Genomic DNA, 57,671 nt, shown 5'->3' with positions numbered 1-57,671 from the left:
GATGGAATAAAGATTCACAGCGTGCGTCTCCCTGGCTTAATTGCCCATCAACAGGTGCTGTTTGGAAGCGGCGGTCAGCTTCTAACTATACGGCATGATTCGAACGACAGGGCTTCTTTCATGTCCGGAGTAAGTATATGTGTAGAAACGGTCATGAATTTAAACACACTGGTCTATGGCCTGGAAAATATTTTAGATTAAAAGATAATTGGAGGGGTAACTGTGAAGATTGCGTTAATTGCACATGATAAGAAAAAAGAAGAGCTTTTGGATTTTGTCAGTAAACATAAAGATGTTTTCTCTCAGCATGAATTGTTTGCAACGGGTACAACCGGTTTGAGGGTTAATGAGAGAACAGAACTCCCGATCCATCGATTTAAGTCAGGTCCACTCGGTGGAGATCAGGAAATTGGCGCACGAATTGCCAATCAGGAGCTTGACGCGGTATTTTTCTTTCGTGACCCTCTCACAGCTCAGCCGCATGAACCAGATGTTTCTGCTTTAATCCGGCTTGGAGATGTATACCGCATACCGATGGCTACAAATATTGGTATGGCTCAAATTCTTATTCATGCGATTCGGAGAAACGAATTTTAAAGGGTGGTTTAAAAATGATAGAACCAATTGATATCCTGGCGATCGGCGCTCATGCTGACGACATTGAAATTGGAATGGGCGGAACGATTGCCAAGTGGGCTTCGCGCAGGAAAAAAATTGTTCTTTGTGATTTGACTGAAGCAGAACTTTCTTCCAATGGTACAACTGAAATTAGAAAAAAAGAAGCTGCAGAAGCAGCGGAGATACTAGGTGTGACAGAACGGATAAACCTTGGAATTCCGGATCGCGGAATTGAAAATACGTTAGAGCAAATAAAGTCTGTCGTTGAAGTCATTAGAAAGTATCAACCGAGGATTATTTTTGCGCCGTATGCTGCAGATCGTCATCCTGATCATGGGAATGCATCTGCACTCGTAAAAGAAGCTGCATTTTCAGCAGGCATTCATAAGTTCCATCCAGATCAACTAGGCAAAGCATGCAAAGCGCCGGTTTATTATTATATGATTAACGGAATACATACACCCCATTTTGTCGTTAATATTTCAAATGAAATAGAAATGAAAAAAAGTGCGCTTTCTGCTTATAAAAGTCAGTTTCAACCAAGGGACGGCGTAGAGACGCCATTAACGAAAGGTTATACAGAATCGGTGATAGCTAGAGATCTTGTTTTAGGTAAGCAGGCTGGCTGTTCGTACGCAGAAGGTTTTATGACGGAGCGTCCGATTGTATTAGATCATGATTTACTAGGAGAATTTTAAATGAAGTTAAAAATCGGCATTACATGTTATCCCACAGTAGGGGGATCAGGAATCATCGCGACAGAACTCGGGAAACTCCTTGCTGAAAAAGGCCATGAAATTCATTTTATTACATCAAGCATTCCGTTTCGTTTAAATAAAATGTATTCAAATATCTTTTTTCATCAGGTAGAAGTTAATCATTATTCAGTTTTTCAATATCCTCCTTATGATATTGCGTTGGCAAACAAAATGTCTGAAATTATAAAAAGAGAAAACCTTGATATTTTACATGTGCATTATGCAATTCCTCATGCAGTCTGTGCAATACTGGGGAAACAAATGGCGAAGTCCTCTGTGGGGATTGTGACAACGCTTCATGGCACCGATATAACGGTTTTAGGGTTTGATCCCTCACTGCAGGATGCCATCCGCTTTGGCATTGAAGAATCAGATCGGGTGACAACTGTATCGCATGCTTTAGCCAAGCAAACGCATGAATTGATTTCACCTGATAAAAGCCTGGATGTCATTCATAATTTCATTGATGAGCGTGTTTACCGTAAAGTGCCGGCCGAAACATTGAAGGACGAATATCATATCTCAGCTGACGAAAAAGTAATTATTCATGTATCAAACTTCAGAGCAGTGAAAAGAGTTGAGGACGTGATTCAGTCGTTTGCAGAAATAAGAAAAAAAACGCCTGCAAAATTGTTGCTGGTAGGAGATGGCCCGGAAATGTCTGTAATCTGCAAAAAAGTAGATCAGCTGGACATAAAAGAGCATGTGTTATTTTTAGGAAAAAAAGAAAATGTTGAAGAACTGTATTCAATTAGTGATCTCATGCTGCTCTTATCCGAAAAAGAAAGTTTCGGCTTAGTAGCTTTAGAGGCGATGGCGTGCGGTGTTCCGTGTATCGGAACGAATGTAGGCGGCATTCCAGAAGTCATTCAAAATGGCGAAAATGGATTCATTTGTGAAGTCGGGGATATTGAAGAAATTGTAGCCAAAGCAGATGAATTACTTTCTAATCCGGTGACGTATGAAAAATTCTCAATAGCCTGCATTAATACGGTGAGAGAACGTTTTCATTCGTCAAAAATTGTGAAGGAGTACGAGGATATATACGAAAACGTTCTACAAGAAAAGGTGACAATATGAGTGCAGCCGATTCTTTTATAGAAGCCATTCCCGTTTTGAAAAAGATTCACCAAGGCGGATATGAAGCTTATTTTGTAGGGGGATGTGTCAGGGATCATTTATTAGATAGAGTCGTGAATGATGTTGATATTGCTACTTCTGCTACACCACAGGAAATAAAGCTCCTTTTTAAAAAAACGGTTGATGTTGGCATTGAACATGGAACGGTTATGGTGCTCCATCACGGCAAAGGCTATGAAGTTACGACCTATCGCTCCGAAAGCACCTATACAGACTTTAGAAGACCAGATCAAGTGCAATTTGTCAGGTCATTAAAAGAGGATCTGAAGAGAAGAGACTTCACGATAAATGCTATGGCCATGTCAGTTGATTTTCATATAACGGATTTGTATGGTGGAAGACAGGATCTTGAACGACGTATAATCAGGACCGTTGGAGATGCAAAAGAGCGTTTTAGTGAAGATGCCTTAAGAATGCTCAGAGGTGCACGTTTTGCAGCACAGCTATCTTTTGATATTGAAGAAAATACCTTTTGTACAATGCTCGAGCTTTCTTATCTGCTGCAGCATATAGCGGTTGAAAGAAAAAGAATGGAAATGGACAAGCTTCTAATGGGCAGGAACTGGGCTAAAGGACTGGAATATATACTACAGGCGCAATTTCATATATATTTACCGCCTTTTCCGGTTACAGAGGACAGAATTAAACATTTTTCAAAAATGAATATACAGCATTTAACGGCTGAGCAGCGATGGGGACTTGTCATGCTCCCTATCGATCGAAGTGAATGCGAATCAGCACTTAAAAGCTGGCGGCTTTCAAGAAAGCAGATTAATTATATAAAAAAATTGATTGATCTTTATAACTGGAGAACCGAGCATTCATGGTCGCCTTTTATAGTATACGAATCTGGATTAGATAGAATCCAACAGGCAGAGCAGTTGTATGCAGCTGTTAACGAAATGGATTATAATGAAAGTGAAATTCACGGCATCTGGAGGTCCTTGCCCATAAAAAACATGAAGGATCTGGATGTTAATGGCAGAGAGCTGGTCTCCTGGTCCGATCGTTCAGAAGGACCCTGGATTGGCACGCTGTTTTCAGAGATAGAACAAGCAGTTCTGGAAGGGCATCTGAATAATAGCAAGTCTGAAATCAAAAAGTGGGTGAAAGAATGGCATCAAAAATAAGAGAATCCCTGCTGGTTTCTTTATCAGCCCATCAGGATGAATACCTATCCGGAGAACAGCTGGCAAAGGAAGCCGGATGTTCCAGAACAGCGATATGGAAGCATATAGAGGAATTAAGAAAAGAAGGAATAACCATTGATTCCAAAAGAAAAAAAGGATATAAATTAATGCAGCTCAGTCAACAGGATAACATTACAGAAACCGATATTTTATTAGGTCTCCAAACAACGAGTCTTGGGAGAAGCATCCATCATTACGACGCTGTTGAATCAACTCAAAAAATAGCGCACAAGCTTGCACAGGAGCATGCACCAGAAGGAACGCTTGTCATTGCTGAAGAACAAACAGCTGGCAGAGGGAGAATGGCCCGATCGTGGCATTCCCCAAAAGGCTCCGGAATTTGGATGAGCCTCTTATTGAGACCTGAGCTGCCTCCACAAAAAGCTCCGCAATTTACTTTATTAACAGCAGTGGCATTGGTGCAGGCAATCGAGGATATTTGTGACGTTCAGGTAGAGATTAAATGGCCGAATGACCTTTTAATCAATAATCGCAAGGTAACTGGAATTTTAACCGAACTGCAGGCTGACAGTGAGCAGATCCACTCCCTGATAATTGGCATAGGGATGAATGTTAATCAAAAGCAAGAAGATTTTCCAAAAGAATTGGTTGATATAGCAACCTCTTTGGCTATTGAAAAGGGCAGTGAGGTATCAAGGGCAGCAATTGTCCAGCGTACGATGTATCATTTGGAAAAATATTATCATTTGTATATGGAAAAAGGGTTTGCCCCCATTAAGCTTTTATGGGAAAGCTATGCCATTTCCATCGGACGGCATATTACGGCAAGAACGTTTAATGGAAGTATATCAGGCATTGCGTCCGGTATTACAGAAGAGGGAGTACTTTTGCTTGAGGACGACCAGGGTGCCGTTCACTCCATATATTCTGCTGATATTGAGATCAATCCTAAAAATCGCGAAAAAGAGTGAAAATCTGCTATACTGATTATGGGCAGTATCTTAGGAACTGCACCGTTAAATGTATGAGAAAATTCCATAAAAAAGTCTGCCTTGATCATTAGTGACAGGGACAGAGGATCGAAACCATGAATTGTGCTCAAATCCTTCTGTCTATTCAGAAGGATTTTTTCAATACGCCTGTTCATGTTTCTGCGCCTCTGATTAGAGGAGGAACGAAGAATGAAAACCACAACTGACTTTATGAAAATGAAAGAAATGAATGAAAAGGTGACGATGGTCACAGCCTATGATTATCCAGCAGCGAAAATTGCTGAACAGTCGGGCATTGACATGATATTAGTAGGGGACTCCTTAGGGATGGTGGTTCTTGGATACGACTCTACTGTTCCGGTGACGCTTGAAGATATGATTCACCACACGAAAGCAGTGAAACGCGGGGCACCGAATACCTTTGTTGTAGTTGACATGCCTTTCATGACCTATCATTTATCCTCTCAGGAAACGCTGAAAAATGCTGCACGCCTGCTTCAGGAAACAGGAGCTGATGCAGTTAAAGTAGAAGGTGCAAATAATGTCATTCCTATGATTCGCTCGTTAACTGAAGCAGGTGTGCCGGTTATGGCGCATCTTGGCTTAACACCTCAAAGCGCGGGAGTACTGGGTGGATATAAAGTTCAGGCAAAAACAGCCGAACAAGGACTGAAATTGACGAGAGATGCAATTGAATGTCAAAAAGCAGGTGCCTTTGCTGTAGTGCTTGAATGTATTCCTCAGCAAATAACGGAGCAGGTTACATCGCAGCTTGCAATTCCGACGATTGGCATAGGAGCAGGAGTGCAGTCGGATGGACAAGTGCTTGTTTACCATGATTTAATTGGATATGGAGATTATAAATTAGCTAAGTTTGTAAAACAATACACAAATGTGTACGCTTCAATTGGTGAGGCGTTGGAACAATATATAGAAGAAGTGAGAACGGGTCAATTTCCTTCCGAGGGCCATTCCTTTAATTTGAAAGAAGAAGAGCGGGTCGCACTTTATGGAGGAAAGAATCAGTGATCAAACTAACTTGTGCTAGCCAAATGAAAGAATTTTCACGAAATGAAAGAAAAAGAGATAAAACGGTTGGATTTGTTCCAACCATGGGATTCCTGCATGAGGGCCATCTAAGTTTAGTAAAAAAATCTCTCGAAGAGTGCGATACAACGGTCATGAGTATTTTCGTAAATCCCTTGCAATTTGGTCCAAATGAAGATTTTGAAAAATATCCCCGGGATCTTGAAAGGGATACAGCACTTGCGGCGCAAAGCGGAGTGGATGTCTTATTTATACCGGATGCCAAGGAAATTTATCCTTCTTCTTTATCAGTCTCCATGACGGCAAAGCAAAGAACGGATGTGATGTGCGGGGCCTCAAGACCTGGTCATTTTGATGGAGTGATTACAGTGCTTTCCATACTCTTTAACCTTGTTCAGGCAGATCGCGCCTATTTTGGTCAGAAGGATGCCCAGCAAGTAGCAGTTGTTCAAGGTCTGGTCAATTCGCTGATGTTTCCTGTAGAGATCGTTCCAGTAGAGACCGTCAGAGAGCAGGACGGCTTGGCCAAAAGCTCAAGAAATGTTTATTTATCACCTGCAGAAAGAAAACAGGCACCAATTCTTTATAAGGCATTAAAGGAAGGCGAAAAGAGTTTATCCCATCTGGGTACTCAGGAAACAATTAAGAAAATGAGGGATATGATTAACTCTTCTGCAGATGGTAAAATCGATTATATTGAAATTCTCAAGTATCCGGATTTAACCCCACTAGTGCTTAACAAGGGGAAAGTTATTATTGCACTTGCGGTTCAATTTGATAAAGCAAGACTGATTGATAACGTTATTTTCACTATGAAGGAGGAATAACCATGTTTCGTACCATGATGAGCGGAAAAATTCACCGCGCACGCGTAACAGAAGCCAATTTGAACTATGTTGGGAGTATTACAATCGATGAAGAAATAATGGATGCTGTGGGCATATTGCCTAATGAAAAAGTTCAAATAGTGAACAATAATAATGGCGCCCGCTTTGAAACTTATACCATAAAAGGTAAAAGGGGAAGTGGAGTAATGTGTGTCAATGGAGCAGCAGCACGCCTCGTTCAGGAAGGCGATGTGATAATCGTTATCTCCTATAAACTAGTCCCTGATGAGCAGGCAGTGAATCATAAACCCAAAGTGGCGATTATGAACGAGCATAATGATATAGTGGATATGATTGCTCATGAACCTGAAGCAACAATAATGTCTTGAAACTGATTTTTTAAATGCAAAGGTTGTGACGGCAATGTGGAAAAATAAAATGGCTGTTGTGGATATCGAAACAACAGGAAATGCACCAAAAAAAGGAGATCGCATTATGCAAATCGCGATCGTAATGATAGAGGATAATAAAATAGTCGATGAGTATTCATCATATGTTGATCCTCAGCAGCCGATTCCGCCGTTTATTGTTGAGTTAACGGGCATAACGAATAAGCATGTACAAGGTGCACCACTTTTTGCAGAAATTGCACATGAAATCACAAAAAGGTTAGATGGAGCAGTTTTTGTAGCTCATAACGTGCAGTTCGACCTCCCCTTTATTCAAGCTGAACTGGAACTGGCAGGATTTAGCGGCAGCTGGCACGGTCCCCTGTTAGATACGGTAGAACTAGCAAGAGTACTGCTTCCAACAACAGATAGTTTTAAACTATCTGATTTAACCAGCCAGTTTAAATTATCACACGACCGCCCGCATCAGGCAGACAGCGATGCCCTGGCTACAGCACACTTATTACTTCAATTCATTAAAAAACTGCATTCACTTCCGCTGGTGTCGCTTGAAAAACTCGGGCTGTTAAGTGTGTATTTAAAGAGCAATATCGCAGAGCTTTTTGAAAGTATCATTGAAGATAATAAGAAAAATATCAAAGATCTCCCTTATAACATGGAGGTTTTCAGAGGAATTGCCCTCAAACGAAAACCGGATGCCAAGATGGAAAATAATTCGAAAGTTACGATCGGAGAACCGGAACAAGTATTAGAAAGCCACGTTGCGTTCTATGAAAAACGGGAATCTCAGCTGCTAATGATTGAGCAGGTCAAAGAAGCGATGAATAAGCGTTTAAAAATCGCTATTGAGGCAGGAACAGGCGTTGGCAAGACTATGGGATATTTGCTGCCTGCCGCTGAGCATGCTTTAAACGGCAAAAAGACAGTAATCAGCACACAAACGGTTCAACTGCAAGAACAAATTCTTTTAAAAGAAGCGAAAATGATTCAAAACATTACCGGAGATCACTTGAAATTTGCTTTATTAAAAGGACGTAACCATTATCTGCATCTACTAAAATTCGAGCAAGCCCTAGCAGAGGAAGAGTCTCAATATGACGTCGTCCTTACTAAAATGCAGATTCTTACCTGGCTAACTGAGACTGACAACGGCGATGTAGATGAATTAAATTTAACCAGCGGCGGAAGACTTTTTTGGAATCGAGTCCGGCATGCAGGATGGTTTTTAGGGGAAGATAAGGATCCGTGGAAAGAAAAAGATTTTTATTTAAATGCCCTTAAAAAAGCAGATGATGCTGATATTATTATTACGAACCATTCCATGCTGGTGCAGGATACTCAGCGGTCCAGGCCATTGATCCCAGTCTACAGTCATTTAATTATCGATGAGGCTCACCACTTTGAGGATGCCTGCCGCAGACAGTGGGGTAAGCAGCTGGATTATATTCATTTAAAGTATACAATCGGTCAGCTTGGCAACGACAGGCAGGACCTGTTAGCGGGCAGGTTGTCATCCATCATAAGAAATAGTGCCGATCATAACAGCAGGCAGTTAACGGAAGAAATGGTAGCGGAACTAAGTGCAGAAGCGGACGCTGCTTTTTACCAGCTAAGTGCATTGCTTAAATCTTCAATCACGATGAAAAAAGGTCAGCAAAAATATACATTGTCAATAGAAGATGATATTCGGGAAAATACTGGCTGGAAGCAAGTTCAATATGCCTTTGAACGACTCCTGGACAATATGAAAAAAATCGACCGTATTCTCCAGAGTAATTTGGAAATTGTAAAGAAAAATAAAGAAGCCCTTTCTGATTCAAAAAAAGCAGTGATCGAAGAAATTCATTCATTTTTACTGGAATGGAATGAATGGATTCAATCCATCCGGTTATTTTTTATAGCCAATGATTCTTCTTCTATTATTTGGCTGGAGGGAGACATTCGTTCACTTCCGGGAAGTCTTTCAATTTCATCGAGAAAAGTACATGTTCAAAACGAAATTAATGATCATTTTTTTGCAGGTGATAAAGCGATTATTTTCACCAGTGCCACACTTACAATTGATGGAACCTTTGATTATTTCCTAAAAGGACTCGGAGGAGATAAACTAAACGTAAAATGCAGTATTTATCCTTCTCCATTTAATTACAGTAAAGCCGTCAGACTGATGGTGCCCAAAGATCTTCCAGATATAAAGTCGGTTCCTCATGATGAGTATGTAGAGTTGGTGACAGACCACTTAATTGCTATGGGAGAAGCCACTAAAGGAAGAATGCTGGTTTTATTTACCTCACATGAAATGCTGCGGCACACATATGAACTTATGAAAGATAGCGGGTTAATGGAAGACTTTGTACTGATGGCACAAGGTATAACAAGCGGCAGCAGAACAAAACTGACAAGAAACTTCCAGCGTTTTGACAAGGCCATATTATTTGGCACAAGCAGCTTCTGGGAAGGAATCGACATTCCGGGAGAAGATTTATCTTGTCTGGTCATGGTCAGGCTTCCGTTTTCTCCTCCAGATGAGCCTCTTACGAAAGCTCTCTGGAATGATGCAAAGGCAAAAGGAGAAAACCCGTTTAAAGAGGTTTCTTTGCCTAAAGCCGTTATTCGTTTCCGGCAGGGGTTCGGCAGATTGATCCGGCATGAGAATGACCGGGGTCTTATTATCGTTTTTGACCGCCGTTTAATTACAACTTCCTACGGCAGTCACTTTTTATCTTCCATTCCGTCTTTACCGGTTGAAGAAAGAGAGTTAGATTCGATTGTGAAAGAAATTGAACACTGGCTTTAAAAACATAAAAAATTCGTCGAAAACTGTTATACTTGATGTTGTTATACTGCCTATGAAAGCGAGCGATAAAAATGGAAAGTAAAATTGAAGTGTTATCCACAGTAACGATTCAAAAATCCCCTGATCTATACAAGATCGTTGATTCATTAAACCGTACACTGAAAGAAAGAGATTTAATGTTTGGTTTAGCTTTAGATAAAGAGAATGATGAAAAAGCTGTTTTTACAATTTACCGTACATAAATGAGGGATGATATGAAAAAATGGATGGTTTTAGTGCCTGCACTGCTGATCGTCACCATCTTAATAATTAGTATTACCATATACAGTATAGCCAGGCAGCCACTTAATGCATCAATCGATCAGGCAGAGGCAAAAGCAAGAGAAGAGCTGCAATTTAGTCAAATCGAAGAATCTTACCCGTACAATGGCACAAAGGCATATTCTGTTATTCAAGGCACTGCTGAAGATCAGCAGATGGTAGCATTCATACCCAAGGATGAAGAAGAAGATCCCACCACAAGGCGTATGGAAGAAGGTATTTCCGAGGATGAAGTAATAGCTATGCTTAACGAAACGGATGAACCCACTAAGATTATGTCATCGAGACTCGGGCTTGAATCAGAAGGCCCGGTATGGGAAATTATCTACCTGGATAATGACAAAATGTTAAATTACTACTATGTACTGTTTGACAGCGGTGAGTGGTGGAGAACGATACGCAACCTTTAAGGAGTGAAGTGGATATGGAAAATATACTGGCAGACAGAGTGAAATTGCTAACACCTTCTACAACATTGGCTATTACGGCTAAAGCGAAAGAATTAAAAGCAGAAGGAAAAGATGTCATTGGCTTAGGAGCAGGAGAGCCGGACTATAACACACCTGATCATATTATTGAAGCTGCCTATCGATCCATGAAAGCCGGACAAACAAAGTATACACCTGCAGCGGGAACCGCAGAATTGAAAAATGCGATTATTAACAAATTTAAAAGGGACCAGGTCATCTCTTATGCTCCCGGAGAAATTTTTGTAGGGAGCGGGGCTAAACATGTTCTTTACTGTCTCTTCCAGGCAATTTTAAATACAGAAGATGAAGTTATCATTCCAACACCTTACTGGGTAAGCTACCCCGAACAGGTTAAGCTTGCAGGAGGCACTCCGGTTTTTATTGAAGGTACAGAAGAAAATGAATATAAAATAACTTCTGATCAGCTTGAGACTGCAATAACCAAAAAAACGAAAGCCATTATTATTAACTCGCCAAGTAATCCAACCGGCATGATTTATTCCAGTTCAGAGCTGGAAGCAATCGCTAAAATTTGTACGGAACGAAATATTTTAATGGTTTCAGATGAAATTTATGAAAAGTTAACGTACGATGGCCAGAACCATCTTTCTGTCGCTTCAATCTCAGAAGAATATCAAAAGCAATCCATCATTATTAATGGTGTATCTAAATCGCATTCCATGACCGGCTGGAGAATCGGGTATGCTGCTGGAAATGCGGCCATTATTAAAGCCATGACCAACTTAGCCAGCCATTCGACATCCAATCCTACTACTACTGCTCAATTTGGTGCGCTAGCTGCTTATGAGGGTACTCAGGAGCCCGTAGAAGAAATGCGTCGGGCATTTGAACATCGGTTAAATAAAGTGTTTTCTTCCGTTCAGGATATTCCAGGCTTCCGATGTATAAAGCCGCAGGGTGCTTTTTATCTTTTTCCAAATGTTAAACAGGCAGCACAAGCCTGCGGGTTTAAAACCGTAGACGAGTTTGCCGCAGATTTGCTTGAAAAAGCCAATGTAGCGGTTATTCCTGGTTCGGGCTTTGGAGCAGAGGATAATATACGGCTTTCTTACGCAACAGAGCTTTCTTCCCTTGAAGAGGCGATTAGACGAATACACGCCTATGTAGATGAGCAAACTCATTCAGGGAATTGAATCTCTATTGAATCAGCGGTATAATAATGGGCGTACTAATTTAAAATTACGGAAATTTAACGCAGCGGTTTTTATGGAGGGAAAATAGTGAAAACAACGATCAGTCAAGTAGGCCAGCACGTTGGACAAGAAGTTACCATCGGAGCATGGCTTGGAAATAAACGATCAAGCGGTAAAATTGCTTTCCTGCAGTTGCGGGATGGCTCAGGATTTATTCAAGGTGTCGTTGTAAAAAGTGAAGTAGGCGACGAAATTTTTCAAAAAGCAAAAGGACTGACGCAGGAATCATCAGTCTATGTAACGGGAATAGTGAAGGAAGACGAGCGTTCTCCATTCGGTTTTGAACTCGAAGTACAGGACCTTTCAGTTATCAGTGAATCTGTTGATTATCCCATCACCCCGAAAGAACATGGTACTGAGTTCTTAATGGATCATCGTCATCTATGGCTACGTTCAAATCGTCAACATGCTGTTATGAAAATCAGAAATGAAATTATCAGAGCCACGTATGAGTTTTTTAATACAAATGGATTCGTGAAAGTCGATCCGCCAATATTGACTGGAAGCGCACCTGAAGGCACATCTGAATTGTTTCATACAAAATATTTTGATGAAGATGCCTACCTGTCTCAAAGCGGACAGCTATATATGGAAGCTGCTGCTATGGCACTCGGAAAAGTATTTTCATTTGGTCCGACGTTCAGAGCTGAAAAGTCAAAAACACGTCGTCATTTGATTGAGTTTTGGATGATTGAACCTGAAATGGCCTTTTATGAATTTGATGACAACCTGGTGGTGCAGGAAGAATATGTATCGTTCATTATTCAATCTGTCCTGACAAATTGCAAATTAGAACTTACCCGCTTGGGAAGAGATACATCGAAGCTTGAAGCTATTCAAGCGCCGTTCCCAAGAGTCCATTACGACGATGCAATCAAGTTTCTTCATGAAAAAGGCTTTAGTGATATCGCATGGGGAGATGATCTTGGAGCACCTCATGAAACGGCAATAGCAGAGAACTATGAAAAACCTGTGTTTATCACACATTACCCAACTGCTATTAAACCATTTTATATGCAGCCGGATCCGACAAGAGAAGATGTAGTGCTATGTGCTGATTTAATTGCTCCAGAAGGTTATGGAGAAATTATTGGGGGTTCTGAGCGAATCAATGATCTTCAATTGCTGAAAAAGCGTCTGGATGAGCACCAGCTCGATCCTGAGGCGTATAAATGGTACACAGAACTTAGACAATACGGTTCAGTTCCACATTCCGGTTTTGGACTGGGACTTGAACGGACGGTTGCATGGATTAGCGGAGTGGAGCATGTGAGAGAATCTATTCCATTCCCTAGACTGCTGAATCGTCTTTATCCATAAAAGCAAGGACGGACCGAACGCGCTTTCTAAAAAGCAGTTCGGTCATTTTTTACCAGAAAGGAGGGCTCTTTGTGAATCAATTAAATACGTGGCAGCAATGGATGGAGTATGGAAATATTTCGATTCCGGTGATACTGCTTAAACACTACAGCTCTCTTGGAATAAATGAAGAAGAGTGCATGCTTTTACTCCATATACATTCGTTCGTTGAAAAAGGGCAAGCTTTTCCTACTCCGGATGAGCTGGCTGAACGAATGACCCTCTCTTCACCTGAATGCTTTTTTACAATCCAGGGTCTTCTAAAAAAAGGTGTACTTGAAATTAGTGAATCCTCTGCTGGGGATGTCAGAGAAGAAAGTTATTCTTTAATGCCTCTTTGGAACTCTTTAATTAACAAACTTGAAAAAGAAAATCAGCGTGAAAAAATAGAAACAACGATGAAATCGCAAACTGATCTTTATACGTTGTTTGAACAGGAATTCGGAAGACCTTTATCACCCTTGGAATGTGAAACGCTTGCCATGTGGATTGATAAAGATCATCAAACAGCCAGTCTGATAAAGGCAGCGCTTAGAGAGGCGGTTATTTCGAATAAGTTGAATTTCCGCTATATAGACCGGATTTTATTCGAGTGGAAAAAACAAGGGGTTGAAACGGTTGATCAGGCGAGAAAGCAAAGTGAAAAATTCCGCCAGCCCAAAAAGCATGAGCCTGTGCAAGAAGGAGAACGAACAAAAAAAGTACCTTTTTATAATTGGCTCGAAAAGTAGTGATGGAGGTAGGGTATGCTCACGAAAGCCAACGTAAGATTTTGTCTAGATGAGATGGGGAACTTGTTTCCAGATGCCCATTGTGAACTGAGGCACGAAAATGCTTTTGAATTAACAATTGCTGTTTTATTGTCTGCACAATGTACAGATGCTCTGGTAAATAAGGTTACACTTGAATTATTCCAAAAATATAAAACACCGGAGGACTATCTGGCGGTTTCATTGGAAGAGCTGCAGCAGGATATTCGCTCAATCGGTCTTTTCCGAAACAAGGCTAAGCATATAAGAAATTTATGTCAGCGTCTGCTGGAACATTATAATGGTCAAATTCCATCTGATCATGAAGAATTAACGACTCTTCCTGGGGTAGGGAGAAAAACAGCAAATGTGGTGGTTTCTGTGGCTTTTGGGAAACCTGCCATTGCAGTGGATACGCATGTAGAAAGAGTGTCAAAAAGGCTCGGAATTTGCAGGTGGAAAGATTCCGTAATGGAAGTAGAAAAAACACTAATGAAGAAAATTCCTCAGGATGAGTGGTCTGCCTCGCATCATCGTCTGATTTTTTTCGGCAGGTACCACTGTAAAGCACAAGCTCCTAAATGTGATGAATGCCCGCTATTATCTGTATGCAGAGAAGGAAAGAAGCGGATGAAAGGGAAACTCTCAAGTGAACAATAAAATAGAATTGCAGAATCGGTATAAGAATGAACTGTTTTTTTCTGGAGATGAAATTGAACTGGCTCTGCCACTAAAAGAAGGGGGGCTTTTTCAGCCTTATTTTCAACCCGAATTTCAATGGAGTCAAACCGATCAGCGCCCGCCCTGGGAAGAAATCAATTATTGGCTCCCGTTATTAAAGGAAGAATGGGAATTAATTAATGATCGCCTGACTTCAAATTTTGATAAAAATAATCCCGCGGTCAAACAGGATATGGTGAAAGGTTTCTCCATTTTCTTTATGATGCTTTTCTGGTCAAATGGCAAACCTGTAGATGTAAACAGCTGGAAAGAATCTTCCTTGCCATTTAAAACAACTTGTTTGAATTTAATCGAAAGATTGGAATTTGCATTGAATAATGCTGACTCTTATTTTGCCCGAATTCAACTAAATGAGTTAGTTTTGGAAATTCATAAAAAAAGCGCAAAGAAACTGGCGCTGCAATCTGTTCAGAAAAAAAGCCCAAAAGAGTAGTAAAACGGTTTATTATCAAGCAGTATATAGATGAAAGCACGCAGCCAAATAATGGCTGCGTGCTTTTGATTGTTAAGTTAATTTTCGACTATTCTTCCGTAGTATTTTCGGAATTATTTTGTCCGGAATCATCTTCGGTTTCTTCTTGAATGGATTCTTCCGGCAATCCATCATCATCTGATGGTGTGCCTTCGTCTGTTTCAACAGGCTCTTCTTCATTTTCACCTTCATTTTCATCGCCTGTTTCAGCAGGCTGTTCTTCTTCAGGAGGAGCTTCTTCTTCAGGAGGAGCCTCTTCTTCAGGAGGAGCTTCTTCTTCAGGAGGAGCCTCTTCTTCAGGAGGAGCTTCTTCTTCAGGAGGGGCCTCTTCTTCAGGAGGAGTTTCTTCTTCCTCAGGCTCTTCTTCGCGTTGACCGGTTTCTATACTTACACTTGCTCCGCCGCTTCTCTGTGAGTCTGCAATTGCGACAACGTTGAAAGAGTAGCTGGAGCCCTGATCTACCTGCTCCACGGTAAGAGCAGTTTCAGCAGTTGTTGTAAGGACCTGTGACTCTCTACCGTCTATGCTATAGCTTACTTCAAATTCGACAGATCGATTATCGTCTTCTTCTTGAGAATGATCCCAAGTGAGCTGAATGGTTCCATTTTCCTCATCGTATTCAGCCTGGAGATTAGAAGGAGAAGCAAGGTCTGGTACCACGAATTCCTCTGATACGGCGGTAGGTTCAGTACCGCGGATAAATAACTCCGTCGTTTTTTCGTTACTAGGCGTGTATGTACTAGCCAGCTTCGGAGGATTCGTGCCTTTTTCAATTTCTACTTCTACTACACTGTCCGGTTTTGGAAAATCAGGTGTATCTGCATTTTCGTGAATAGACTGCATAACCGTTTTAAAAATTTCCTGAGAAGCCTGTCTTTCTTGTGACAGAAGGTAATTTTTATTATTGGTAGGATACCCAAGCCAAACGGCTGTAGTATATTGAGTTGAATAACCTGCAAACCAAGAATCCGGAGAACCCTCTTTAGGGATATTATTGTCATTTCTTATCTTCTCAGGATAATTCGTTGTACCTGATTTTCCCGCCAGCGGAAGTCCTTCAACCTTTGCTAATGGGCCTGTTCCATATGGCTCTAAAACATCCTTCAGCATATCTGTAATCATATAAGCAGTTGAATCTTTCATCACTTTATTTGATTCCGGTTCTAAATCAATTGATGAGCCATCTCTAAAATCAATAGAAGTTACTAAATGTGGTTCATTGTAAACCCCGTTGTTACCTAGAGCAGCATACGCTCCGGCCATATTCACCGTATTGGTGGCTGTACCAGAACCGATAGCGCTGCTTTCACATAATGCATCACCGCAATTCGGTTCAAAATTAAAACCTAAATTACTTAAAAAATCAGTCGCGAATTCCGGACCGGCTTCATTGTATGCTTTAATCGCGGTAATATTTCGCGAATCATATAAAGCTTCTCTCATGGTAATGGGACCTAAAAATTGACTATCATAATTTCCAGGTTCATATCCGTCATTAAATGTTGTTGGTTCATCAACAATAATTTGAGCTGTGGACCACTCCAGCTGTTCAATTGCAGGGGCATAATCAAGAAGAGGCTTGATAGTTGATCCTACTTCCTGGATATTATCAACAGCAAAGTTATACCCGCGCTGAACTTCTTCGCCGAAGTTTCTGCCACCTCCAATGGCTCGCACTGCTCCTGTTTTCGTATCAAGCACAGTTACACCAGCCTGAGACCGTTCACCATTCATATCATCGGGAAAATCGATTCCATCTCCGTTTAAAACATTTTCCACTTGAGTTTGTGCTTCAGGATCTAGAGTAGTATGGATCGTAAGCCCATCTTCAAATGGGTTAAAATCACCTTCTGCTTCCACTTCATCAATCACTGCGTCAATAAAAGCGTCATATCCTGAATCGGTTCCCGCTAATTTCTTTCTTTCATCTTCTGTCCGTTCAATAATTCCATCCATGATGTCTGTATTTACTGCCTGATTCATATCTTCTTCAGATATTTTTCCGTGATTATGCATTTGGCGTAAAACCACATCTCTTCTTTCTTTAGCAAGATCAGGGTTCGTGTATGGATTATACGCATTTGGCCGCTGTGGAATCCCGGCCAATAAAGCAGCCTGGTGGAGCTCGAGTTCATTCAGTTCAACACCGTAGTAGTAATCAGAAGCCGTTCTGATCCCATATACAAGGTCAGAATAATAAATTTTATTTACGTACATTTCAAATATTTCTTCTTTATTGTATTTTTGCTCCAGCTGATAGGCCAGCCAGGCTTCTTGGGCTTTTCGTTCAAGTGACTTTTCCGGGGTCAATACAGATTGCTTTATTACTTGCTGGGTTAGTGTACTTGCACCTTCAGCGCCAAATCCATCCGTAATATTTGCGAGTACAGCTCCAGCAAGACGAATGGCATCGACTCCCATATGGTCGTAAAATCGAACATCCTCAATTGAAAGGACGGCATTTTCGACAACAGGAGGAATGTCATCATAAGCAACAAGCTCACGATTTTCAGCCCCAATCCTGCCGATCACGTTGTTGTCCATATCGAGTAACTCAGTCGTAACCGGGTCGACAAAATCTTCTTCTTTTAGTTCAGGTGCCTTTGCAGCGTAGAAAGCAAATAAAGCTCCTCCGCCTATAAGACCTGCCATTCCAATTAAGAAAACAGCTAGAATAATCCGTTTAAAGATCGATTTTTTGCCTTTTTTTGATTTCTTATTTCTATTTTTAGCAGAGGCCTTTTGAGCCTTTCTTTTTTCTTCTCTTGATGAGTAATCTGCCATAATGCCGTTCCTCTCTTTCAAAAAGTCCTGTCATCTGCAGCAGGGCACAGATGATCAATAATTTTAAGGTAATCAATTCTCGGTTGCAAGCTTAAGGTTATTTTGTATCCATCCTGCATAATTTCATTTTTAGTCATTGATTTACGTCCGCCGCTTTTCATGCGATCCCAATATTTTCTCAGCGGAGAATAAGGAAGTAAAAAAATTTCCTCAGAAGATGAAAATCGAATAATGACAAAAGCAATTCCTTTATGGTCTATAACCTGCTGCATATGTGCAAGCTGATGCTCATGGAAATTTTGCAAGGGAAATGAATTTTTGTTGCGCGTTTCCTTCGCCTCAAAGTCAATATAAAATCCTCTGTACACTCCATTGTAATCTGTAGTGGAAGCCTGTTTAAAGTAGGCCTCTTTAATAACAGCAGCACTTCTTTTAGGATAATCTACATTTACAATTTGCACCGGAGTGGGTTTTTTATGAATGACAGCTTTACCTGAGGCTAGATAAAACTGATTTGTTTCATTTAAATCCTCCTCTAAAGTCATTCCCCTTTTCCCATAGGAAATAGACGGCTGATTCTCTTTTTTTATGCTCGGCTGCGTTTTTTCTTTTGGAAAAATAAATTTTTTTCCGTTTGGATAATGAAATGCCATCTTAAACACCTCTCCTGACCATCATAACAGAAACATGAAAAACGGGCATTCATGATTCAATGGAGCTTTCATCGATGCAATTTCATAAACCACATATAGTAGACGTAATCTGGATAGAAAGGTTTCATTTTACCTTGAAAATTTGTCTGATACAATGTATGTAGTCATTTCGTTGAAGGAGCTTATGCTATGAAAGAAAATAATACTTTATACAACCTCACTCTTGAACTGCTAAAGATCGTTCGATCAGCTGAGGAAGAGTACGATAATAGAAGAGAGACTGATTTAAAGGGAGATTTCTGGAAGGAAGTGAAGCCTTTTGCAGATAACGCTCACTCCCTTTCTAAGGATTGGGGTGAGGCTGCCGCTGCTTTTTTGCATAAACAGCCTCAAAAAAATCTTCATCCTAATCAAATAAAAGCTACTGTTGAAAATGTTGAACTCTTAACCGTTCAGTGTTTTTTTCCCGCCACAAGCTATAATCGATTTAAAAGTTATATTCAATCGAGCTTTTATGTCATCGAGCAGGTAAGAGTAATTTTAGAAGAATAGATAGCACCTGAATAACTAGAGTGGAATAAGCTAATTTAAAAGGGTGATTATAGATGTATAGAGCATATTATCAAAGTTTTCCTGTTCATCCCCCTGTCCCTGGAGGCTATCCGTACTATGGAAGGCCGGTTATGATTTCCCCAGGTCAGATGCCTCCTGTTCCTCCTCATTGGGGATACGGGCCGCAAATGCCGCTGCCTGTTCAAAGACCTGTCAGCATGCCGCTGCCGATGCCGCAGTCCATACATGTCCCCCAGCAGCAAGCGCAGCCTGAGCCATACATGCAAGATCCATACAACCCTTACTCTAACCAGCAGCCAAAACCTCAATCATCTTGGTTTGAAGTGTTTAAAACTGAAAAAGGCAATGTTGATGTGAATAAAGTTATGTCAACTGCAGGCCAGATGATGAGTACAGCTCAACAATTTGGATCTCTAGTTAAGGGGATCGGATCTATTTTTCCTAAAGTTTAAATGACCGCCAGTTGTGAACCAGCTGGCGGTTTTCTTTTGCAGAAAATGAATATTTAAAGTCTAATGGATTTATAAGGAACATTCGTATACGTTGTCATAAGGAATGTATGTTCGATATAATAAAAGAAAGAGGTGATCGAATGAGAAAAAAATCATTAGCAGATCTGGTTGACTATTTTAAAACGGATGAAAACGTTCAACAGCAGATTGTTAAATGGCATACTATTGAGCCCGTTAAAGCAGCATACTCAAGGATCCCTGAATCTGTTCATCCTAAATTGGTACAAGCACTTCAAGCAAAAGGGATAGGGGAGCTGTACAGTCACCAGGAAGAAGCCTATAAAAATGTTATGGAGGGGTTTTCTGTTACGGCGATCACGCCTACCGCATCAGGAAAAACCTTGTGCTATAATCTTCCGGTTGTACAGACAATCCTCCAAAATTCCTCCGCCAGGGCTCTTTATTTGTTTCCAACGAAAGCACTTGCCCAGGATCAGAAAACAGAATTAAATGAATGGCTGGATTTAGCAGACGCTTCGATTAATTGCTATACCTATGATGGGGATACCCCGGCTGCTATCAGACAAAAGGTTCGAAAAGCAGGGCAAATTGTTATAACGAATCCGGATATGCTTCATTCAGCCATTCTTCCTCACCATACAAAGTGGGTGTCATTATTTGAGAACCTGCAGTATATTGTCCTGGATGAACTTCATATTTACAGAGGGGTTTTTGGCAGTCACGTAGCAAATGTCATACGAAGGCTAAAACGAATTTGTGAATTTTACGGCAGCTCACCTCAATTTATCTGTACATCAGCTACCATCGCTAACCCAAAAGAACTCGCTGAAGGATTGACTGGCGAAGAAATGAAGTTAATTAGCAAAAATGGTGCGCCTTCTGCTAAAAAGCATTTTGTTTTTTACAACCCGCCAATCGTAAACCAGCAATTAAATATTAGAAGAAGCGCTACATTGGAAGTAAGAAAACTGGCCGGGATCTTACTGAAGCAAAAAATTCAGACGATCATCTTCGCTAAAAGTCGTGTACGGGTAGAAATTATTCTTTCTTACTTGCAGGAGCTGGTTATTAATGAACTTGGTCCGAAATCGATTCAGGGTTACCGGGGAGGCTACTTGCCGACTCAAAGAAGAGAAATTGAAAAAGGTCTTAGAAATGGAGATATCTACGGGGTTGTCAGTACCAATGCATTAGAACTGGGAGTGGATATCGGTCAGCTCCAGGCTTGTATTATGACAGGTTACCCAGGAACGATAGCGAGCGCTTGGCAGCAGGCGGGAAGAGCTGGGCGGCGGCAGGGAGAAGCACTTATATTGATGGTTGCAAGTTCAAGTCCGCTTGATCAATATGTTATTAAACACCCGGAATACTTTTTGGAAACCTCACCAGAAACAGCGCGGATCAATCCCGATAATTTGGTTATTCTGCTGGATCACTTAAAATGTGCCGCATTTGAGCTTCCGTTTACATTAGGCGAATCTTTTGGTGAGCATGACCTGGAGGAACTGCTGGACTATTTAGTTGATGAAAGGGTTCTTCACCGTTCCAGTAATAAATGGTACTGGATGAATGATGCATTTCCTGCTCATAATATCAGTCTTCGTTCAGCTTCTCAGGAAAATGTGATCATTATTGATCAAACTGAACGTGCGCACTCAAAAGTAATTGGAGAAATGGACCGTTTCAGCGCGATGACGCTGCTGCACGACGAAGCTATTTATCTTCATCAGGGCATTCAGTTCCAAGTAGAATACCTGGATTGGGATGAAAAGAAAGCGTATGTGCGTGAAGTAGATATAGATTATTTTACAGATGCAAATCTTGCGGTGAGTTTAGCTGTTCTTGAAGAGGATAAGTCTAAGGAAACAGAACAGGCAATTGTCTCGTTTGGAGATGTTTCTGTAAGAGCGATGGCCACCATTTTTAAGAAAATCAAATTTGACACACATGAAAATATTGGTTCAGGACCGATCCATCTACCAGAAGAAGAGCTGCATACGAGTTCAACGTGGTTTACGTTGAAGGCAGAATTGCATGAACTAACTGAAGACCGTATTGAGCAGGGGCTGATAGGGGCAGCTCATGCTATGCAGTCCATCATCCCTCTTCATGTCATGTGTGATCCGCAGGATATTCAAATCGTCCCTCAGGTGAAGGCTACGCATAATCAATTGCCGACATTATTTGTTTATGACCGTTATCCAGGCGGCATAGGATTAAGTGAGAATGTTTTCAAAATCGGATCCACCATTATGAACGAGGCCTCAGAAATGATTAAAAGCTGTCACTGCTCGGTAGGCTGTCCATCTTGTATAGGAACCGATCCGCAAGGGATTGAGGCCAAAAGTGATACGATTAAGCTGATCAATCTATTTTTTACTGCTATAGAAGGTGAAAATGATGAGTCTAAAAAATAAACTTAAACGGATGAAAGCCCATTTATCTGATAAAGACACGGAGCAGGAAAACAACAATCAAAAAACGGATGATAGCCCAAATAACAGCGAAGCCATTCCTTACATGAGTATGTGGGAAGAAAATCACGTACGTCCTTATTGGGTGGACCAGGAATATTGTCTTATCCGGGAAGTCCGATATCCATTGACCTTTAAACAGGGCAGATATGAATTAGGGGAGTGTAAAAGAGCTGTACAGGCATGGGAAAATAGCAGTTTCAACCATCCCCTTTCAACAAAAGGGCACTCAATTGACGACCTTTTTTTCTTTGATACGGAAACGACGGGTCTGCGTGGAGTAGGGAGCACAATCTTTATGCTGGGCTATGCTCAATTTACTCATGATGAAGTCATAGTTAAACAGCATATATTAACTCATCCCGGCTATGAAGTGCCGCTTTATATGAGCTTTTTAGAGAATGTGGATTATTCCACGCTTGTCACATACAATGGCAAATCCTTTGACTGGCCTCAGGTTAAAAGCCGGCACACACTAATTCGCGACCATGTACCAAAACTTCCCGAAACCGGTCACTTTGATTTATATCATGCGTCCCGCCGTTTATGGAAGCATAAAATGGAATCTGTGAAGCTGACTGAAGTAGAAAAGCATATCTTAAAGTTTGAACGAAAAGACGATCTTCCCGGGTACTTGGCTCCTGCGATTTATTTTGATTTTGTGGAGCGAAAACACCCCGAAGGAATTATTAAAGTACTCGATCATAATGAAAAAGATATCTTATCTTTGATTTCACTTTATACTCATGTTACATTTCAGCTGTTGGGGCAGGATTCAGAGCAGACAAGTGATGAAAAAGTAGAAGCGGGAAAGTGGTATAAAGCTGCTGGAAACCATACAGCATCCGGATCTCTTTTGGAACAAGCTTATTCTGACGATTTGCACAATCACTCAGCAGCTCATTCGTTAGCCTTTTTCTTAAAAAGAAGGGGAGATATTCAACGGTCGGCAAATCTGTGGCTGAAGGTTTGTGAAAATGGAAGCGCAAGAGAAAAGAGGGAAGCAGCGATTGAGCTTGCAAAGTATTATGAACATCAGGATAAAAATACTGCAGCAGCCATTCAGTATACTCAAAAAGCTAGGGAGGCTCTTTTAGAAGATGAGAACCTTAAACCATCTGCTCGAAAAAATGAAATGGCTAAAATTCATCACCGCCTGCAGAGACTAAACCGGAAATAATCGTAAACAGATGCCGGAAATAATGTGATTTATTTTCTCATCATTTCCCGGGCAAGCGCAAAATTCCTATACTTTCGCTAAATTATACACCGTCTGAAACGACAAGATTGGTAGCCATTTTTGATTAATCGACAAATTCATAGTCTTATTTCAAGAGAAAGTTCACAAAACGTTCAAATTAATTCGAATCAAATCAGGTTGAGCCAGCGTCTAAACAATTGTAATATAAATGTATAGAACTTAATGGGGTTGAAATTATGAGAAGATTCATTTTAGTTTTGTTTTTCTTGCTAATCGGAGTAACAGCATTTGTTTTTTCAACAATTGGGGATCAATTAACAACTTTGCAATAAATGAGCGTTTCGCTTAGGTCAAGAACACCTAACCCTTCATATTCTAAAGGAACGAAGGTTATTTTAGGATAACCAGGGAAGGGGGAGCAAACGTGCATTGTAGAAGAAGAATTTGTCCGCCAATCGTACATCCGACTATGTGCTGTACGAATCATTCGACGGAAATAATTGAAGTTCCGCATATTCATCCGATTCAAATTACAAATGTTAATCATCAAGTCTATCAGCATAAGCACTATTTCCCGCAGACAATGAACGCAGAACAAACAGTATCTAACCAGCAGTTCATGTGTAACAGACCTTTCTAAGGTCGATTTAGTCTAGAACTAACAGCGACTGGTTATCATACCAGTCGCTTTTATCGTTCTAACTCTTAGTACAAAGGATGATTAGATTTGAGAATCTTAACAATTTCAGGATATAAATCGCATGAGATTGGGATTTACAAGCAATCAGATCCTGCTGTGAGCATTATTAAAAAAGCATTAAAACAGCAAATTTTGGCTAATATTGAGGAAGGCCTTGAGTGGATATTGGTGTCCGGTCAGCTTGGTGTCGAAATGTGGGCTGCAGAGGTTGTCATCGAACTAAAGGAGCAATACCCGGAATTAAAGCTGGCCATTCTCACTGCTTTTGAACAGCATGAAGAAAAGTGGAACGAAAGCAACCAGGAAATGTATCAGCAGATTGTGCTGAATGCCGACTTTGTTGATTCGATATCTAAAAAGCCCTATCAAAATCCTCAGCAGCTACGAAACAAAAACCTGTTTCATTTATCTAAATCAGATGGTTTATTAATTATTTATGATGATGAAAATGAAGGTTCTCCTAAATTTTTATGGGAGATGGCAAAGGAATGGAGCAAAAAAGAGGATTATAGCCTGACACAAATAAACTTCCAGGACCTTCAATGGCTGGTGGAAGAAAGCCAAATGGATGATGATTGATCGATTGCCGATTGACATTTCATGCTCTATTTGAAAAAATGAAGGTAGCGTATTAGATAGCAGAGGTGAGAGACATGAAAGAAAATATTGCTCAGCTTACAGCAAAGGAAATATTGGAGCGGGAATTTAAAACAGCTATGAGAGGCTATAAGCCGGAAGAAGTTGATGCGTTTCTTGATCAGATCATTAAAGACTATGAAGCTTTTCATGAAAGAATTGAGGCACTTGAAAACGAAAATACCCGTTTAAAGCAGCAATCAGCAGAAACACCAAAGCGTTCCACTGTTCAGCCACAGGCCCCTAACACAGGAACAACAAATTTTGATATTTTAAAACGGCTTTCCAATCTTGAAAAAGAAGTTTTCGGCAGAAAATTGTACGAAGATCAATAGGATACATACATGACGGATAATCTTGTTATTTTCTAAAATAACTTGCGATCCGTTTTTTTATCATGTATAATTAAATCTTGGCGAATCGATCATGATGTTCGGGCAATTGCTGTAGCGTTTGCTATAGAGGAAAGTCCATGCTCACACGGTGCTGAGATGCCTGTAGTGTTCGTGCCTCGCGAAAAAATAAGCGGGGGCATTCCGGTCAATCCGGTTTGACGGCAGAGACGGTACCTAAGTTCTGATGAATATGGTATGCATCTCTTGAAAGTGCCACAGTGACGTAGTTTTATCAGAAATGATAAAAGTGGAACGAGGTAAACCCCACGAGTGAGAAACTCAAACTATGGTAGGGGCACTTTCCCTGAGGAAATGAACAAAGGGAAGGATCAGCTTTTGGCTGATAGATAGATGATTGCCACCTGTGTACGAGCGCTATTGCGTGCTTGAAGTACAAGGGAACAAAACATGGCTTACAGATCATCATGATTGGTTGCACCAAATTAGAACGTAACCTTAGACATTTCAAGGGCATGACCATTCATTAGGATGCGGGTCTGCCCTTTTTTTAATGATAGAGCAATATTTCAGTTAAATCTGCATGAATGAATAAGAATTTTTAATTTGAAGTTTATATAGAGGGTGACTAAATGACAATGTACAAATTAATTGCTACAGCTGCTATGGGTCTCGAGGCCATTGTGGCGAAAGAAGTTCAGCAGCTCGGATACAAAACGACAGTGGAGAACGGCAAAATTATGTATGAAGGGGATGAAGAAGCGATCGTCCGCTCAAACATGTGGCTGCGAACGGCAGATCGAGTCAAGATTGTAATGGGTGAATTCAACGTTTATTCATTTGATCAGCTTTTTGAACAGACGAAAGCTCTGCCGTGGGACTCACTGCTGCCGGTTGATGCAGCATTTCCTGTTTCGGGAAAATCGATAAAATCTCAATTATACAGTGTGCCGGACTGCCAGGCTATTGTGAAAAAAGCGATTGTAGAAAAGTTAAAGTATTCTTATAAGCGAAATAGCTTCTTAGATGAATCAGGGCCAACATACAAGATTGAAGTTGCAATCCGCAATGACGTAGCAACATTAACCATTGACACAAGCGGCGCGGGACTTCATAAGAGGGGATACCGCGTCGGGCAAGGGGAAGCGCCGCTTAAGGAAACAATGGCTGCAGCGCTCGTCCAACTGACTAATTGGAGACCTGACCGCCCTTTTCATGATCCTTTTTGCGGTTCTGGTACGATTGCGATTGAAGCTGCACTGATCGGGCAGAATATAGCACCTGGTTTCAACAGAGACTTTATTTCTGAAGAATGGCCAATCATTAAAAAAGATTTATGGGAAAAAGTCAGGCAGGAAGCTGAATCCGCTGCAAACTACGATCAGCCGCTTGAAATCTATGCTACGGATATTGACCATAAAATGGTTGAAATCGCAAAAGAAAATGCAATTGAAGCAGGTCTTGGAGAGCTGATTCAATTTAAGCAAATGCAAGTAAAAGATTTCACAGCTGCTCATGATTACGGTGTTATTGTGGGGAATCCTCCATATGGTGAGCGTATTGGCGAGGAAGAAGCGGTAGAAACGATGTATAGAGAGATGGGAGAAGCATTTGAACAATTTCCGACCTGGTCTAAATATATTATTACTTCTCATCCTTCTTTTGAAAACCTGTACGGAAAGCCAGCGACGAAAAAGCGAAAACTGTTTAACGGGTTTATTCGAACGGATTATTATCAGTACTGGGGAACCAGACCGCCGAGAAAAGATTCATAAACTATAGATCAATCAGAAATGACATGCTGATAAAGTGCATGTCTTTCTTGCTGTTTTAAAGACGTGGATAGATATAGAAAGGGGAACGCGAAGTTGACTACTAAATCATTGCCTTTTCCGCTTACGAGTGACCAATCTTTTTACGAGGCCTTAGGGGACTGGATTGGGGACGTATTTTATGATATTTTACCCGAAAAAGGTCTTGAATTACGCGATGAACAAATTTTTATGGCTTTTCAGATGGAGCAGGCATTTAAAAAGAAATCGATTATGTTCGCAGAAGCGGGTGTGGGAACGGGTAAAACGTTAGCTTACCTGCTCTACACAATCCCTTACGCAAGGTACACGGGCAAGCCGGCCATCATAGCATGTTCTGATGAAACATTAATCGAGCAGCTGGTTAAAAAAACAGGCGATATTCAAAAACTCGAGGATCTTCTCGGTCTTTCTATAGATGTCAGACTTGCAAAGTCAAGAGAACAATATTTATGCTTGAAAAAATTAGATAAAACAACAGCTAAAAGTGAAGACGAAGACTTGGATGAAGTTTATGAGCAAATACCGGAGTTTGTATATGGCAAAGGTTCAATGACTTCCTTTTATCCATATGGAGATCGAAAAGAATTTCCATACTTGGACGATGACCAATGGAAGCAAATCAACTGGGACTCCCTGCAAGATTGCTTATCATGCGATGTACGCCACCGATGTGGGCAAACCTTAAACCGTGAGCACTACCGCTCTGCAGGAGATTTAATCATTTGTTCTCATGACTTTTATATGGAGCATATTTGGACAAAGGAAGCCAGAAAAAGAGAGGGTCAATTGCCCCTTCTTCCAGAAGCCAGTGCAGTTGTATTTGATGAAGGTCATTTGCTGGAATTCGCCGCCCAAAAAGCACTTACGTACCGGACATCTCTTTCCAATCTGTCTATTATTCTGGATAAATTAACAAGCAATGATATCAGGGAAAAGACGCTTTATTTAATAGAACGGATTGTGGAGCAGCATGATGAATGGTTTGCTTCAATAAGCAAGCATGCGGATCATGAAACGACCTCTGAACGGCGCGCCATTGTAAGACACGAAGAAGTATTAACTTATTCAAAAAAGCTTAAGGAAAGCATTGACCAGCTCCTCGAAGAGCTTGTGTTTGAATCCGAGCTCTATATGATTGATGAGTACGATTTGAAGATTGTCGAAGAGTATCTTGAGCAAGTCCTATTCTCTCTTAAGTTATTAGTGGAAGATGACGGAGCGATCATTTGGCTTGAAGAAGATGCAGATGATGAGACACTGGTGATTATGCCAAGACTGGTAGAGGATATATTGAGGGAAGAAGTCTTTTCGAAGAAAATCCCGACAATTTTTTCTTCTGCGACTCTGTCAATAAAAGAAGATTTCTCGTATCTTGCCAATAGTTTGGGCATTGATCAATACGATTCATTCAGTGTGTCCTCACCATTTGATTACAGCAATGCCATGAGTGTTGAGATTCATTTTATTGATGAATTTGAAAAAGGCCAAAAGCAAGTGCAATTGCTGGGCAGCCATGACGAGGGAAGTCTGATTTTATTTAACGCAAAAGAAGATCAGGATCTTTACCGCTATGGTTACGCACCAGAGCTTGGACAGGATATCCATTTGTATTATGAAGGGGATGAGGAGATAAGCACCCTTGTTGAGAAATTTCAACATGATCACTCAAGTGTCTTGTCTTCCTATCATCTTTGGGAAGGGCTTGATATCCCTGGCAGCAGCCTTAGCCAGGTTATTATCGATTCATTGCCTTTCCCCCCGCAGGATCCTGTGTTTGAAGCCAAGAGGAATCATTCATCAGATCCCGTCAATGAAGTCGATCTGCCTTATATGCTTTTAAGATTGCAGCAGGGGATTGGACGATTAATCAGAACATCTTCTGACAAAGGAGAAGTTCACTTATTTTTGTGCGATGAAGATCAAAAGTGGTTAAATGAAATCGAACAAATACTGCCCGTTAAACCTGTGATCAATAAAGGGCAGTCAAGGATCAACAGAGATTAAAATCCTTTTACCAAACGATTATAGCTGAGGCTGGGACATGACTGAAAAAAGATAAACATAACGCAGTAAGCATCGTTAATATGAGATGATTAGATGAGCAGAAAGAACAGGCCAAAGAGTTTGAGACAGATAGTTGTCTCAAGCTCCTTTTTTTTACAGATGCATTAATCTTTTGAAAAAATAACAGCAGAATCAGCACTCTGGCGATAAGATGGAAAAATGTTCACCTTCAATTCTGAAAAATATGATAAAATAGTTCGGTACGATAGAAAAAGGGGGAAGATCATGAATACAATAAAGCTAGAGAAAGAATTTCTTACATATGTAAATAAAATGCAGGCATACGATGAAGCGCTTGGATTAATCTTTTGGGACCTTCGAACAGGGGCTCCAAAAAAAGCAGTAGATCAGCGTTCACAAGTAATTGGCACGTTATCGAGTGAGTTGTTTGATTTATCTACATCAGATGAAATGGCTTCTTTTATTGCAGGATTGTCCTCACATAAAGAAGAGTTAAGCGAAATTACAGTTAAAACATTAGAAGAATGCCAGCAGGAGTATGAAAGAAATAAAAAAATTCCCGCTGAAGAATTCAGAGAATATGTAATCCTACAATCAAAAGCTGAGAGTGTATGGGAAGAAGCAAGAGAGAAATCTGATTTTTCTTTATTCCAACCTTATTTGGAAAAACTCGTTGAATCAAACAGGAGATTCGTTCAATACTGGGGATCTGAAGGAAACCCTTACAACACCCTCTTGGATCGCTTTGAGCCTGGCGTTACTGTTGAGATCCTGGACCGGGTATTTGCGCAAGTCAGAGAGGCAGTCGTTCCTCTTGTGAAAGAAATTGGGGAATCACCAAATAAACCGGACACTTCCTTTATCTTTACCCATTTCCCCAAACAAGCTCAAAAAAAATTCAGCTTGAAAATGCTAGAAGAGATTGGCTATGACTTTGAGGCAGGCCGTCTTGATGAAGCAGTTCACCCATTTGCGACAGGTTTAAATCCGGGGGACGTAAGAGTGACAACAAGGTATGATGAGAATGATTTTCGCAGCGCTATATTTGGAACGATCCATGAGTGTGGTCATGCATTATATGAACAGAATATTAGTGAAGACTTAATCGGTACACCCCTTTGCAGCGGGACATCAATGGGGATACATGAGTCTCAATCTTTGTTCTTTGAAAACTTTGTAGGAAGGCAGCCGGCATTTTGGAGCCGTTATTATGATACGTTAAAAGAACACGCTGATGGTCAATTTGATCACATTCCACTAAACGAGTTTGTCCGCTCCATTAATGAATCCAAGCCATCGCTTATTCGAGTAGATGCAGATGAATTAACGTATACACTTCATATTATGATCCGGTATGAAATCGAAAAAGGGCTGATTAATGGGGAAATGAAAGTTGAAAACCTCCCTGAGATCTGGAGATCAAAGTATCAGGAATATCTTGGTGTCACGCCGGAGAATGACGCAGAAGGAGTCCTGCAGGATGTACACTGGTCAGGAGGAGCGTTCGGATACTTTCCTTCTTATGCACTGGGATACATGTATGCAGCTCAGTTCAAACATGCAATGGACAAAGACCTTCCGAATTTCGATGAATTACTTTCACAAGGCAATATTGCACCAATAAAAGACTGGATGATCACCCATGTCCACCAGTACGGTAAAATGAAGAAACCATTGGAAATTATAAAGGAAACAACCGGTGAAGGATTGAACGCACAGTATCTCATAGACTATCTGACTGAAAAATATACGAAGATTTACTCATTATAGAGTGAGGAGTAAGGAGATGCAGCATGTATCAGCCATCATTTTCATTAGAGAACAAAACAGCTGTCGTTACAGGAGCGGGAAGAGGGATCGGTAAAGCACTTGCAATCGGTCTTGCAGAGGCTGGAGCAGAAGTGGTTTTGCTTTCGCGAACAGAAAACGAATTAAAAGAAACGACTGCCTTTATTAAGGATAGGGGCGGGGAAGCCTACTATGTTGTAACGGATGTGACGGATCGTGAAGAAATACGCCGCACAATAGACAAAGTAATAAATAATAGTGGTAAAATCGATATTTTAATTAATAATGCAGGGATGAATATCCGTTCAAAAGCTGAAGATGTGACAGATGCAGAGTGGTCTGTCATTATGGACACTAATTTAAAGTCTGCCTTTATGATGTCCCAGGAAGTTGGAAACGTAATGAGAGCTCAGGGGAACGGGGGAAGTATATTGTCCGTTTCTTCTGTAGCAGGTCAAACGGCTTTGCGCACCGGGGTTGCTTACGGAGCATCTAAAGCCGCTCTTATTCATATGACAAAAATTTTAGCTTTTGAGTGGGGGAAAGATGGGATCCGTGTAAACTCGATAGGCCCATGGTATTTCGAAACCCCCTTGACTGAAAAGCTCTTAGCAGATGAGAAATATTTAAGCGAGATTCTTGCTGTTACGCCTTTAAACAGAGTAGGGCAGCTGAAAGAATTAATTGGTCCCGCGATCTTTTTTGTTTCAGAAGCAGGCAGTTATGTAACAGGACAAACTCTTTTTGTAGATGGCGGCATGACGATTAATGGATTTTAATTTTCGCCAAAGGTATTTAGAGAATAAGTAAAAGCCAATATACCTTTGGTTTTTACTTATTTACTTTTTTTATCGCATAACTTGGGCAGGGGGATCATAGGTTTTTCCGCCCTCATGCCCCTGTAAAGCAAGTAGAATAGTAAATTCTCCTACTGTCTCAACAACAAAAGGAAGCAATATGGCCTTAGTAAAACCAAACAGCGCTTTTTTACCGCTGATGACCGCAGGAGGAGTAATATCCAGTTCTACACCGCTCTTAGAAATGGATGCAGCCAGTGAGCCAGCGATCATATTTCCGAGTTCACCTATGAACGACAGAAGCATATCATCTTCGAGCTCAATCCCGAACATACACAGGCCTAACTTTCTGAAAGCTTCTTTTTCACCATCAATTAATATTTGGCCTCTACTATCACCGGTCATTCCAATCATGACGCCAACATTCTGCTGCTCATAGGGACGATCTAGCATATGTGGTTTTTTGATGGAAACGGGCAGTGGGATAACATTTTTAATAGAATAAATTGTCCCATTCAATGTATTTGTGACTACTTTTGACGTGACCATCATACACCTCCGAATATTATATAGTTCTATTATACCATGACAAATGATTCGTAGTTAAGAGAAAGATAATAAAAATGACAAGGATTAATAGGATTTTTGTCGAAATTTTTGTACAATGAAAGCAGATAGTTAATCAAGAGAAAAGAATGGACGAGGTATTTATGGACGAAAAAGATAAAATTCTTCATCATTTAGCTCATTTCTGGTTACTTTGCAAAAATCATGAAGATGACAAAACAGCCCAGAAGGCAAAACGTCTTGCTCATAAACTGCAAAAAAATGAGTTAATCGTCGGATTCTGCGGGCATTTTTCAGCAGGAAAATCAGCTATGATTAATGCATTAATAGGAGAACAGCTTCTTCCTTCAAGTCCTATTCCTACAAGTGCGAATCTTATTGCCATCCATACTGGGAAATCGGAAAAACTGATCTTAACCATGCTTGATAATAAAAAGATCCAACTAATGCCCCCTTTAGACGAGTCATCCATTATTCAGCTTGGAACAAACGGTGAGGATATTAAAAGGATCGATTTGTACCGCAAGCAAGCATCGCTTCCAGACGGGGTAACGGTTTTAGATACACCTGGGATTGATTCAATTGATGATTTGCATAAACAATCTACTGATTCTGCTATTCATTTGGCTGATCTAATCTTTTATGTGATGGATTACAATCATGTTCAGTCACAAATTAATTTTGACTGGATTCGAAACATGTCTAAATATCGACCGGTTCATGCGATCGTGAACCAAATTGATAAACATAAAGAGGACGAACTATCTTTTAAAGCTTTTAAATTGGCGAATGAAGAGGCATTTATAAAAGGCGGTGCTTCTCCAAAAGTATTTTATTACACTTCATTAAAAGACTTGAGCCACCCTGACAATCAGCTGGAAGAGATTCGTTCAGCGATAAACAACATTATGATAAATAAAGAAGAAACGGTCATTCAAACCGCTCTTTCCTCGCTTAGTCTTTTAAAAGGGGAACACGAGAAGTTTTTGGCCGATCAGCTTGACCACATGGTGGATACATATGATGATTTTTTATCATTGAATGAGCCCGGAAGCCGCGAGAAAATAGTGGAAGCCGAAAAGGAATTTAAACGTCAAAACCAGGTGTACTCGATTGAAGAGTGGGAAACTAAATTTAATGAAAAAAGAGATAAGGTAATTAATTCTGCTTATTTGATGCCTTCAGCTATAAGAGATAAAGCTGGGAACTTTCTAGAAGCGAATGATCGTTCGTTTAAAATAGGCGTTTTCTTTTCATCAAAAAAAACGGCTGAGGAAAAAGTAAGAAGAGAAGAGAGTTTCGTGCAAAGCCTGAATGAAGTCATTATTCAGCAACTTGACTGGCATTTGAAAAATAGCTGTCATTCCTCTTTAAAAGAAGCAGGCATACAAGATCGTGCATTAGAGGATAAGATTGATCAATTGAATTTTAAAATTGATTTGCCGTTTATTCGAAGCCGAATAAAACCCGGCGCAGAGGTCAGCGGTGAATCCCTGATTAATTACTGCAATGATTTAACGAATCATATAAGGCTGTCAGCTAAACAAAAAGTAGAAGTAATTAAAAATGATATTATCCAAACGTCTTCTGACAAAATGGAAGACTATTTAACGAGTTCTCAATCTAAGTCTTTAACGGTTCATAAAAAAGCAAATGCGCTCAGAACGATAATGAATGTAGAAGATCAACTCACAGCGCTTAAATCACTTGAGCAAGGGTCTGATCAGAGCAGGACGATCGCAGAATGGATAAATGATTGGGAAAAAGAACAAAACGATCTGATGAAAGTCTCCAATTTAAAAAAATTTCAAGCTGCTTCAAAAGAAGAAAAAAGCAAGGTCTTTAGTGCGCCTGAAAAAACACACAAAAAAGGTACTATAGATGAAGCTAAGGTTCTTCATAACCTGGAAGTAACAGCACAAGAAATTGCAGAATTGAGAGGATTCAGCAGACAACATCAGCATCTTCTGTCAAGCATTGACAAAATTAAAAATAAAGATTTTACAATTGCTCTTTTTGGTGCGTTTAGTGCCGGGAAATCTTCCTTTGCTAACGCACTGCTTGAGAAAAAAATGCTCCCAGTTTCACCTAATCCAACCACAGCTTCTATTAATCGAATCAGGCCGGCATCAAGTAAGTTTCCAGATGGGACGGTTAAAGTATTCTTTAAAAAAGAGAAAGATCTGCTTGAAGATCTGCAGCAGATTTTTCGTGAATTCAATATGAATCCAGTTTCACTTGAGCAGGCTTATCAGGAAGTTCCAAAAGCTTGTGAAAGCAAACGAGAGAATATGGATGCAGAAAAAAACTTTCTGCAATCATTCTATACGGGCTGGCCGCAGATAAAAGGGTATCTTGGTTCTGAAATTAATGTAGATCAATCGGAATTTGAAGGCTACGCAGCGAAGGAAGAGCAATCCTGCTTTGTCGAAAGGATTGATTATTATCTCGACTCCGCCATTTCAAAGAAAGGCGTAACCATAGTTGATACACCAGGTGCTGATTCTATTAATTCAAGACACACCGATGTTTCTTTTGACTATATACGGAGCGCCGATGCTGTTCTGTTTGTCACCTATTACAACCATGCTTTTGCAAGAGCAGACCGTGAATTTCTGATTCAGCTTGGAAGAGTAAAGGACAGTTTTGAATTAGATAAAATGTTTTTTATTGTCAACGCAATTGATCTGGCAGAAACAGAGGAAGAGAAGGAACAGGTTTTAGGGTATATGAAAGATCAGCTGATAAATTTTGGCATACGAAATCCTCGTGTCTTCGGTGTATCGAGTCAAGCTGCGCTCAGCAGCAACTCTTCAGAGGCTGAAAGGTCAGGAATTGATTCCTTTAACCGCTCGTTTCATTCATTTCTGCGGGAGGATTTGTCTGGAATGGTTCTGGAAACCGCTCAATCAGACACTGAAAAAACGATACATCAACTGGGAAAACTGATTGACAATGCTGAGCAAAATTCTGTTTATAAAGAGAGGAAAATAAAGCAGCTCACCGAAGCAAAAGAAATCATACATGGGCAATTTGACGATCCTGAATTTCATGGGATAAATCTCCGGGTTAAACAGGAACTTGATGAATTATTTATCTACATGGAGCAACGAGTGTTTTTCCGTTTTAGTGATTTTTTCAAGGAATCGTTTCATCCTTCTCTTTTTACAGATCAATCTCCTGCAAAAGCGTTGAACAAAGCGATGAGTTCGCTCCTGAATTTGTTGGGTTATGATTTCTCGCAGGAATTAAAGGTAGTAAATCACCGGATTGCTCAGTATATGAGGAAACAACTAAATGATGAGTTGGATTTAGAATGGACCTCTATTGAAAAAATAATGAATGACGGAATCAAACCCTCTATCACTATAAATGAATTGGACCTGCTGTCATTTCCGCCTCTATTTACCGATTTTGAACCAGCTTCGTTTAAAAAAGAACAAGCTGTGTTTAAAAACACCAGACTTTTCTTTGAAAAAAATCAAAAGCAGCAGATGAAGGAAGTATTAGAGGAACGGTTAAAAAAAGAGGGAAAGAGAGTTCTTTCCACTCATAAGACACGGTTGCAGAACTGGATAGACCTTCATCTTTCCGCTTCCGGAAAAGAACTGTATACTAGATGGAGAGAAGATCTTTTCGAGCAAATAGAAGGTCGCTTGAGCGGGTATCAGTCTCAAGAAGTAATCGTCGACTGGAAAAAATCATTTGATGCTATACAAAATAAGCGTGTAGACGCATGAACAAGAATTTTCACGCTTGTGCTACCTGTGTTCATTTTGAAGTATTAAAGCTGGAAAAGGGAATGAGCTACCGTTGCAGCCGTCTTGGTTTTCAAACCAGACCTGAGTACAAATTTAACTGTTGGGAACCAAAGGCACATATTAAAAAATTAATGGATAAACAAGGGGGAAAGTAATATGGGTTATACTGTGACACCAGCCTGGCTGATGGAAAACTTAAAAAATGTAGTGATCGCCGATTGCCGGTTTTCTCTAAATGAACCGTCTGCTGGCAGTGAACAATACAAAAAAGGACATATTCCAGGTGCAGTCTACTTCCACCTGAATAAGGATTTATCAGGCGCTCCGCAAAAGCACGGGGGAAGACATCCGCTTCCTTTAATAGAAGATTTTAAGCGAACGATTGAACACGCGGGCATTTCAAATGAGTCCACTGTCATTGTTTATGATGGAGGAGAAGGGGCATTTGCCTCTCGCTTGTGGTGGCTTTTACGCTATCACGGTCTGGAAAATGTCTTTATTTTAAATGGCGGCTTTAAGGAATGGGAAGCTCAGGAGCTGCCGTTATCAACCGAGGAACCAACTCCTTCAACCGGATCTTTTTCTGTTCATGTTAATGAGAACTGGCGAGCTGAGGTGGGGGAAATAGAACAAATTGTAACGGGGAAAACAACTTCTATTTTAATAGACTCACGTTCTTATGACCGCTATATTGGTCAAAATGAACCTATTGACAGAGTGGCAGGTCATATTCCTGGTGCAATCCACCGGGATTGGATGGACGGGCTGCACGAAGGATTCTTTCTCAAAGACTCTGAGCAGGCAAATCGCTTTTCAGATTGGGAAAAAGACCGGCCGATTGTTGTCTATTGCGGCAGCGGAGTTACAGCTATTCCCAATTTCATTGCGCTTAAACAGGCGGGCTTCGAAAATGTGAAACTCTACCCCGGGAGCTACAGTGACTGGGTTTCATATGACGAGCACGAAATTGAAATTGGAGATTCAACTCATTTTAAAAAGTAAGCACGTGAAAGGAGCAACGCATGCACCAAAAACATATTCTTTTAATTGACGGAATGGCTCTGCTTTTTCGTTCTTTCTTCGCAACAGCGATATCAAATCAATTCATGATTAACCGGCATGGCAATCCGACAAATGCAATTCAAGGATTTTTAAGACATTCTTTAACAGCGATTGAGCAAGTTCAACCGACTCATGTTACCGTCTGCTGGGACATGGGTCAGCAGACTTTCAGAAATGAGGTCTATGAGCAATACAAAGCGAATCGTCAGGCTGCCCCAGTCGAACTCATTCCTCAATTCGATCTGGTTAAGGAAATTTCCGCTCACTTTTCATTTGCTAATATAGGAGTCAGCGGGTATGAAGCGGATGACTGCATCGGCACAATTGCTCAGATGGCAGATGAAGAAACAAAAGTAAGTATAGTAAGCGGGGATAAAGATCTTTTGCAATTGATTAATGATCATGTAGAGATTTGGCTTGTCAAGAAAGGGTATGGTGAGTACAGCCGGTTTACCCATTCACGGTTTTTGGATGAATATGGCATCACACCGTCTCAATTTATTGATGTTAAAGGATTAATGGGAGACACCAGTGACGGATATCCTGGTGTTAGAGGAATCGGTGAAAAAACAGCATTTAAGTTAATTCGTGATCACCATTCCATAGATGGGATTATTGAAAATCTGCATTTGCTGACACCATCTCAGCAAAAAAAAATCGAGGCAGATCTTGAAATGCTTCATCTTTCAAGAAAACTCGCTGCAATTCACTGCGAGGTTCCTCTTCCGGAAAACATTTATAATGAATGGTCAGGGGTTCCTGCTGCCGTCAATGAAATAATTGATCATCATGAGTTAAAAACAGTTCGGCGTTTTTTGGGCAGCTATAGCAGCTTTATGGGGAGTCAAACATGAATTCACTGGAAAATTTTTTGGCTGACTTGCATACGAAAGGATTTAAGCTGGATGATGAAGCAATAAAGTTTATTTACTTTGGAAAAAAGTACACTGATGCATCTGATTCAAAGGTTCAGACTGCGATCGAATTAACGTTGAAATTACAGCACCGATTTGATTCAGGATTTTATATGTCTGTTCTCGAGGAAATTACCCAATCCGGTCTTACTTCACGAAAGAAAATAGAAAACCATTTCAGGGAAAAAGGTATCTCAATCTAAAGAACGAGGCTGTGACAGAACTGTGAAAGATGTTTAATTTGAGTTCTTTCTTTTTAGTAAATTTAAGGTGAACGGAGCGGAAGGTGGCGACTCCTGCAGGATATGACGGCTGCTTGAGACTCCGCAGGGCAATGCCTGGAGGCGGCTCAGCGCCTTCCCTGCGGAAAGCGTCCGCCTGAAGTGCAGAGAACCGGTTTGAAGAGGTTGAGACATGGTCCCAACCTCTTTTTATTTATTTTGATGGATGGCTTTTCTGGCAAGCTCATCCGCGACTTTATTCTCTTTGCTGGGAATCCATTTTATAAAAAATAATGGGTACTGATCAGTCAGGTCCGTGATTTTCTTCAAATAATGAGCATATTGTTTATTGCGTATAAATTGTTTTTCAACCGCACCGATAACAGCCTGAGAATCGGATTTACAGGAAATGATATTATTTTTGAATGGAAGGCATAATGTTAAACCATGTATTAATGCTTCAAATTCTGCTTCATTGTTTGTTAACTCGCCAAGAGGGATCGAGTGCTTTTGTGACTGCTGCCCGTTCTTAATAAAAATTCCTGCGCCACTTCTTCCCGGGCTGCCGGCGCTTGCCCCGTCAATAAATAGCTCAATCACATAAAACACCCCTTTATTTACTAATTATAGCGATACTTGCATAGGGGAACAATATCAGAGTAAAATGAAGGAATAGTCAGTGTGAGGAAAGGAGACTACTATGGAAATCAGGCTTCATTTTGATTACAAGCATCCGACGCTTCCTTCTGTAGCTTTTTCATCTGATTGGATGCATGAAGATGTCTCATTGAAAATGATTCAAGACCTAGAAAAAACAGGAAGAATGAAAGAACTTAAGATCGAAGATGATATGGGTCAGACATGGACCCTGAAAGAATATAAAAAGCTTTTATCCAAAGAAGAAGATCAAATAAAAGATGTTCAGCTTTACTTCGATGGTAGCTTTAATCCTGTCAGTCAGATGGCTGGAGCAGGAATTGTCCTGACTTATACTGAGGGAAATAAACGGTACAGAATACGTGAAAATCTTTTGCTGACACATTTGAATACCAATAATGAAGCAGAATATGCTGCTTTATACAGAGGTCTTCAACTGTGCGGAGAGCTTGGAGTCACCCATCAGAAAATCAGGCCATATGGAGATTCTCTCGTCGTTATTAATCAGCTCAACGGAGAATGGCCGTGCTATGAAAAAGAATTAAATAACTGGATAGATAAAATTGAGGGTATAACAAAGAGGATGTCGATACAGCTTGAATTAACCGCCATAAGAAGAAATGATAATAAAGAGGCGGACAAACTTGCGTCTCAGGCATTAGAAGGATCTGTGATAAAAAGCAAAAGCGAGATATAATCTTTCGAAAGGAGCTGGTCTGGTTGAAACGAAAAAAAGTAATTGATGAAGTAGATGAGTTGTTTATGACCTACTGCAAGGATTGTTTAGTTAAAAAACAGCTCCGAATAGAAAGAGGGAAAACAAAGGCTCACCGATTTTGCATACAGGAATGTACGATTGGTGAAAAAATATCCCGGTATGGCAAGCATTTAACTTAAATCCCTTTTCACACCTAAATAGATGAATCGGTTTTTGTCCAAAACAACAGCCTGAATTTTTCTGCTTGATCACTAAATGAAAAAAAGGCTGACGTTTTTACGTCAGCTTTATAAATTATATAATGTTATTATAGCTTAACCACATTAGCTGCTTGAGGACCTCGGTTGCCTTCTACTATGTCGAATGATACTTCCTGACCTTCTTCTAGTGACTTGTAGCCGTCCCCTTGGACAGCTGTAAAGTGCACAAAAACATCTTCTCCGCCATCAACTTCAAGAAAACCATACCCTTTTTCGTTGTTGAACCACTTTACTTTGCCATTCTGCATGCAACATCCTCCTAATACTAAAAAGCACAGCACCGTGCCCAAGCCCTTTTTTTTATCATGATCCTATGAGCCGAAATCACCCATTAGTACACGATACGTATACTATACATCAAAAGGAAAAGTTGCGTCAAGAAAAGATTGAATTTTCAATTAATTAAATGTGATTGACATAGATCTCTTTATAACTTAAAGTTGCGTCAAGGAAACATTTATAATGAAGGTGAATACTTTGGTGTATGCACAATATAATCATTAAGATTAATGTTATAGGAGGAATTAAAAAGTGAAAAAAATAAGTGTTGTACTGGGAGCAATGCTTCTTGGCGGGTTCGTTTCGGCGTGTGGTGAGGAAGAACAGCAAACTGGTGATGGCCCCATTAAAGTAGTGGCTACGACATCACAAATAGGCGATTCTGTATCTCAAATCGGGGGAGATCTGGTGGAAGTCACTTCTTTAATGGGACCAGGTGTGGACCCGCACTCTTATCAAGCTACTCAAAATGACATCAATGCTCTGCAGAATGCTGATATTGTTTTTTACAATGGGCTTCATTTAGAAGGAAAGATGGATGAAATTTTTGAACAAATTTCCGCTTCTAAGCCGGTTCTTGCTCTTGGTGAAAGCCTGGATGAAGAACATCTGCTGGCAGATTCAGAAAATTCCAATGTAGTAGATCCACATATTTGGTTTGATGTTCATCTATGGAAAGAAGCATTAGAGAATGCAACACATGAGCTTGCTGAACTGCTTCCTGCAGAAGTGGAAACGTTGGAAAACCAGCAAGAAGAATATTTCGCAGATTTAGATCGTCTGATCACAGAATCCGAGGATCTAATGGAAAAAATCGGAGAAGAAAAAAGGGTGCTTATTACCGCACATGATGCTTTCGGGTATTTTGGCCGAATGCATGATCTTGAAGTTATAGGGCTGCAGGGGCTGAGTACTGAAGATGAAATTGGTCTTAATGAAATCCAGCAAACCGTTACTTTATTGGTCGACCGCAAAATTCCTTCTGTATTTGTTGAAAGCAGCATTAGCGACCGTTCTATTCAAGCTGTTATTCAAGGAGCAGAACAGTCAGGACATGAGGTTGAAATGGGCGGGGAACTGTATTCAGATGCAATGGGTGAAGAAGGTACAGAAGAAGGAACGTATATAGGTATGTATCTCCACAATGTGAAAACAATTTCTGAAGCACTAAACGAGGATGGTGAATAAAGTGACTGCTCTTACTGTTAAAAATTTGTCATCTGCTTATCAAAAGAAAATAGTGCTTGATTCCCTCACTTTTTCAATTGAAGAAGGAACACTCACGGGCGTAGTAGGGCCTAATGGTGCTGGGAAATCTACAATGATTAAAGCCATTTTGGGACTTCAGCCCAAAATGACTGGATCGATTGAATTTTTCAACGGAAAATTAAAAAAGTTAACGAACCATCTTGGCTACGTTCCACAGCGCGGAGCAGTAGACTGGGACTTTCCAACAAATGTTCTAGATGTCGTCACAATGGGTTTATACGGTCAAATAGGGTGGTTTCAATACCCTGGAAAAAAACATCGTCAGCTTGCATTTGAGGCACTTGAAAAAGTGAATATGGCTGAATATGCAAACCGTCAAATTAGTCAATTATCCGGCGGTCAGCAGCAGAGGGTCTTTTTAGCAAGAGCGCTCGTGCAAGATGCAGATTTGTATTTTATGGATGAACCATTTGCCGGTGTAGATGCCAAAACCGAAAAAACCATCATTGCTGTATTAAAAGAACTGAAAAGCAAAGGAAAAACAGTGCTTGTGGTCCACCATGACCTGCAGACAGTCCCGGCGTATTTTGATCATGTTCTTCTCTTAAACAAGCAGCTGATTGCCTATGGCCCGACAAATGAAACCTTTACAAAATCATTTTTGAAAAAAACGTATGGAGGAGAAATCCATTGGATGGGAAGTGATCAATTTGTTGAGTCTCTTTGAAAGCAGCAATTTCCAATGGGTGTTTATTTCTACGGTATTATTAGGGATGGCGGCTGGGATGGTTGGGGTTATGTCCAATCTCCGGCAGCAGGGGCTGATGAGTGATGCAATTTCGCATGCAGCCCTTCCCGGTGTGATCCTGGCATTTTTGCTTACAGGTGAAAAACAACTTGCTGTTTTAATTATAGGTGCAGGCATAAGCGGACTTATAGCGGCCTTTTTTATCTATGGAATTGAACAAAGTACACGGATAAAAAGAGATGCGGCGATGGGGATTATTCTGTCTGTATTTTTCGGAGGAGGCATTATGCTGCTGTCTATTGCCAACCGAACGGGCGGAGGCAGTCAAAGCGGACTTGACAGCTTTATTTTCGGGCAGGCTGCTTCAATGGTGAGGTCGGATACGTATGTGATGGGGGGGCTTGCTCTTTTAGTAATGGTATTGGTGTTTTTATTTTATAAACAATGGAAAGTCGTGCTCTTTGACCCCCAGCATGCAAACATGATGGGAATTCATGCACATCTGTTTTCAAGCCTATACACTTTTTTGCTTGTTCTTGTAATCGTCATCGGAATTCAGGCAGTCGGGGTCATTTTAATGGCTGCTTTATTAATTATACCGGCTTTAAGTGCAAGATACTGGACCCATTCACTCTTTTTTTTATTTTTGCTCTCTGGTTTTTTCGGGGGTTTTGCAGGAGGAGTTGGAACGTTGATCAGCTCATCAGAAAGCAATCTTCCTACAGGACCATTTATAGTCGTAACTTCTTCATCCCTATTTCTTATTTCAATGATTTTTGGCGTAAAAAAAGGCCTGATTCCCATTAAACGCCTATCTCGCGGAACCACTGTGCTTTCTGAACGTACAAGTGGAGGTGAAGGAAAATGAGTTATACAGCATGGATTCTCATAACAGGCTCGCTAGTAGGAATAAGCTGCGGGCTTGTCGGTGTGTTACTTATATTAAGAAAAATGGCCATGATGGCAGATGCAATCAGCCACACGGTTTTATTAGGGATCGTATCAGCTTATTTAATTTCCTCTTCACTTGATGGAGGGAGCATGCTGATTGGAGCAATGCTTGCAGGATTATTAACAGCATGGCTGGTTCAATGGTTTGAGTCCACTGGTATACACAGTGATGCAGCCATTGGCGTTGTTTTTACGACTCTTTTTGCGATCGGTGTCATATTAATTTCAACATCTGTTGGAAATGTTCATTTAGATGTGAATCATGCTTTAATGGGTGAAATTTCATTTATTCCATGGAATACAGTGGATGTACCTATAGCAGGTTCTATCCCGCAAGCTACCTTATTGTTAATGATAATTACTCTATTGGTCATCGTTGTTATCGCATTATTTTATAAAGAGTGGAAAGTTACAACATTCGATCCTGCACTCGCAGCAAGTCTTGGGATCCCTGTGCTGCTTATGCATTATGTATTCATGACCCTTGTATCTGTTACAACCGTAGCAGCTTTTGACGCTGTTGGAGCAATCATGGTAGTCGCCATGCTGATTACACCTGCAGCAGCTGCAAATTTGTGGACGGATAAGCTTATAACGATGTTTATTCTAAGTGCAGCTTTCGGCGCTTTTGCGAGCTGTGTCGGATATGGATTGGCAATCTGGCTTGATACCTCGATTTCAGGATCGATGGCATTTGCAACAGGCATCCTATTTGCAATCAGTTATTTATTTGGTCCAAAGCATGGTCAACTTTCTAAATGGTTCTACAAACCTGGCGAAATTTAAAGGAACGAGTTGTGTCCACCTTCACCTTATAGTAAACTTTTTATTGATCACGTCTTTTTTTGCAGGAGATGAATGAGGAGGAACCCCACATGCCAACGCCAAGCATGGAGGATTATATTGAACAAATTTATTTATTAATTGATAACAAGGGATACGCCCGTGTTTCAGATATAGCTGATGCTTTGTCTGTTCATCCTTCCTCAGTCACGAAGATGGTACAAAAACTGGACAAAGATGAATATTTGGTTTACGAAAAGTACAGAGGGCTGGTATTAACGAAAAAAGGAACGAAAATCGGCAAACGTCTTGTCTACAGACATGAGCTTCTTGAACAGTTTTTACAAATCATCGGAGTAAAAGATGAAAACATCTACACTGATGTGGAAGGCATTGAGCATCATTTAAGCTGGAACTCAATAGACCGGATTGGTGATTTGGTTCAAATGTTCGAAAATCGCCCTGAGCTGATCAAGGAATTAAGAAGTCTTCAGGAAAAAGAAGAACTTTAATTGAGCCTCCCGAAACCGGGGGGTTTTTTAACTATTTGCAGGATGAAAGGAGCAAGTGATATGACAGACCGCTGGAGAGAACAGTCGCGGGCTCAATGGGACGAAAAAGCGAAAGATTGGCATAAGAAATCTTTTGCAATGTGGCATCATGGCAGCAGAAAGCCGATTGTGCCTGCAGTAAGAACCTACCTGCCTTCAGGTTCATCCTTATTGGATGTGGGCTGTGGGGACGGTACAGGTTCTAATGCGATGGGAGCACAGGGATATAAAGTTACCGGACTCGATCTTTCTAAAGAGATGATCCAGTATGCGAAGCATCAATCTACTTCGCACGTTCAATTTTATGAAGGAACGATTGAAGATTTTGCCTTAAATCATCAGTCGTCTTATGACAGTGTCATGTGCATAAATTCATTAGAGTGGATGGAAAACCCATTTAAAGCCTTAAAAACCATTGATTCTCTCGTTACTGATAATGGTAAAATATTTTGTGCTATCCTTGGTCCGACTGCAGGACCTCGCTCAAACAGTTTTGATCGGCTCGTTGACGGCAATTTTATTTGCAATACGATGATGCCATGGGAATTTCAGGGCCTTGCTGATGAATTAAACTGGCATTATCTAGATGAAGTACATGTTTATAAAGATGAAGCGGTAAAGATAAATAAAGATGGTTTGTCAAATAAGTTGAAGCAGAGTTTGACCTTTTATACGCTGTTTGTTTACGAAAAAAAGAAACAGGAAATGTAAGAAGCGGATACATCTGTTTTTAAAAAGCATATTTTAACAAAGCAGCAGCAAAATAATGTTAAATGGAATTAGTTTCAATCATTGGCATTTCTTTTCGTGATATGATGTTGAAAGTACATATTTAATGGAGGGTAACCATGACAATGAATAAAACAGTACCGTCGGATATTGAAATTGCTCAGCGTGCAGCTATGCAGCCTATTGCAGATATCGGAAACCGAATTGGTTTACATGAAGATGATCTTGAACTATACGGAAAATATAAAGCCAAAATTGGTTTTAACGCGATAAACCGTATTAAAACATCTCAGGAAGGGAAGTTAATTCTTGTCACGTCAATCAACCCCACTCCAGCTGGAGAAGGAAAGTCTACAGTAACGGTTGGCCTTGGAGATGCATTAAAGAAACTTGGCAAAAAAACCATGATCGCCATGCGCGAGCCTTCTTTAGGTCCTGTAATGGGAGTAAAAGGAGGGGCAACAGGTGGTGGATATGCACAGGTTCTTCCTATGGAAGATATAAATTTGCATTTCACAGGGGATATCCATGCGATAACTTCTGCCAATAATGCCCTTGCTGCCCTAATTGATAACCATATACATCAGGGCAACGAACTGAATATTGACCCGAGAAGAATAATATGGAAGCGTGTGATGGATATAAATGACCGAGCGCTTAGAAATATTGTGATCGGTCTTGGAGGTCCTGTACAAGGGGTGCCAAGAGAGGACGGATTTGATATAACCGTTGCTTCAGAAATTATGGCGGTACTTTGCTTAGCAGCAGATCTTGACGATTTAAAAAGAAGACTATCTTTAATTGTCGTGGGTTACAACTATGACAAAGAACCTGTCACTGTTGGGGAGCTTCGAGTTGAAGGGGCATTAACTCTGCTGTTAAAGGATGCTTTAAAGCCAAACCTTGTTCAGACAATAGAGCATACACCTGCTTTAGTACATGGGGGGCCATTCGCTAATATTGCGCATGGATGCAACTCTGTTATGGCAACTAAAACCGCACTTAAACTTGCTGACTATGTTGTGACGGAGGCAGGTTTTGGGGCGGATTTGGGGGCAGAAAAATTTCTGAATATAAAAGGCAGAGCGATTGAAAAAAACCCTGATGCAGTGGTGATTGTGGCAACCATACGTGCGCTGAAAATGCACGGAGGACAAGAAAAAAAGAATCTGACTGTGGAAAATACGCAGGCACTTGAAGAAGGTTTAGGTAACTTAAAAAAGCATATAGAAACGATTCAATCATTTAACCTGCCGTTTGTTGTAGCGATCAATCGCTTCCACACAGACACTGCAGATGAAATTGAGCTTCTATCAAACTGGTGTAATATGCATCAAATTCCTTATGGACTTACAGAGGTTTGGGGGAAAGGCAGTGATGGCGGTAAGGACCTTGCTTTGGAGGTTTTAAAAGCAATAGAGTCCATTCATTCTTTTACTCCTTTATATTCGCTGACTGACTCGCTTAAAGAAAAAATGAACAAAATTGCTGTAAATGTATACGGAGCAAAAGAAGTAGCTTTTACTTCAAAGGCCGAAAAACAAATACAGCAATTTGAGAAGTTTGGCTGGGGGTCACTTCCGGTTTGTATGGCAAAGACACAATATTCTCTTTCAGACGATGCGTCATTACTCGGAAGACCTGAAGATTTCACCATCCAAATTCGGGAGCTCATTCCAAAGCTTGGCGCAGGATTTATTGTGGCATTAACTGGCAGTGTTATGACGATGCCTGGGCTTCCAAAAGAACCTGCAGCACTTAATATGGATGTTAGTAAAGATGGCAAAGCAGAAGGTCTCTTTTAAAACACTTCAAAATGTGAGTGCATTTACTTATATGGTAAAATGGAACAAATAATCAAAAGAAGGTGTTACGGTTGTTTGATCCGACCGCGTTTGATAATTTAAAAACTGTACTAGAAGGCACGATTTACGATCGCGATCTTGATGGCACCATATCAATTTTAAATCGAGCGGACGTAATTGATATCGCAACATTAAATCGGTCGTATTCGGTCATATTTCAGTCTGCTCCGAAAGAGATTGAAGCCGAAATGAGCTTAAAAGCAGACTTAAAAAAATTAGCTGTCGAACTTCTTCCTAGTGAGAGCGGGGAGCAGAATAAGTTTGCCGGTGCTGTCATTTCCATTACCTATCGGAAAAAGGGTACGGCCTGGGATGCACAGGAACTTGAAATCTTTAATAAGCAGTGGGGGCAGGAAAGGTGCTGGGAACTGCGGACCATATCTTCTAACCGGCATGAGCCAATTTGTGAAATGACCATCCAATTTGACCGGACTATTACGGAAGATATGCTTCGGGATGTAGAAGAAATGGTCTATTATACGATCGAAACAGCCGACTTGCTCGGTTCAAGGAAAAAGCAATGAATATACACCCTGAACAGATAGCTGCGGCAGAAAACTGCATCCGCCCCTTTTTTGAGCGCGATCACTCTGGACACGACTGGGATCATATCCAGCGTGTCAGGAGGACGGCTCTTTTTCTATGTAGACAAGAAGGACATCCGAATGAACGGGCAGTAGAGTTGCTTGCTCTTTTACACGATGTAGGCGACGATAAACTTTACGCATCAAATGAAGAAGCTCAAAAAGCCCTCGCTTCTGTCCTTTCTTCATTAAAATTAAATGCTTCAAATGAAGAATCTTTAAGACAGGACATTCATTGTATTTCATTTAGTGGAGGGCATGAAAGTAAACAATTATCCAAAGAAGCAGCAATCGTGAGAGATGCTGACCGTCTTGATGCTATAGGAGCCATCGGGATTGCAAGAGCTTTTACCTACGGCGGCTTGATCGGATCAAAATTTTATCATGAAGATATTTCAGTGAGGGAATGTATGACTAAAGAAGCGTATAGAACGGAAGAATCGACGGTCATTAATCATTTTTATGAGAAATTGCTGAAATTAAAAGATCTGATGGTGACAGATTCGGGGAAAAAAGCTGCTCAGCTGCGTCATGATTATATGCAGGAGTTTGTTACTCAATTTATAAAAGAATGGAAGGGACAAGCATGAAACAATTCACAGCAGAAAACATAGAAAAATCATATGGCGAAAAAACATTGTTTCGTGATTTATCATTTGTCGTAACTGAAGATGAAAAAATTGGACTTATCGGCATTAACGGCACAGGAAAATCAAGTCTTTTGCGCTTAATTGCCGGTCTTGACGGGACAGACAGCGGAACTTTCAAGCATCCAAACGATTACAGTATTCAATATTTACCTCAGGAACCGGATGTAGCAGAAGAGCTTACTGTTCTTAATGCTGTCTATCAAAGCAATGCCCCTGTTATTCGTCAAATGAGAGAATACGAGGAAATAATGGACGAATATGAGAAAAATCCTCAGTCAGAGACATTGCAAGGGCGTCTGTTGAAGGCGCAGGAAAATATGGACAAAGCAGACGCATGGGATGCAAATTCACAGGCGAAGACAATCCTCTCAAAATTAGGAATTAATGATACAGGTGCGATTGTCGGTACGCTGTCAGGCGGGCAGAAAAAAAGAGTCGCACTTGCTAAGGTTCTCATTGAGACTCCTGATCTCCTTTTATTGGATGAACCGACAAATCATTTGGACTTTGAGGCGATTCTTTGGCTGGAAGAATTTTTACGAAAGTATTCAGGGGCAGTGATTGTGGTTTCCCATGACCGATATTTTTTAGATCAGGTCTCTACAAGAATGATTGAAATCGATCAGGGGAGAGCATTCTCTTATAAAGGGAATTATCAGTCCTTTATTGAAGCCAAAGCGCTAAGAGAAGAAGAAGAACAACAGTCGATGCAAAAAATGAAAAGCTTATACCGCAACGAGCTGGCATGGATGAGAAAAGGGGCAAAAGCCCGAACAACAAAACAAAAAGCAAGAATACAGCGATTTGAAACCATTGAGCAAGAAGCGTCGACTAATCTATCTAAGGATCAATTATCGGTAGGCATGACGTCAAGCAGATTAGGTAAAAGCGTTATTGAACTGCAGAATATCGCAAAAGGATTTAAAGAGAAAGCTTTATTTAAAGATGTGAATCTGCTTGTACTAAGAAACTCAAGGATTGGTATTATTGGAAAGAACGGTACAGGCAAATCTACTTTATTAAACATTATTGCGAGAAGAATCGAGCCTGATGAAGGCTCAGTGGATGTTGGCCAAACAGTAAAGATCGCTTATTTCTCCCAGGATATTCAAGGGATGGATGGTAATCAGAGAATGATTGAGTATATTAGAGAAGGAGCAGAAGTGATCGAGACGGAGGAAGGGAGTGCATCAGCAGCTCAGATGCTCGAACGGTTTTTGTTTCCTCTTACCTCTCACGGAACGCCTATCTATAAGCTGTCCGGCGGTGAAAAAAGAAGACTTTATCTGCTCCGGCTGTTAATGGACCGGCCTAATGTTCTTTTATTAGACGAACCAACAAATGACCTCGATACTGAAACCCTTACCGTTTTGGAACAATTTATTGAAGAGTTCCAAGGGGCTGTTATAACCGTTTCCCACGATCGATATTTTTTGGATAAAATAGCTGAACATTTACTTGTATTAAAAGAAAATGAAAAAGTGGAAATCCTTCAAATGGACTATTCTACCTATCTTAAACGGGAAACAGAAAAAGGCAAATCAAAACCTGTTCCACTAAAGGCTGCGGCAGATAAGATGGACAAGAAGAAAAAGATGTCTTACCTCGAAAAAAAGGAATGGGAAGAAATTGATGATAAGATAGCGAAAGCAGAAGAGAAGCTTGCGTCCCTTGAGCAAGAGATGCTTTCTGTCGGCAGTGATTTTGGAAAAGCTGAGCGAATTATGGAAGAGCAGCAGAATACGAATAATGAACTTGAACAACTGATTGAGCGCTGGGACTACTTATCTGAGTTTGTTGAATAAGACGATCTTTTTCGAAAGTATGAAATGACTATGATACACTTATTAAAAGATCTATGAAAGGAGTCGTTCGATGAAAATTATTTCAATTGAACCTACCCCAAGCCCGAATACAATGAAAGTGATTGTAGATGAGGCTCTAGCTGGTGGCAAAAGCAATAATTATAAAAAAGATGAAGCGGAAAGTGCGCCAGAAAAAATACAGCACCTGCTTCAAATAGATGGAGTTAAAGGGATCTACCATGTAGCTGATTTTCTGGCTGTGGAGCGCCATCCTAAAATGGACTGGCAGGAGATTCTGCCAAAGGTTCGTGAAGTTTTTGGAGAAACCCGTGAAGAAACTGAAACTCAAACGAATGCAGATGAGCACTTTGGAGAAGTTCAGGTCCAAGTCCTGCAGTTCAAGGGCATTCCTATTCAAATAAAGCTGCAAGATGGAAATGAGGAGAAACGGTATGGCATGCCGGAATCCTATACTGCTGCTATGTCTGAGGCTCAGCTTGAGGGTGACAATGTAGTCCTTATGCGTAAATGGAAAGATTATGGGGTAAGGTACGGGGACCTTGACCAGATAGCGAAGGAAGTAATGGAAGAATTATTAGCTTCTTACCCTTCGAGCCGGATTCAGGCAATTGTTACCGCTGCAAAAGAAGCAGATATTAAAGAAGAGAAAGTTAAAAAAGAGTTAAAGCCTGTATCTGAAGAAATGTATTTATCTGCAGAAAGCTGGCAGGAACGTTATCAGATGCTCGAACAAATGCCTGAGCCGACACTAGATGACTTGCCTTTACTAAACACGGCCTTGGAAGATGAAAAACCTTCTTTAAGAAGACTTGCGGTTGTTTATCTGGGAATGATCGAAGACAAACGGGTCCTTCCATCGCTGTATAAAGGATTAACTGACCGAACAGTTACGGTTAGACGGACTGCCGGAGACTGTTTATCTGATCTTGGTTTCCCTGAAGCTGAGGAAGCGATGACCGGTGCATTAAAGGACAAAAACAAGCTTGTACGCTGGAGAGCCGCTATGTTCTTATATGAAGCCGGTACAACGAATTCACTCCCGGCACTTATTGAAGCAAAAGACGATCCGGAGTTTGAAGTAAAATTACAAATATTAATGGCCATCGAAAGGATCGAAGGCGGGGAAGAAGCTAAAGGGTCCGTCTGGAAACAAATGACGGCTGCAAGACAAAAAGGTTTATAGGAGGAACAACGCATGTCTATGGCATATGAAGAATATATGAAACAGCTTGTGAAGCCGATGCGTCAAGAATTGACTCAGGCAGGGTTCAAAGAACTTACGAATGAAGAAGAGGTCCAAACGTTCATGCAGGAGGTCTCGGGCACTTCACTTGTTGTCGTTAATTCTGTTTGCGGCTGTGCAGCAGGGCTTGCAAGACCTGCTGTCACACAAGCACTTATCACTCACGAAAAAGAGCCTGATCACCTTGTGACTGTATTTGCAGGTCAGGATAAAGAAGCTACTCAAAAAATGCGCAGCTATATGACGGACTTTGAAGCTTCTTCTCCTTCAATTGTTTTACTAAAAGATCAAAAAGTCGTTCACTTTATCCCAAGAGAAGAAATTGAAGATCATTCAGTGGAAGATATTGTCGCGAATTTAAAAGGGGCAATGGATCTCCATTGCTAAAAAGTTGATCGATCATTCATTTTAAGATGATTGCGTGAAAAATTTAATAGGCTGCAAAAAGGCGCCCTTTGAGGTGCCTTTTTTACGCCTGAGCGAGGGGGCTTATGACATGATTGTAATTGCTTCAGGAAAAGCGGATAAAAACCAAAGCAAATTGGCTGAAGAAGCTGCTTATGAGCTGAATGCCGTGTTTAAAGAACGTAACAAAAAATCAATCTCTTATTTTATTGACACCTATGGGGAACCGATTCTTGTCATAGGGAAAAACCGTTTTGAATATTACGATCAAAAAGGGAATGAACCGTTTTTCTTCCATCCCAATTCGAGCGCTTTCCGTTTAAAGCGATTAATCAACGGTGAAGAAGATCCGCTGATAAATGCTTCTGGTCTCAAAAGAGGTGATTCTTTTCTGGACTGCACAATGGGTCTCGGGGCCGATTTAATTGTAGCTTCTTTCGTTGCAGGACAAGAAGGCCGTGTGACCGGAATTGAAAAAAATCCGCTGCTCGGTTATCTTGTACAAAAAGGATTGATGAATTGGCAAGCTGAAAATCCTCATCTTGAGGAAGCCATGAGAAGAATAGAAGTTCAGGTTGATGATCATCTACATTATTTAAAATCACTTAAGGACGAGTCGTTTGATATTATTTACTTTGACCCTATGTTTACCTCTGCGATCAGGGCATCGTCCGGCATTGATCCGCTGCGGCGCTTAGCCGCGTATGATGATGAGCATTTAGTGGAGTCTGTTGCAGAAGCAAAAAGAGCAGCTAAAAAAAGAGTAGTGTTTAAGGACCATTATTTGTCCCGCCGTTTTAAAGAACTTGGCTTTGAAGTTCAGATAAGACCTTCTTCTAAACAGCATTATGGTGTAATTAATTTGGAATAACAGCAACAAACGGTTGATTAACGGCTATAAAGCTTTTGGTTTTCATAGCATAATAAGCGATGCCGGTTCTGTTAAACAAAAGACCACTTGTGCTTGTGATCGCACAAATGGTCTGATAATCGGCTCATTTAAATTCACTCTGCAAATTGCAAATAAACAAAATATGCAAGCATTAACAAGAACCCAATGCCAATCAGTATACTTTCCATGGTGTTCCCTCCTTACCATTTAGCAATAAGTCAATTTAATAACGAAAATTAAGAATTTATGAAACCTTTAGCAGTTCTCTTCGTAATCAAGTATAATGTATTTGTGAGTAAAGAGACAAGAAGGGATTTGCTAATAATGCCGAACTGGTTAAAAAAATCACTCGTTGTACTTATTTCAATTCTTACATTTGGCATGGTCACGCCACAGGATCTGCTTGCTGACCAGCCAAAAAATGACAGTCAGTCCCCTAAAACATTTTCATCTATGGAATCTGAAACGGTTATTACAGAATCAGTTATTACAGTCTCTTCCAAGGAAGAAACGATCGAAGCTTTAATGGACGAGGCCCGGAATATCACAAGTGAAAAATTAGGTGAACGGGTTATGCCTCGAATTGAGAGAGAGTTCCAGGGAATGGTGCTTCCTGAAATGGAAAGAGTCATTTCAGATCTTGTCCATGATTATAAATTTTCAGATTATCATCATCTAAGCATTTCACCTGCTGTCGGAAAAGGTGACGGTGAACGGATTTTTCACATCATGGATGGCAGAACAAAAGAAGATGTACTCTGTTTTCATGTTAGAAGGGACCAGCCGCCTCTTGAGGGCTTTACATTTAATTTTCATTATCATACCCTAGAAGATCAATATGAATCCCATAATATGCTGTCATCCATTTACTGGGGAAAAGATACCCCGCCTAAGTTCGGTTCTAAAATGCTGCATTAATGTGCAATAACCTTCTTTATTAATAACGTACTGCCTGAACGAAAATCATTTGATTTTCGTTCAGGTTTTTTTCGTTTCCGGGCAAACTTATTAAGAAATCCACTAAGAATATGTTAGCCCCGTTATATTAAAATGGGAGATAACTGAAGAAAGTATAAAAATGATGCATTGTAGATCATTAGTAGGAGGGGATCGGAGCGGAAGGTGGCGACTCCAGCAGGATATGACGGTTGCTTGAGCCTCCGCAGGGAAAAGCACTAAGGAGGCTCAAGCAACCGGCCCTGCGGAAAGCGTCCCCCTGAAGCGAAGTGAACCGGTCAAAGAGCTTGAGTAACATTTGTCCCAAAGTCATTGATAGTCCTTTTAATTTTCTTTATACTTGTTTAGATAACAACGTCAGGAGGCCCTACAATGCGACAATATTTAGATTTACTGCAACATGTATTAGAAAGTGGAACGGTTAAAAATGACCGCACTGGTACCGGAACCATCAGTTCTTTTGGGCATCAGATGAAATTTGACCTGTCTGAAGGTTTTCCGATCATTACCACAAAAAAAATACCTTTTGGATTAATTAAAAGTGAACTCCTTTGGTTTCTAAAAGGAGATACCAACATTAACTATCTTTTAAAGCATAATAATCATATTTGGGATGAATGGGCGTTTAAAAAATGGGTTGAAAGCGATCAATATGATGGACCCGACATGACAAATTTCGGTCTGCGCGTTCAGCAGGACGATGAATTTAAAATGGTGTACGAAAAACAAATGAATTTCTTTAGGAAAGCTATTTTGGAAGATCCTGATTTTGCTGAGAAATTTGGTGATTTGGGAAATGTTTACGGGAAGCAGTGGAGAGAGTGGAGAAAATCGACGGGTGAAACAATCGATCAAATAAAAGAGGTCATTGATACCATCAAGCACAACCCGGACTCCAGAAGACATATCGTGACTGCATGGAATCCAGAAGATGTTCCGGCAATGGCGCTTCCGCCTTGTCATACTCTTTTCCAATTTTATGTTGCTGACGGCAAGCTGTCATGCCAGTTGTATCAGCGAAGCGGCGATTTATTCCTTGGGATCCCGTTTAATATAGCAAGTTATGCACTTTTAACCTCTCTAATTGCAAACGAGTGTGGTCTTGAACCAGGAACATTTGTTCATACCATTGGAGATGCTCATATATATTCTAACCACATCGAGCAGGTAAAAGAACAGTTAAGCAGAACTCCTATGGAGCTGCCACAACTTGTATTTGACCAGAAAAAAGATCTATTTTCATTGGAGCCAGGCGACATTATGTTAAAAGGGTACCAGCCACACCCTGCCATCAAAGCTCCAATAGCAGTGTAAAGGAGAGGACAGCGGATGATATCAATTATCGTAGCACACGCAAATAATCGAGTTATCGGAAATGAAAATGACATGCCGTGGCATCTTCCTAAAGACTTAGCTTATTTTAAAAAAATGACTGTGGGTAAAACTCTCCTAATGGGACGCAAAACCTTTGAATCCATGAAAGGACCATTAAAAAACAGAACAAATATTGTGGTTACCGGAAACAAAAACTGGTCCCATGAAGGAGCTATAACCGTTCACTCTATAGAAGAAGGAATGGAACTCCTTCGCAAAAAAGAGGAAGAAACGTTCGTAATAGGCGGAGGATTTGTTTATAACAGCACGATCCATCTTGTAGACAGACTGTATGTCACGGTAATAGAGCTTGAAACCGATGGAGATACGAGGTTTCCTGATTATAGGGCAAGTGATTGGAAAGAAATATCCTCAACCCCAGGAATAAAAGACGAAAAAAATCCCTATCATTACACGTTTAAAGTTTACGATCGTATCCATAAAAAAACAGCTGAATGAGCCTCAGCTGTTTTTTTAAACATATAATAACACGCAGAAGTACATAAACGCGCTTCCCGCAATGACGAATAAGTGCCAAATTGCGTGGTTGTAAGGCAGCTTCCTCCAAACATAAAAAATTGCTCCAACCGAATAGAATAGTCCGCCGGCAAATAATAAAGCAAAGCCTGCAGCGGTAAGCTCATGGTATAAAGGAACAATAGCAATCATAATCAGCCAGCCCATTAAAATATAAAATAAAGTGGCGATAATTTGATAGCGGTCTACAAAATAGCATTTAAAGACAATTCCAGCCGCGGCAAGCCCCCATACGATGCCAAATATTGTCCAGCCCAATGGGTCTCTGAGCGACACGAGCATAAATGGAGTGTAGGTTCCTGCAATCAGAAGATATACAGCTGAATGGTCTAAAATGGCAAAAAGCTTTTTTAATTTTCCTTCTTTTACACTATGAAGTAATGTGGAAAAAAGGAATAGAATGAGCATTGAAGCACCGAATATTGAAAAACTCACAATATGCCACGCTGTTCCTTTTTCAATTGCAAAAAGGATTAAAAAAACAAGAGCCGGAATACTAAGCAGCAATCCGATTCCATGCGTGATTGCGTTGGCAAGCTCTTCCTTGGAATCTTTGTAGTCAAAAGTATCCATTAAAACAACTCCTTCAAAATCGAGATCTGCATCTTTCGCGTGTCTTTTTTCATCCTTAATAGTATAGGGTCGTATGGTTTTAAGCAATTTTTTCAAACTAAGGCATTTTGAATAAAACGCTTTCATTTTTTTAATAAATTTCATTGATCTATGTGGCCGTTCATCTTGGGAACTCCAATATGACAGTTGTCATAACTTTTTTTTCTGGACAGTTCTTCCTGTAAATAGTAAGGTAATTTATTGTATAATAAAGTACAGGAATTGAATGATAGGATGTGTGCTTAATGAATAAAGTGAAAATTGTTACGGATTCAACCGTTGATCTTAAAGAAGAAATAGTGGAAAAGTATAACATTACAATTGTTCCTTTAACACTGTCCATTGATGGCAGTTCATATGTGGACCGCGTGGAAATTACTCCGCAGGAATTTTTAGAAAAAATGAGAGTGTCGAAAGAACTTCCCAAAAGTTCTCAGCCGTCAGCGGGTGCTTTTAAAGAGATTTACGATGAATTGGGATCAGATGGCAGCAAAATCATTTCTATTCATATGACAGGAAATATGAGTGGAACAGTCAGGTCAGCCCTGACAGCGAAAGACCTGACTGATGCAGACGTTTCAGTTGTTGACTCAAGATTTATTTCAAAAGCGCTTTCTTTTCAGGTTTTAGAAGCAGCAAAAATGGCTCAGGAAGGCTCCTCACTCAGTGAAATTCTGGACAGGGTATCTCAGATTAAAAACTCAACCCATTTATTTGTGGTAGTGGATACGCTGGAAAATTTGGTTAAGGGCGGCCGAATAGGCAAAGGTCGGGCAATGATTGGTTCTTTGTTAAATATTAAGCCGATTGCCTCGCTTGCAAATGGAGAATACACACCAGTTTCCAAAGCAAGGAGCCATTCACAGGTTGTAAAATACCTGTTAAGCGAATTTAAAAAAGATGTTGAAGGAAAAACAATTAAAGCTGTTGCGATCGTTCATGCAAATGGTATGAATCTCGCGCAGTCATTAAAGGATAAAATTGTTTCTGAGTGTGAGTTTAATGATGTCACGATTGAAGAGACCACCCCCGTCATCTCAACTCATACAGGTGAGGGTGCAATTGGATTTATGTACCTGGCTGAATAAAGGGAATGCCTTCCGTGCTTTCAAACGGGAGGCTTATCTTTATTTTTTTAAGAAATTAATTTTAGAAGCATAGAGAAGGCAAACTCTTCATTAATGTTTAACCCCGACCGCAAGTGATATAATAAAGGTATAGGCAGTGAAAGAAGGTGGGAAATTTGGTGAAAAAATTAATCAGCTTTGGCGTCGTCATCGTGTCATCTATTTTCCTCGCCTCCTGCATTGGAGCCAATTCAACCGGACAAGTTGAACGTGAATTTACCTTGGAAAATAAACCATTTCCTGATTCGTCATTTATTCCTAGAGAGCTTAACGTAGTTTCCGTGGGCGATTCCTTAACTGAGGGAGTTGGAGACAGTACAGGCCTTGGAGGTTACGTTCCTATATTGGAGAAAAACCTGGAAAAGCAGGAAGAATTCAGCGATGTTGATATTATAAACTATGGCAAAAGAGGAAACCGCTCAGATCAGTTATTAAAACGATTAAAAGAGGATGAGCAAATTAGAACTTCCATAATAGACGCGGATTCAGTGATTGTGACAGTCGGCGGGAACGATGTGATGAAAGTATTCAGGGCTAATTTCCCTTCTTTAACTTATGATGATTTTTCAACAGCCCTTGTTCAATATGAAGATAGGCTGACAAATATATTCAGTGAAATAAGGTCTGTTAATCCTGAGGCCTCCATTATTCTTATGGGGATTTACAATCCTTTTTTTGTGTTATCTGCAGATATACAGGAAATGGAATTGATAGTAGGGGAATGGAATAATTCGGCAGAAGCAATTGCCGGTCAATGGGAAAATACTTCTTTTGTTCATGTGTCGGATTTGTTTAGCTCTTCTGATGAGAACTTATTGCATACCGATTACTTTCATCCGAACGATATCGGT

General features: G+C 40.4%; 58 protein-coding genes and 1 other RNA gene (2 of these 59 running past the window's edge). 53 read left to right on the top strand and 6 right to left on the bottom strand.

The annotated features are described in order from the left end of the window. The 17 genes from dapB to KR50_RS17965 all read left to right on the top strand — a co-directional run. On the top strand, positions 1–201 hold the 3' portion of the coding sequence (gene dapB, locus KR50_RS10505) for a 4-hydroxy-tetrahydrodipicolinate reductase (protein ID WP_041057987.1). 609 nt of this gene lie to the left of the window's left edge; the window shows 201 of its 810 coding nt (coding positions 610–810); its start codon lies beyond the left edge, outside the window; the stop codon is at positions 199–201. A 21-nt stretch (positions 202–222) separates the two neighbouring features. Beyond that, the gene (gene mgsA / locus KR50_RS10500) at positions 223–597 is read left to right on the top strand and encodes a methylglyoxal synthase (RefSeq protein ID WP_041057985.1); all 375 of its coding nucleotides are present in this window, start codon (positions 223–225) and stop codon (positions 595–597) included. Positions 598–611: 14 nt separating this feature from the next. Further along, positions 612–1,316: a bacillithiol biosynthesis deacetylase BshB1 gene (bshB1, locus tag KR50_RS10495; RefSeq protein WP_041057983.1), complete on the top strand. Its 705-nt coding sequence runs from the start codon at positions 612–614 to the stop codon at positions 1,314–1,316. Then, positions 1,317–2,456, top strand: a complete 1,140-nt coding sequence (bshA, locus tag KR50_RS10490) for an N-acetyl-alpha-D-glucosaminyl L-malate synthase BshA (RefSeq protein WP_041057981.1) — start codon at positions 1,317–1,319, stop codon at positions 2,454–2,456. Further along, entirely contained in the window at positions 2,453–3,646 is a 1,194-nt protein-coding gene (locus KR50_RS10485) for a CCA tRNA nucleotidyltransferase (RefSeq protein ID WP_041057979.1), read from the top strand. The genes bshA and KR50_RS10485 overlap by 4 nt, the downstream gene beginning before the upstream one ends. Beyond that, complete coding sequence (locus KR50_RS10480; RefSeq protein WP_041057977.1) at positions 3,631–4,638, top strand: biotin--[acetyl-CoA-carboxylase] ligase; 1,008 nt, start codon at positions 3,631–3,633, stop codon at positions 4,636–4,638. The genes KR50_RS10485 and KR50_RS10480 overlap by 16 nt, the downstream gene beginning before the upstream one ends. Before the next feature lie 210 nt (positions 4,639–4,848). Next, complete coding sequence (panB, locus tag KR50_RS10475; protein WP_041057975.1) at positions 4,849–5,688, top strand: 3-methyl-2-oxobutanoate hydroxymethyltransferase; 840 nt, start codon at positions 4,849–4,851, stop codon at positions 5,686–5,688. Continuing rightward, positions 5,685–6,533: a pantoate--beta-alanine ligase gene (gene panC / locus KR50_RS10470; protein ID WP_084215554.1), complete on the top strand. Its 849-nt coding sequence runs from the start codon at positions 5,685–5,687 to the stop codon at positions 6,531–6,533. The genes panB and panC overlap by 4 nt, the downstream gene beginning before the upstream one ends. 2 nt (positions 6,534–6,535) lie before the next feature. Beyond that, positions 6,536–6,922 carry an aspartate 1-decarboxylase gene (gene panD, locus KR50_RS10465; RefSeq protein WP_041057973.1) on the top strand — a complete coding sequence of 129 codons (387 nt, stop codon included), beginning with the start codon at positions 6,536–6,538 and terminating at the stop codon, positions 6,920–6,922. Positions 6,923–6,956: 34 nt separating this feature from the next. Beyond that, complete coding sequence (dinG, locus tag KR50_RS10460; protein WP_041057971.1) at positions 6,957–9,740, top strand: ATP-dependent DNA helicase DinG; 2,784 nt, start codon at positions 6,957–6,959, stop codon at positions 9,738–9,740. Between the two features lie 71 nt (positions 9,741–9,811). Next, complete coding sequence (locus KR50_RS18275) at positions 9,812–9,982, top strand: YpmA family protein (protein ID WP_084215553.1); 171 nt, start codon at positions 9,812–9,814, stop codon at positions 9,980–9,982. A 12-nt stretch (positions 9,983–9,994) separates the two neighbouring features. Beyond that, complete coding sequence (locus KR50_RS10455; protein WP_041057970.1) at positions 9,995–10,471, top strand: cell wall elongation regulator TseB-like domain-containing protein; 477 nt, start codon at positions 9,995–9,997, stop codon at positions 10,469–10,471. Between the two features lie 14 nt (positions 10,472–10,485). Next, the gene (locus KR50_RS10450) at positions 10,486–11,685 is read left to right on the top strand and encodes a pyridoxal phosphate-dependent aminotransferase (protein WP_041057968.1); all 1,200 of its coding nucleotides are present in this window, start codon (positions 10,486–10,488) and stop codon (positions 11,683–11,685) included. A gap of 87 nt (positions 11,686–11,772) precedes the next feature. Then, the gene (gene asnS / locus KR50_RS10445) at positions 11,773–13,065 is read left to right on the top strand and encodes an asparagine--tRNA ligase (RefSeq protein ID WP_041057966.1); all 1,293 of its coding nucleotides are present in this window, start codon (positions 11,773–11,775) and stop codon (positions 13,063–13,065) included. Between the two features lie 101 nt (positions 13,066–13,166). Beyond that, positions 13,167–13,835 carry a DnaD domain-containing protein gene (locus tag KR50_RS10440; RefSeq protein ID WP_041058280.1) on the top strand — a complete coding sequence of 223 codons (669 nt, stop codon included), beginning with the start codon at positions 13,167–13,169 and terminating at the stop codon, positions 13,833–13,835. A 15-nt stretch (positions 13,836–13,850) separates the two neighbouring features. Continuing rightward, the gene (gene nth, locus KR50_RS10435; RefSeq protein WP_041057964.1) at positions 13,851–14,513 is read left to right on the top strand and encodes an endonuclease III; all 663 of its coding nucleotides are present in this window, start codon (positions 13,851–13,853) and stop codon (positions 14,511–14,513) included. Continuing rightward, positions 14,503–15,027 (top strand): YpoC family protein, encoded by a 525-nt coding sequence (locus tag KR50_RS17965; protein WP_052476964.1) that lies wholly within the window; start codon positions 14,503–14,505, stop codon positions 15,025–15,027. Before nth ends, KR50_RS17965 begins: the two co-directional genes overlap by 11 nt. An 88-nt stretch (positions 15,028–15,115) precedes the next feature. Here KR50_RS17965 and KR50_RS10425 read toward each other — a convergent pair whose 3' ends face one another. Continuing rightward, positions 15,116–17,851 carry a transglycosylase domain-containing protein gene (locus tag KR50_RS10425; RefSeq protein WP_052476962.1) on the bottom strand — a complete coding sequence of 912 codons (2,736 nt, stop codon included), beginning with the start codon at positions 17,849–17,851 and terminating at the stop codon, positions 15,116–15,118. 17 nt (positions 17,852–17,868) lie between these two features. Further along, on the bottom strand, positions 17,869–18,504 hold the full coding sequence (gene recU, locus KR50_RS10420) for a Holliday junction resolvase RecU (RefSeq protein WP_041057962.1): 636 nt from the start codon (positions 18,502–18,504) through the stop codon (positions 17,869–17,871). Between the two features lie 189 nt (positions 18,505–18,693). Here recU and KR50_RS10415 point away from each other — a divergent pair, with 189 nt between their 5' ends. The 12 genes from KR50_RS10415 to KR50_RS10370 all read left to right on the top strand — a co-directional run bounded on the left by KR50_RS10415 (position 18,694) and on the right by KR50_RS10370 (position 31,320). Next, entirely contained in the window at positions 18,694–19,056 is a 363-nt protein-coding gene (locus KR50_RS10415; RefSeq protein WP_041057960.1) for a DUF1798 family protein, read from the top strand. 53 nt (positions 19,057–19,109) lie between these two features. Next, positions 19,110–19,529: a YppG family protein gene (locus KR50_RS17960; RefSeq protein WP_052476960.1), complete on the top strand. Its 420-nt coding sequence runs from the start codon at positions 19,110–19,112 to the stop codon at positions 19,527–19,529. Between the two features lie 140 nt (positions 19,530–19,669). Further along, on the top strand, positions 19,670–21,967 hold the full coding sequence (locus KR50_RS10405) for a DEAD/DEAH box helicase (RefSeq protein ID WP_041057958.1): 2,298 nt from the start codon (positions 19,670–19,672) through the stop codon (positions 21,965–21,967). Further along, entirely contained in the window at positions 21,951–23,204 is a 1,254-nt protein-coding gene (locus tag KR50_RS10400; RefSeq protein WP_041057956.1) for a ribonuclease H-like domain-containing protein, read from the top strand. The genes KR50_RS10405 and KR50_RS10400 overlap by 17 nt, the downstream gene beginning before the upstream one ends. A gap of 445 nt (positions 23,205–23,649) precedes the next feature. Next, entirely contained in the window at positions 23,650–23,865 is a 216-nt protein-coding gene (locus tag KR50_RS18270; protein WP_084215552.1) for a CotD family spore coat protein, read from the top strand. 87 nt (positions 23,866–23,952) lie between these two features. Beyond that, positions 23,953–24,504: a DUF1273 domain-containing protein gene (locus KR50_RS10395; RefSeq protein ID WP_041057955.1), complete on the top strand. Its 552-nt coding sequence runs from the start codon at positions 23,953–23,955 to the stop codon at positions 24,502–24,504. 74 nt (positions 24,505–24,578) lie between these two features. Beyond that, complete coding sequence (gpsB, locus tag KR50_RS10390) at positions 24,579–24,896, top strand: cell division regulator GpsB (protein WP_041057953.1); 318 nt, start codon at positions 24,579–24,581, stop codon at positions 24,894–24,896. A 94-nt stretch (positions 24,897–24,990) separates the two neighbouring features. Then, positions 24,991–25,377: RNase P RNA component class B (gene rnpB / locus KR50_RS18265), an RNA gene on the top strand. A 169-nt stretch (positions 25,378–25,546) separates the two neighbouring features. Next, positions 25,547–26,689, top strand: coding sequence for a THUMP domain-containing class I SAM-dependent RNA methyltransferase (locus KR50_RS10385; RefSeq protein WP_041057951.1), 1,143 nt, complete (start codon positions 25,547–25,549; stop codon positions 26,687–26,689). A 93-nt stretch (positions 26,690–26,782) separates the two neighbouring features. Further along, entirely contained in the window at positions 26,783–28,732 is a 1,950-nt protein-coding gene (locus KR50_RS10380; RefSeq protein ID WP_041057950.1) for an ATP-dependent DNA helicase, read from the top strand. A 285-nt stretch (positions 28,733–29,017) separates the two neighbouring features. Beyond that, entirely contained in the window at positions 29,018–30,523 is a 1,506-nt protein-coding gene (locus tag KR50_RS10375) for a carboxypeptidase M32 (RefSeq protein WP_041057948.1), read from the top strand. Between the two features lie 23 nt (positions 30,524–30,546). Beyond that, positions 30,547–31,320: an SDR family NAD(P)-dependent oxidoreductase gene (locus tag KR50_RS10370; RefSeq protein WP_041057947.1), complete on the top strand. Its 774-nt coding sequence runs from the start codon at positions 30,547–30,549 to the stop codon at positions 31,318–31,320. Positions 31,321–31,389: 69 nt separating this feature from the next. Here the strand turns inward: KR50_RS10370 and KR50_RS10365 are convergent, their stop codons facing one another. After that, the gene (locus tag KR50_RS10365) at positions 31,390–31,887 is read right to left on the bottom strand and encodes a chemotaxis protein CheX (protein WP_232304263.1); all 498 of its coding nucleotides are present in this window, start codon (positions 31,885–31,887) and stop codon (positions 31,390–31,392) included. A 146-nt stretch (positions 31,888–32,033) separates the two neighbouring features. Between KR50_RS10365 and KR50_RS10360 the strand changes: the two genes are divergently transcribed. The 4 genes from KR50_RS10360 (at position 32,034) to KR50_RS10340 (ending at position 37,845) form a co-directional block, all read left to right on the top strand. After that, positions 32,034–35,645, top strand: a complete 3,612-nt coding sequence (locus KR50_RS10360; protein ID WP_041057945.1) for a dynamin family protein — start codon at positions 32,034–32,036, stop codon at positions 35,643–35,645. Positions 35,646–35,822: 177 nt separating this feature from the next. Next, on the top strand, positions 35,823–36,668 hold the full coding sequence (locus tag KR50_RS10350) for a sulfurtransferase (protein WP_041057941.1): 846 nt from the start codon (positions 35,823–35,825) through the stop codon (positions 36,666–36,668). Between the two features lie 20 nt (positions 36,669–36,688). Beyond that, entirely contained in the window at positions 36,689–37,582 is an 894-nt protein-coding gene (locus KR50_RS10345) for a 5'-3' exonuclease (RefSeq protein ID WP_041057940.1), read from the top strand. Then, a complete protein-coding gene (locus KR50_RS10340) occupies positions 37,579–37,845 on the top strand; it encodes a DUF6123 family protein (protein ID WP_041057938.1) in 267 nt (88 codons plus the stop codon). The genes KR50_RS10345 and KR50_RS10340 overlap by 4 nt, the downstream gene beginning before the upstream one ends. A 228-nt stretch (positions 37,846–38,073) precedes the next feature. On the opposite strand, the gene KR50_RS10335 is transcribed toward KR50_RS10340, so the two are convergent. Beyond that, positions 38,074–38,463, bottom strand: a complete 390-nt coding sequence (locus KR50_RS10335) for a reverse transcriptase-like protein (protein ID WP_041057937.1) — start codon at positions 38,461–38,463, stop codon at positions 38,074–38,076. Positions 38,464–38,563: 100 nt separating this feature from the next. Here KR50_RS10335 and KR50_RS10330 point away from each other — a divergent pair, with 100 nt between their 5' ends. Both KR50_RS10330 and KR50_RS18260 read left to right on the top strand, forming a co-directional pair. Next, complete coding sequence (locus KR50_RS10330; protein ID WP_041057935.1) at positions 38,564–39,217, top strand: reverse transcriptase-like protein; 654 nt, start codon at positions 38,564–38,566, stop codon at positions 39,215–39,217. A 23-nt stretch (positions 39,218–39,240) separates the two neighbouring features. Then, entirely contained in the window at positions 39,241–39,417 is a 177-nt protein-coding gene (locus KR50_RS18260) for a zinc-finger domain-containing protein (protein WP_084215551.1), read from the top strand. Positions 39,418–39,545: 128 nt separating this feature from the next. Here KR50_RS18260 and cspD read toward each other — a convergent pair whose 3' ends face one another. Continuing rightward, positions 39,546–39,746 carry a cold-shock protein CspD gene (gene cspD, locus KR50_RS10325; RefSeq protein WP_041057934.1) on the bottom strand — a complete coding sequence of 67 codons (201 nt, stop codon included), beginning with the start codon at positions 39,744–39,746 and terminating at the stop codon, positions 39,546–39,548. 283 nt (positions 39,747–40,029) lie between these two features. Between cspD and KR50_RS10320 the strand changes: the two genes are divergently transcribed. The 16 genes from KR50_RS10320 (at position 40,030) to KR50_RS10245 (ending at position 55,003) form a co-directional block, all read left to right on the top strand. Further along, positions 40,030–40,965: a metal ABC transporter solute-binding protein, Zn/Mn family gene (locus tag KR50_RS10320; RefSeq protein WP_041057932.1), complete on the top strand. Its 936-nt coding sequence runs from the start codon at positions 40,030–40,032 to the stop codon at positions 40,963–40,965. 1 nt (position 40,966) lies between these two features. Then, positions 40,967–41,713, top strand: coding sequence for a metal ABC transporter ATP-binding protein (locus tag KR50_RS10315; protein ID WP_156969501.1), 747 nt, complete (start codon positions 40,967–40,969; stop codon positions 41,711–41,713). After that, positions 41,700–42,602, top strand: coding sequence for a metal ABC transporter permease (locus tag KR50_RS10310; RefSeq protein WP_041058266.1), 903 nt, complete (start codon positions 41,700–41,702; stop codon positions 42,600–42,602). The genes KR50_RS10315 and KR50_RS10310 overlap by 14 nt, the downstream gene beginning before the upstream one ends. Beyond that, a complete protein-coding gene (locus KR50_RS10305) occupies positions 42,599–43,471 on the top strand; it encodes a metal ABC transporter permease (protein ID WP_041057928.1) in 873 nt (290 codons plus the stop codon). Before KR50_RS10310 ends, KR50_RS10305 begins: the two co-directional genes overlap by 4 nt. A gap of 89 nt (positions 43,472–43,560) precedes the next feature. Then, entirely contained in the window at positions 43,561–43,980 is a 420-nt protein-coding gene (mntR, locus tag KR50_RS10300; RefSeq protein WP_041057927.1) for a transcriptional regulator MntR, read from the top strand. A 60-nt stretch (positions 43,981–44,040) separates the two neighbouring features. Next, positions 44,041–44,730, top strand: coding sequence for a class I SAM-dependent methyltransferase (locus tag KR50_RS10295; protein WP_041057926.1), 690 nt, complete (start codon positions 44,041–44,043; stop codon positions 44,728–44,730). Positions 44,731–44,867: 137 nt separating this feature from the next. Continuing rightward, positions 44,868–46,553, top strand: a complete 1,686-nt coding sequence (locus KR50_RS10290) for a formate--tetrahydrofolate ligase (protein WP_041057924.1) — start codon at positions 44,868–44,870, stop codon at positions 46,551–46,553. A gap of 71 nt (positions 46,554–46,624) precedes the next feature. Continuing rightward, positions 46,625–47,137, top strand: a complete 513-nt coding sequence (locus KR50_RS10285) for a hypothetical protein (RefSeq protein WP_041057923.1) — start codon at positions 46,625–46,627, stop codon at positions 47,135–47,137. Beyond that, entirely contained in the window at positions 47,134–47,787 is a 654-nt protein-coding gene (locus KR50_RS10280) for an HD domain-containing protein (RefSeq protein ID WP_052476956.1), read from the top strand. The genes KR50_RS10285 and KR50_RS10280 overlap by 4 nt, the downstream gene beginning before the upstream one ends. Then, the gene (locus KR50_RS10275; RefSeq protein WP_041057921.1) at positions 47,784–49,652 is read left to right on the top strand and encodes an ABC-F family ATP-binding cassette domain-containing protein; all 1,869 of its coding nucleotides are present in this window, start codon (positions 47,784–47,786) and stop codon (positions 49,650–49,652) included. Before KR50_RS10280 ends, KR50_RS10275 begins: the two co-directional genes overlap by 4 nt. A 70-nt stretch (positions 49,653–49,722) precedes the next feature. Further along, entirely contained in the window at positions 49,723–50,856 is a 1,134-nt protein-coding gene (locus KR50_RS10270) for a conserved virulence factor C family protein (protein WP_041057920.1), read from the top strand. A 12-nt stretch (positions 50,857–50,868) separates the two neighbouring features. After that, positions 50,869–51,303, top strand: coding sequence for a BrxA/BrxB family bacilliredoxin (locus KR50_RS10265; RefSeq protein ID WP_041057918.1), 435 nt, complete (start codon positions 50,869–50,871; stop codon positions 51,301–51,303). 109 nt (positions 51,304–51,412) lie between these two features. Continuing rightward, complete coding sequence (locus tag KR50_RS10260) at positions 51,413–52,192, top strand: class I SAM-dependent methyltransferase (RefSeq protein WP_041057917.1); 780 nt, start codon at positions 51,413–51,415, stop codon at positions 52,190–52,192. A gap of 345 nt (positions 52,193–52,537) precedes the next feature. Next, on the top strand, positions 52,538–53,131 hold the full coding sequence (locus KR50_RS10255) for a YpjP family protein (protein ID WP_041057915.1): 594 nt from the start codon (positions 52,538–52,540) through the stop codon (positions 53,129–53,131). A 411-nt stretch (positions 53,132–53,542) separates the two neighbouring features. Next, complete coding sequence (locus tag KR50_RS10250; RefSeq protein ID WP_041057913.1) at positions 53,543–54,484, top strand: thymidylate synthase; 942 nt, start codon at positions 53,543–53,545, stop codon at positions 54,482–54,484. A 15-nt stretch (positions 54,485–54,499) separates the two neighbouring features. Then, positions 54,500–55,003, top strand: a complete 504-nt coding sequence (locus KR50_RS10245) for a dihydrofolate reductase (RefSeq protein WP_041057911.1) — start codon at positions 54,500–54,502, stop codon at positions 55,001–55,003. Positions 55,004–55,018: 15 nt separating this feature from the next. On the opposite strand, the gene trhA is transcribed toward KR50_RS10245, so the two are convergent. Continuing rightward, positions 55,019–55,654 carry a PAQR family membrane homeostasis protein TrhA gene (gene trhA, locus KR50_RS10240; RefSeq protein ID WP_041058260.1) on the bottom strand — a complete coding sequence of 212 codons (636 nt, stop codon included), beginning with the start codon at positions 55,652–55,654 and terminating at the stop codon, positions 55,019–55,021. A 284-nt stretch (positions 55,655–55,938) separates the two neighbouring features. Here trhA and KR50_RS10235 point away from each other — a divergent pair, with 284 nt between their 5' ends. Further along, positions 55,939–56,781, top strand: a complete 843-nt coding sequence (locus tag KR50_RS10235; protein ID WP_041057909.1) for a DegV family protein — start codon at positions 55,939–55,941, stop codon at positions 56,779–56,781. 158 nt (positions 56,782–56,939) lie between these two features. Beyond that, a protein-coding gene (locus tag KR50_RS10230) for an SGNH/GDSL hydrolase family protein (RefSeq protein WP_041057907.1) crosses the window boundary here: on the top strand, positions 56,940–57,671 show its 5' portion. 66 nt of this gene lie beyond the right edge of the window; 732 of the gene's 798 nt are visible here — the first part of the coding sequence; its start codon is at positions 56,940–56,942; its stop codon lies beyond the right edge, outside the window.

The organism is Jeotgalibacillus campisalis (genome assembly GCF_000829515.1).
Lineage (GTDB): Bacteria > Bacillota > Bacilli > Bacillales > Jeotgalibacillaceae > Jeotgalibacillus > Jeotgalibacillus campisalis.
Note: the sequence above shows the minus strand (reverse complement) of the source record. Positions and strands in the feature narration are given on the sequence as shown.

Excerpts from the sequence above, each read along its gene's own strand:
- bshB1 (WP_041057983.1), top strand. The coding sequence starts at position 612 with ATGATAGAACCAATTGATATCCTGGCGATCGGCGCTCATGCTGACGAC.
- bshA (WP_041057981.1), top strand. The coding sequence starts at position 1,317 with ATGAAGTTAAAAATCGGCATTACATGTTATCCCACAGTAGGGGGATCA.
- KR50_RS10485 (WP_041057979.1), top strand. The coding sequence starts at position 2,453 with ATGAGTGCAGCCGATTCTTTTATAGAAGCCATTCCCGTTTTGAAAAAG.
- KR50_RS10480 (WP_041057977.1), top strand. The coding sequence starts at position 3,631 with ATGGCATCAAAAATAAGAGAATCCCTGCTGGTTTCTTTATCAGCCCAT.
- panB (WP_041057975.1), top strand. The coding sequence starts at position 4,849 with ATGAAAACCACAACTGACTTTATGAAAATGAAAGAAATGAATGAAAAG.
- panD (WP_041057973.1), top strand. The coding sequence starts at position 6,536 with ATGTTTCGTACCATGATGAGCGGAAAAATTCACCGCGCACGCGTAACA.
- dinG (WP_041057971.1), top strand. The coding sequence starts at position 6,957 with ATGTGGAAAAATAAAATGGCTGTTGTGGATATCGAAACAACAGGAAAT.
- KR50_RS18275 (WP_084215553.1), top strand. The coding sequence starts at position 9,812 with ATGGAAAGTAAAATTGAAGTGTTATCCACAGTAACGATTCAAAAATCC.
- KR50_RS10455 (WP_041057970.1), top strand. The coding sequence starts at position 9,995 with ATGAAAAAATGGATGGTTTTAGTGCCTGCACTGCTGATCGTCACCATC.
- KR50_RS10450 (WP_041057968.1), top strand. The coding sequence starts at position 10,486 with ATGGAAAATATACTGGCAGACAGAGTGAAATTGCTAACACCTTCTACA.
- KR50_RS10440 (WP_041058280.1), top strand. The coding sequence starts at position 13,167 with ATGGAGTATGGAAATATTTCGATTCCGGTGATACTGCTTAAACACTAC.
- nth (WP_041057964.1), top strand. The coding sequence starts at position 13,851 with ATGCTCACGAAAGCCAACGTAAGATTTTGTCTAGATGAGATGGGGAAC.
- KR50_RS10425 (WP_052476962.1), bottom strand. The coding sequence starts at position 17,851 with ATGGCAGATTACTCATCAAGAGAAGAAAAAAGAAAGGCTCAAAAGGCC.
- recU (WP_041057962.1), bottom strand. The coding sequence starts at position 18,504 with ATGGCATTTCATTATCCAAACGGAAAAAAATTTATTTTTCCAAAAGAA.
- KR50_RS10415 (WP_041057960.1), top strand. The coding sequence starts at position 18,694 with ATGAAAGAAAATAATACTTTATACAACCTCACTCTTGAACTGCTAAAG.
- KR50_RS17960 (WP_052476960.1), top strand. The coding sequence starts at position 19,110 with ATGTATAGAGCATATTATCAAAGTTTTCCTGTTCATCCCCCTGTCCCT.
- KR50_RS10405 (WP_041057958.1), top strand. The coding sequence starts at position 19,670 with ATGAGAAAAAAATCATTAGCAGATCTGGTTGACTATTTTAAAACGGAT.
- KR50_RS10400 (WP_041057956.1), top strand. The coding sequence starts at position 21,951 with ATGAGTCTAAAAAATAAACTTAAACGGATGAAAGCCCATTTATCTGAT.
- gpsB (WP_041057953.1), top strand. The coding sequence starts at position 24,579 with ATGAAAGAAAATATTGCTCAGCTTACAGCAAAGGAAATATTGGAGCGG.
- KR50_RS10385 (WP_041057951.1), top strand. The coding sequence starts at position 25,547 with ATGACAATGTACAAATTAATTGCTACAGCTGCTATGGGTCTCGAGGCC.
- KR50_RS10375 (WP_041057948.1), top strand. The coding sequence starts at position 29,018 with ATGAATACAATAAAGCTAGAGAAAGAATTTCTTACATATGTAAATAAA.
- KR50_RS10370 (WP_041057947.1), top strand. The coding sequence starts at position 30,547 with ATGTATCAGCCATCATTTTCATTAGAGAACAAAACAGCTGTCGTTACA.
- KR50_RS10365 (WP_232304263.1), bottom strand. The coding sequence starts at position 31,887 with ATGGTCACGTCAAAAGTAGTCACAAATACATTGAATGGGACAATTTAT.
- KR50_RS10360 (WP_041057945.1), top strand. The coding sequence starts at position 32,034 with ATGGACGAGGTATTTATGGACGAAAAAGATAAAATTCTTCATCATTTA.
- KR50_RS10350 (WP_041057941.1), top strand. The coding sequence starts at position 35,823 with ATGGGTTATACTGTGACACCAGCCTGGCTGATGGAAAACTTAAAAAAT.
- KR50_RS10345 (WP_041057940.1), top strand. The coding sequence starts at position 36,689 with ATGCACCAAAAACATATTCTTTTAATTGACGGAATGGCTCTGCTTTTT.
- KR50_RS10340 (WP_041057938.1), top strand. The coding sequence starts at position 37,579 with ATGAATTCACTGGAAAATTTTTTGGCTGACTTGCATACGAAAGGATTT.
- KR50_RS10330 (WP_041057935.1), top strand. The coding sequence starts at position 38,564 with ATGGAAATCAGGCTTCATTTTGATTACAAGCATCCGACGCTTCCTTCT.
- cspD (WP_041057934.1), bottom strand. The coding sequence starts at position 39,746 with ATGCAGAATGGCAAAGTAAAGTGGTTCAACAACGAAAAAGGGTATGGT.
- KR50_RS10305 (WP_041057928.1), top strand. The coding sequence starts at position 42,599 with ATGAGTTATACAGCATGGATTCTCATAACAGGCTCGCTAGTAGGAATA.
- mntR (WP_041057927.1), top strand. The coding sequence starts at position 43,561 with ATGCCAACGCCAAGCATGGAGGATTATATTGAACAAATTTATTTATTA.
- KR50_RS10295 (WP_041057926.1), top strand. The coding sequence starts at position 44,041 with ATGACAGACCGCTGGAGAGAACAGTCGCGGGCTCAATGGGACGAAAAA.
- KR50_RS10290 (WP_041057924.1), top strand. The coding sequence starts at position 44,868 with ATGACAATGAATAAAACAGTACCGTCGGATATTGAAATTGCTCAGCGT.
- KR50_RS10280 (WP_052476956.1), top strand. The coding sequence starts at position 47,134 with ATGAATATACACCCTGAACAGATAGCTGCGGCAGAAAACTGCATCCGC.
- KR50_RS10275 (WP_041057921.1), top strand. The coding sequence starts at position 47,784 with ATGAAACAATTCACAGCAGAAAACATAGAAAAATCATATGGCGAAAAA.
- KR50_RS10270 (WP_041057920.1), top strand. The coding sequence starts at position 49,723 with ATGAAAATTATTTCAATTGAACCTACCCCAAGCCCGAATACAATGAAA.
- KR50_RS10265 (WP_041057918.1), top strand. The coding sequence starts at position 50,869 with ATGTCTATGGCATATGAAGAATATATGAAACAGCTTGTGAAGCCGATG.
- KR50_RS10260 (WP_041057917.1), top strand. The coding sequence starts at position 51,413 with ATGATTGTAATTGCTTCAGGAAAAGCGGATAAAAACCAAAGCAAATTG.
- KR50_RS10255 (WP_041057915.1), top strand. The coding sequence starts at position 52,538 with ATGCCGAACTGGTTAAAAAAATCACTCGTTGTACTTATTTCAATTCTT.
- KR50_RS10250 (WP_041057913.1), top strand. The coding sequence starts at position 53,543 with ATGCGACAATATTTAGATTTACTGCAACATGTATTAGAAAGTGGAACG.
- KR50_RS10245 (WP_041057911.1), top strand. The coding sequence starts at position 54,500 with ATGATATCAATTATCGTAGCACACGCAAATAATCGAGTTATCGGAAAT.
- trhA (WP_041058260.1), bottom strand. The coding sequence starts at position 55,654 with ATGGATACTTTTGACTACAAAGATTCCAAGGAAGAGCTTGCCAACGCA.
- KR50_RS10235 (WP_041057909.1), top strand. The coding sequence starts at position 55,939 with ATGAATAAAGTGAAAATTGTTACGGATTCAACCGTTGATCTTAAAGAA.